The sequence below is a fragment of the Guptibacillus spartinae genome, assembly GCF_028610625.1.
GTDB classification, from domain to species: Bacteria; Bacillota; Bacilli; order Bacillales; family Guptibacillaceae; genus Guptibacillus; species Guptibacillus spartinae.
Genome location: NZ_JAQQWU010000015.1, coordinates 1 through 57671, shown reverse-complemented (window position 1 = coordinate 57671; position 57671 = coordinate 1). Strand labels below are relative to the sequence as shown.

At 40.0% G+C, this 57671-nt stretch carries 59 protein-coding genes, 1 rRNA gene and 1 pseudogene (1 of these 61 running past the window's edge); 17 read left to right on the top strand and 44 right to left on the bottom strand.

The features are described 5' to 3' along the window. Positions 1-36 carry the 5' end (the start) of an MFS transporter gene (locus PQ511_RS19905; RefSeq protein WP_273853757.1) on the bottom strand. 1143 nt of this gene lie to the left of the window's left edge, so only the first 36 of its 1179 coding nucleotides appear in the window; the start codon lies at positions 34-36; its stop codon lies beyond the left edge, outside the window. Positions 37-470: 434 nt separating this feature from the next. Between PQ511_RS19905 and PQ511_RS19900 the strand changes: the two genes are divergently transcribed. The 3 genes from PQ511_RS19900 to PQ511_RS19890 are packed head-to-tail and all read left to right on the top strand — an operon-like array spanning position 471 to position 3270. Further along, positions 471-1619 (top strand): NAD-dependent epimerase/dehydratase family protein, encoded by a 1149-nt coding sequence (locus tag PQ511_RS19900; RefSeq protein WP_273853756.1) that lies wholly within the window; start codon positions 471-473, stop codon positions 1617-1619. Between the two features lie 31 nt (positions 1620-1650). Then, on the top strand, positions 1651-2793 hold the full coding sequence (locus PQ511_RS19895) for a glycosyltransferase family 4 protein (protein ID WP_273853755.1): 1143 nt from the start codon (positions 1651-1653) through the stop codon (positions 2791-2793). Positions 2794-2814: 21 nt separating this feature from the next. After that, positions 2815-3270, top strand: coding sequence for a GtrA family protein (locus PQ511_RS19890; RefSeq protein WP_273853754.1), 456 nt, complete (start codon positions 2815-2817; stop codon positions 3268-3270). A 38-nt stretch (positions 3271-3308) separates the two neighbouring features. Here PQ511_RS19890 and PQ511_RS19885 read toward each other — a convergent pair whose 3' ends face one another. After that, positions 3309-4142: a DUF368 domain-containing protein gene (locus PQ511_RS19885; RefSeq protein WP_273853753.1), complete on the bottom strand. Its 834-nt coding sequence runs from the start codon at positions 4140-4142 to the stop codon at positions 3309-3311. Positions 4143-4392: 250 nt separating this feature from the next. Here PQ511_RS19885 and PQ511_RS19880 point away from each other — a divergent pair, with 250 nt between their 5' ends. Continuing rightward, positions 4393-5280, top strand: a complete 888-nt coding sequence (locus PQ511_RS19880) for a DMT family transporter (protein WP_273853752.1) — start codon at positions 4393-4395, stop codon at positions 5278-5280. Positions 5281-5307: 27 nt separating this feature from the next. Here the strand turns inward: PQ511_RS19880 and PQ511_RS19875 are convergent. Then, positions 5308-5851, bottom strand: a pseudogene (locus PQ511_RS19875) (NUDIX hydrolase). A gap of 67 nt (positions 5852-5918) precedes the next feature. After that, complete coding sequence (locus PQ511_RS19870) at positions 5919-6149, bottom strand: hypothetical protein (protein ID WP_273853751.1); 231 nt, start codon at positions 6147-6149, stop codon at positions 5919-5921. Positions 6150-6424: 275 nt separating this feature from the next. On the opposite strand from PQ511_RS19870, the gene PQ511_RS19865 reads away from it, so the two are divergent. Beyond that, the gene (locus tag PQ511_RS19865; protein ID WP_273853750.1) at positions 6425-6916 is read left to right on the top strand and encodes a hypothetical protein; all 492 of its coding nucleotides are present in this window, start codon (positions 6425-6427) and stop codon (positions 6914-6916) included. An 80-nt stretch (positions 6917-6996) separates the two neighbouring features. On the opposite strand, the gene PQ511_RS19860 is transcribed toward PQ511_RS19865, so the two are convergent. The 3 genes from PQ511_RS19860 to fabG all read right to left on the bottom strand — a co-directional run bounded on the left by PQ511_RS19860 (position 6997) and on the right by fabG (position 10057). After that, complete coding sequence (locus PQ511_RS19860; RefSeq protein WP_273853749.1) at positions 6997-7377, bottom strand: gamma-glutamylcyclotransferase family protein; 381 nt, start codon at positions 7375-7377, stop codon at positions 6997-6999. A gap of 86 nt (positions 7378-7463) precedes the next feature. Continuing rightward, on the bottom strand, positions 7464-9185 hold the full coding sequence (locus PQ511_RS19855; RefSeq protein WP_273853748.1) for a pyruvate oxidase: 1722 nt from the start codon (positions 9183-9185) through the stop codon (positions 7464-7466). A gap of 110 nt (positions 9186-9295) precedes the next feature. Next, positions 9296-10057, bottom strand: a complete 762-nt coding sequence (gene fabG / locus PQ511_RS19850; protein WP_273853747.1) for a 3-oxoacyl-ACP reductase FabG — start codon at positions 10055-10057, stop codon at positions 9296-9298. A 148-nt stretch (positions 10058-10205) separates the two neighbouring features. Between fabG and PQ511_RS19845 the strand changes: the two genes are divergently transcribed. Both PQ511_RS19845 and PQ511_RS19840 read left to right on the top strand, forming a co-directional pair. Then, complete coding sequence (locus tag PQ511_RS19845) at positions 10206-10583, top strand: thiol-disulfide oxidoreductase DCC family protein (protein WP_273853745.1); 378 nt, start codon at positions 10206-10208, stop codon at positions 10581-10583. Between the two features lie 47 nt (positions 10584-10630). Then, positions 10631-11248, top strand: coding sequence for an NUDIX hydrolase (locus PQ511_RS19840; protein WP_273853743.1), 618 nt, complete (start codon positions 10631-10633; stop codon positions 11246-11248). A gap of 72 nt (positions 11249-11320) precedes the next feature. On the opposite strand, the gene PQ511_RS19835 is transcribed toward PQ511_RS19840, so the two are convergent. The 3 genes from PQ511_RS19835 to PQ511_RS19825 are packed head-to-tail and all read right to left on the bottom strand — an operon-like array spanning position 11321 to position 12879. Beyond that, positions 11321-11926 carry an SGNH/GDSL hydrolase family protein gene (locus PQ511_RS19835; RefSeq protein WP_273853740.1) on the bottom strand — a complete coding sequence of 202 codons (606 nt, stop codon included), beginning with the start codon at positions 11924-11926 and terminating at the stop codon, positions 11321-11323. 1 nt (position 11927) lies between these two features. Continuing rightward, positions 11928-12302 carry a DUF4937 domain-containing protein gene (locus tag PQ511_RS19830; protein WP_273853738.1) on the bottom strand — a complete coding sequence of 125 codons (375 nt, stop codon included), beginning with the start codon at positions 12300-12302 and terminating at the stop codon, positions 11928-11930. 1 nt (position 12303) lies between these two features. Continuing rightward, the gene (locus tag PQ511_RS19825) at positions 12304-12879 is read right to left on the bottom strand and encodes a DNA-3-methyladenine glycosylase I (RefSeq protein WP_273853736.1); all 576 of its coding nucleotides are present in this window, start codon (positions 12877-12879) and stop codon (positions 12304-12306) included. Between the two features lie 93 nt (positions 12880-12972). Here PQ511_RS19825 and PQ511_RS19820 point away from each other — a divergent pair, with 93 nt between their 5' ends. After that, positions 12973-13608, top strand: a complete 636-nt coding sequence (locus tag PQ511_RS19820; protein WP_273853734.1) for an FMN-dependent NADH-azoreductase — start codon at positions 12973-12975, stop codon at positions 13606-13608. 30 nt (positions 13609-13638) lie between these two features. Here the strand turns inward: PQ511_RS19820 and PQ511_RS19815 are convergent, their stop codons facing one another. The 3 genes from PQ511_RS19815 to PQ511_RS19805 all read right to left on the bottom strand — a co-directional run bounded on the left by PQ511_RS19815 (position 13639) and on the right by PQ511_RS19805 (position 15207). Further along, positions 13639-13794 carry a hypothetical protein gene (locus PQ511_RS19815; protein ID WP_273853732.1) on the bottom strand — a complete coding sequence of 52 codons (156 nt, stop codon included), beginning with the start codon at positions 13792-13794 and terminating at the stop codon, positions 13639-13641. 41 nt (positions 13795-13835) lie between these two features. Further along, on the bottom strand, positions 13836-14342 hold the full coding sequence (locus tag PQ511_RS19810) for a GNAT family N-acetyltransferase (protein WP_273853730.1): 507 nt from the start codon (positions 14340-14342) through the stop codon (positions 13836-13838). A gap of 88 nt (positions 14343-14430) precedes the next feature. Then, the gene (locus PQ511_RS19805) at positions 14431-15207 is read right to left on the bottom strand and encodes a hypothetical protein (RefSeq protein ID WP_273853728.1); all 777 of its coding nucleotides are present in this window, start codon (positions 15205-15207) and stop codon (positions 14431-14433) included. A gap of 203 nt (positions 15208-15410) precedes the next feature. On the opposite strand from PQ511_RS19805, the gene uptA reads away from it, so the two are divergent. After that, positions 15411-16001, top strand: coding sequence for an undecaprenyl phosphate transporter UptA (gene uptA / locus PQ511_RS19800; RefSeq protein ID WP_273853726.1), 591 nt, complete (start codon positions 15411-15413; stop codon positions 15999-16001). Between the two features lie 17 nt (positions 16002-16018). Here the strand turns inward: uptA and PQ511_RS19795 are convergent, their stop codons facing one another. The 3 genes from PQ511_RS19795 to PQ511_RS19785 all read right to left on the bottom strand — a co-directional run bounded on the left by PQ511_RS19795 (position 16019) and on the right by PQ511_RS19785 (position 17800). Then, positions 16019-16411 (bottom strand): GNAT family N-acetyltransferase, encoded by a 393-nt coding sequence (locus PQ511_RS19795; RefSeq protein ID WP_273853790.1) that lies wholly within the window; start codon positions 16409-16411, stop codon positions 16019-16021. Between the two features lie 24 nt (positions 16412-16435). After that, positions 16436-16924, bottom strand: coding sequence for an 8-oxo-dGTP diphosphatase (locus PQ511_RS19790; protein ID WP_273853724.1), 489 nt, complete (start codon positions 16922-16924; stop codon positions 16436-16438). 213 nt (positions 16925-17137) lie between these two features. Further along, complete coding sequence (locus PQ511_RS19785; RefSeq protein ID WP_273853723.1) at positions 17138-17800, bottom strand: hypothetical protein; 663 nt, start codon at positions 17798-17800, stop codon at positions 17138-17140. 167 nt (positions 17801-17967) lie between these two features. Here PQ511_RS19785 and PQ511_RS19780 point away from each other — a divergent pair, with 167 nt between their 5' ends. After that, a complete protein-coding gene (locus PQ511_RS19780; protein WP_273853721.1) occupies positions 17968-18252 on the top strand; it encodes a hypothetical protein in 285 nt (94 codons plus the stop codon). 63 nt (positions 18253-18315) lie between these two features. Here the strand turns inward: PQ511_RS19780 and PQ511_RS19775 are convergent, their stop codons facing one another. Together PQ511_RS19775 and PQ511_RS19770 are read right to left on the bottom strand one after the other, a co-directional pair. Beyond that, positions 18316-20013: a M3 family oligoendopeptidase gene (locus tag PQ511_RS19775; RefSeq protein WP_273853719.1), complete on the bottom strand. Its 1698-nt coding sequence runs from the start codon at positions 20011-20013 to the stop codon at positions 18316-18318. 261 nt (positions 20014-20274) lie between these two features. Further along, complete coding sequence (locus tag PQ511_RS19770; RefSeq protein ID WP_273853789.1) at positions 20275-21009, bottom strand: MOSC domain-containing protein; 735 nt, start codon at positions 21007-21009, stop codon at positions 20275-20277. A 128-nt stretch (positions 21010-21137) separates the two neighbouring features. Between PQ511_RS19770 and PQ511_RS19765 the strand changes: the two genes are divergently transcribed. Beyond that, positions 21138-21320: a hypothetical protein gene (locus PQ511_RS19765; protein WP_098442379.1), complete on the top strand. Its 183-nt coding sequence runs from the start codon at positions 21138-21140 to the stop codon at positions 21318-21320. Here the strand turns inward: PQ511_RS19765 and abc-f (PQ511_RS19760) are convergent. Then, positions 21317-22993, bottom strand: a complete 1677-nt coding sequence (abc-f, locus tag PQ511_RS19760) for a ribosomal protection-like ABC-F family protein (RefSeq protein ID WP_273853717.1) — start codon at positions 22991-22993, stop codon at positions 21317-21319. The two genes, PQ511_RS19765 and abc-f (PQ511_RS19760), sit on opposite strands and share 4 nt — an antisense overlap. A gap of 551 nt (positions 22994-23544) precedes the next feature. Here abc-f (PQ511_RS19760) and PQ511_RS19755 point away from each other — a divergent pair. Continuing rightward, positions 23545-25296 (top strand): N-acetylmuramoyl-L-alanine amidase, encoded by a 1752-nt coding sequence (locus PQ511_RS19755; protein ID WP_273853715.1) that lies wholly within the window; start codon positions 23545-23547, stop codon positions 25294-25296. Positions 25297-25372: 76 nt separating this feature from the next. Here PQ511_RS19755 and PQ511_RS19750 read toward each other — a convergent pair whose 3' ends face one another. From PQ511_RS19750 to PQ511_RS19695, 12 genes are all read right to left on the bottom strand, one after another. Then, positions 25373-25873: a carboxymuconolactone decarboxylase family protein gene (locus PQ511_RS19750; RefSeq protein WP_273853713.1), complete on the bottom strand. Its 501-nt coding sequence runs from the start codon at positions 25871-25873 to the stop codon at positions 25373-25375. 101 nt (positions 25874-25974) lie between these two features. Beyond that, positions 25975-29046: an efflux RND transporter permease subunit gene (locus PQ511_RS19745; RefSeq protein WP_273853710.1), complete on the bottom strand. Its 3072-nt coding sequence runs from the start codon at positions 29044-29046 to the stop codon at positions 25975-25977. A gap of 177 nt (positions 29047-29223) precedes the next feature. Then, positions 29224-30582, bottom strand: coding sequence for a sensor histidine kinase (locus tag PQ511_RS19740; protein WP_273853708.1), 1359 nt, complete (start codon positions 30580-30582; stop codon positions 29224-29226). Next, positions 30579-31253: a response regulator transcription factor gene (locus tag PQ511_RS19735; RefSeq protein WP_273853707.1), complete on the bottom strand. Its 675-nt coding sequence runs from the start codon at positions 31251-31253 to the stop codon at positions 30579-30581. The genes PQ511_RS19740 and PQ511_RS19735 overlap by 4 nt, the downstream gene beginning before the upstream one ends. Positions 31254-31717: 464 nt before the next feature. Beyond that, positions 31718-32572, bottom strand: a complete 855-nt coding sequence (gene coaW / locus PQ511_RS19730) for a type II pantothenate kinase (RefSeq protein ID WP_273853705.1) — start codon at positions 32570-32572, stop codon at positions 31718-31720. Positions 32573-32678: 106 nt separating this feature from the next. Then, positions 32679-34520, bottom strand: a complete 1842-nt coding sequence (locus PQ511_RS19725; RefSeq protein ID WP_273853703.1) for a PAS domain-containing sensor histidine kinase — start codon at positions 34518-34520, stop codon at positions 32679-32681. A 237-nt stretch (positions 34521-34757) separates the two neighbouring features. Beyond that, positions 34758-35558, bottom strand: coding sequence for an AAC(3) family N-acetyltransferase (locus tag PQ511_RS19720; protein WP_273853701.1), 801 nt, complete (start codon positions 35556-35558; stop codon positions 34758-34760). Then, on the bottom strand, positions 35555-37396 hold the full coding sequence (gene abc-f / locus PQ511_RS19715) for a ribosomal protection-like ABC-F family protein (RefSeq protein ID WP_273853699.1): 1842 nt from the start codon (positions 37394-37396) through the stop codon (positions 35555-35557). The genes PQ511_RS19720 and abc-f (PQ511_RS19715) overlap by 4 nt, the downstream gene beginning before the upstream one ends. 186 nt (positions 37397-37582) lie before the next feature. Continuing rightward, positions 37583-37711, bottom strand: a complete 129-nt coding sequence (locus PQ511_RS19710; RefSeq protein ID WP_273853698.1) for an RAxF-45 family protein — start codon at positions 37709-37711, stop codon at positions 37583-37585. A gap of 56 nt (positions 37712-37767) precedes the next feature. Beyond that, positions 37768-38085: a DMT family transporter gene (locus tag PQ511_RS19705; protein WP_273853696.1), complete on the bottom strand. Its 318-nt coding sequence runs from the start codon at positions 38083-38085 to the stop codon at positions 37768-37770. Positions 38086-38097: 12 nt separating this feature from the next. After that, positions 38098-38421 (bottom strand): DMT family transporter, encoded by a 324-nt coding sequence (locus tag PQ511_RS19700; protein ID WP_273853694.1) that lies wholly within the window; start codon positions 38419-38421, stop codon positions 38098-38100. Between the two features lies 1 nt (position 38422). Further along, complete coding sequence (locus tag PQ511_RS19695) at positions 38423-39007, bottom strand: TetR/AcrR family transcriptional regulator (protein ID WP_273853692.1); 585 nt, start codon at positions 39005-39007, stop codon at positions 38423-38425. 630 nt (positions 39008-39637) lie between these two features. Here PQ511_RS19695 and PQ511_RS19690 point away from each other — a divergent pair. Then, on the top strand, positions 39638-40795 hold the full coding sequence (locus PQ511_RS19690; protein WP_273853690.1) for a zinc-ribbon domain-containing protein: 1158 nt from the start codon (positions 39638-39640) through the stop codon (positions 40793-40795). 22 nt (positions 40796-40817) lie between these two features. Beyond that, complete coding sequence (locus PQ511_RS19685; RefSeq protein WP_273853687.1) at positions 40818-41981, top strand: S1C family serine protease; 1164 nt, start codon at positions 40818-40820, stop codon at positions 41979-41981. Between the two features lie 71 nt (positions 41982-42052). On the opposite strand, the gene PQ511_RS19680 is transcribed toward PQ511_RS19685, so the two are convergent. Continuing rightward, positions 42053-42886 (bottom strand): SPL family radical SAM protein, encoded by an 834-nt coding sequence (locus PQ511_RS19680; protein WP_273853685.1) that lies wholly within the window; start codon positions 42884-42886, stop codon positions 42053-42055. A gap of 112 nt (positions 42887-42998) precedes the next feature. On the opposite strand from PQ511_RS19680, the gene PQ511_RS19675 reads away from it, so the two are divergent. Continuing rightward, positions 42999-43400, top strand: a complete 402-nt coding sequence (locus PQ511_RS19675; RefSeq protein ID WP_273853684.1) for a hypothetical protein — start codon at positions 42999-43001, stop codon at positions 43398-43400. A gap of 143 nt (positions 43401-43543) precedes the next feature. Here the strand turns inward: PQ511_RS19675 and PQ511_RS19670 are convergent, their stop codons facing one another. Next, positions 43544-44422 carry a LysR family transcriptional regulator gene (locus PQ511_RS19670; RefSeq protein WP_273853682.1) on the bottom strand — a complete coding sequence of 293 codons (879 nt, stop codon included), beginning with the start codon at positions 44420-44422 and terminating at the stop codon, positions 43544-43546. A gap of 116 nt (positions 44423-44538) precedes the next feature. Between PQ511_RS19670 and PQ511_RS19665 the strand changes: the two genes are divergently transcribed. Next, positions 44539-45624 (top strand): citrate synthase/methylcitrate synthase, encoded by a 1086-nt coding sequence (locus PQ511_RS19665; protein ID WP_273853680.1) that lies wholly within the window; start codon positions 44539-44541, stop codon positions 45622-45624. Between the two features lie 193 nt (positions 45625-45817). On the opposite strand, the gene queC is transcribed toward PQ511_RS19665, so the two are convergent. From queC to queD, 3 genes are read right to left on the bottom strand one after another with little or no spacing between them, the layout of a single operon-like run. Next, positions 45818-46492, bottom strand: a complete 675-nt coding sequence (gene queC / locus PQ511_RS19660; protein ID WP_273853678.1) for a 7-cyano-7-deazaguanine synthase QueC — start codon at positions 46490-46492, stop codon at positions 45818-45820. Between the two features lies 1 nt (position 46493). Further along, entirely contained in the window at positions 46494-47222 is a 729-nt protein-coding gene (locus PQ511_RS19655; RefSeq protein WP_273853676.1) for a 7-carboxy-7-deazaguanine synthase QueE, read from the bottom strand. Continuing rightward, on the bottom strand, positions 47215-47691 hold the full coding sequence (gene queD, locus PQ511_RS19650) for a 6-carboxytetrahydropterin synthase QueD (protein ID WP_273853674.1): 477 nt from the start codon (positions 47689-47691) through the stop codon (positions 47215-47217). The genes PQ511_RS19655 and queD overlap by 8 nt, the downstream gene beginning before the upstream one ends. A gap of 250 nt (positions 47692-47941) precedes the next feature. On the opposite strand from queD, the gene PQ511_RS19645 reads away from it, so the two are divergent. Beyond that, on the top strand, positions 47942-48178 hold the full coding sequence (locus PQ511_RS19645; RefSeq protein ID WP_224598067.1) for a hypothetical protein: 237 nt from the start codon (positions 47942-47944) through the stop codon (positions 48176-48178). A gap of 40 nt (positions 48179-48218) precedes the next feature. On the opposite strand, the gene PQ511_RS19640 is transcribed toward PQ511_RS19645, so the two are convergent. The 8 genes from PQ511_RS19640 to rrf form a co-directional block, all read right to left on the bottom strand. Further along, a complete protein-coding gene (locus PQ511_RS19640; RefSeq protein ID WP_224598069.1) occupies positions 48219-49400 on the bottom strand; it encodes an aminotransferase in 1182 nt (393 codons plus the stop codon). Continuing rightward, positions 49397-49891 (bottom strand): Lrp/AsnC family transcriptional regulator, encoded by a 495-nt coding sequence (locus tag PQ511_RS19635; protein WP_273853672.1) that lies wholly within the window; start codon positions 49889-49891, stop codon positions 49397-49399. Before PQ511_RS19635 ends, PQ511_RS19640 begins: the two co-directional genes overlap by 4 nt. 83 nt (positions 49892-49974) lie before the next feature. After that, positions 49975-51486 (bottom strand): histidine ammonia-lyase, encoded by a 1512-nt coding sequence (gene hutH / locus PQ511_RS19630; RefSeq protein WP_273853671.1) that lies wholly within the window; start codon positions 51484-51486, stop codon positions 49975-49977. Positions 51487-51619: 133 nt separating this feature from the next. Next, a complete protein-coding gene (locus PQ511_RS19625; RefSeq protein ID WP_273853669.1) occupies positions 51620-52684 on the bottom strand; it encodes a Ger(x)C family spore germination protein in 1065 nt (354 codons plus the stop codon). After that, on the bottom strand, positions 52681-53772 hold the full coding sequence (locus PQ511_RS19620) for a GerAB/ArcD/ProY family transporter (protein WP_273853668.1): 1092 nt from the start codon (positions 53770-53772) through the stop codon (positions 52681-52683). Before PQ511_RS19620 ends, PQ511_RS19625 begins: the two co-directional genes overlap by 4 nt. A gap of 12 nt (positions 53773-53784) precedes the next feature. Continuing rightward, the gene (locus PQ511_RS19615; RefSeq protein WP_273853667.1) at positions 53785-55296 is read right to left on the bottom strand and encodes a spore germination protein; all 1512 of its coding nucleotides are present in this window, start codon (positions 55294-55296) and stop codon (positions 53785-53787) included. Positions 55297-55372: 76 nt separating this feature from the next. Further along, positions 55373-56785 carry a cryptochrome/photolyase family protein gene (locus PQ511_RS19610; RefSeq protein ID WP_273853665.1) on the bottom strand — a complete coding sequence of 471 codons (1413 nt, stop codon included), beginning with the start codon at positions 56783-56785 and terminating at the stop codon, positions 55373-55375. Between the two features lie 736 nt (positions 56786-57521). Next, positions 57522-57638, bottom strand: a 5S ribosomal RNA gene (gene rrf, locus PQ511_RS19605). Positions 57639-57671 lie beyond the last annotated feature (33 nt).

Below are 57671 nucleotides of genomic sequence, written 5' to 3'. Positions count from 1 at the left end.
CCCGATCCACAGAAAACGAAAAGAACGTAATCTCATCATAACTACCCCTTTTTAAATTTGTTCTTGCATAAAGGAAGGGTAGTCAGGTTTACATCGGCACAATCACTCCTATTCATCACAGTCTTGAAATCATCATGGAAATAGGTAAAAGGGTAAGCTAGCACAATCGTGGGCGTTATGATGAGAGTATTAGTTACTAAAAGTATCGATTTTCATTGTATCACACTCTAAATTTATTGTTTTCAATTTTCTAAATTAATTAATTGTTTTTATAAAGCGTTTCAGGCAAACTTAAAGGTGTACCCTCACTTTGTTTAGGGAATGCAGTAGGTATAAGTTCACAGATTCATTTAAAGTTTTCGTAAATAAAACTGTCCTAAGTTGAATGCAATCTTGATGAATGCTATCGTAAATACTTGATAAAGCAAGGATTTCACAACTAAATCGACCATTTGATGGAGGTAGAATCTATGAGAATTATTGTAGCTGGTGGAGATGGTTTCTGTGGGTGGCCGACGGCACTTTACTTATCAAAACAGGGCCATGAGGTAACAATCATTGATAACATGGTTCGCCGGAAGTGGGATGACGAACTACGTTCAAATTCGCTTACCCCTATTTTACCGCTAGAAGAGCGCGTACAAAAATGGGAAGAAAAAACAGGGAAAAAGATCGCCGTATACGATTGTGATCTGATGCACTATGACTTCTTAAAAGAGATTTTCAAACAAGTGCAGCCTGAAGCTTTTGTTCATTTTGCTGAACAACGCTCGGCCCCTTATTCGATGATTGACCGTGAACATGCTGTATTTACACAAACCAACAACGTTGTTGGTAATTTAAATGTTCTCTATGCAATTAAAGAAGTCACACCTGATTGTCACCTAATTAAATTGGGAACAATGGGTGAATATGGACAGCCTAACATAGATATTGAAGAAGGATACATAAAAATCGAACACAAAGGACGCGAAGATGTCCTTCCATTCCCGAAACAACCAGGGTCGTTCTATCATTTATCAAAAGTACATGATAGCCATAACATTCAGTTTGCCTGCAAAATTTGGGGCATTCGTGCTACAGACTTGAATCAGGGTATAGTTTATGGCCTTCATACGGATGAAGATGAGCATGACGAAGGCCTAATTAACCGTCTTGATTATGACGGAGTATTTGGTACAGCGCTCAATCGCTTCATCATCCAGGCGGCAATTGGTCATAACTTAACTGTGTATGGTTCTGGAAAACAAACGCGCGCCTTCTTAAACATCAAAGATACCATTCGCTGTGTCGAAATTGCAGCTGAAAATCCAGCTGATAAAGGCGAATTTCGCGTCTTCAACCAGTTTACAGAGGAATTTTCTGTTCTTGAACTTGCAGAGAAAGTTCAGCGCGTCGCAGAAGCAAAAGGACTCAAAGTAAGTATTGATCACCTTGAAAACCCTCGTGTGGAGAAAGAGGAGCATTATTACCACGCCGTCAACACAAGCTTAATTGACCTTGGACTTGAGCCATCTCTCTTAACGGATGAGCACATTTCGAGAACACTTGATACAGCACTTAAATACAAAGATCGCGTCCTGAAAGAAAACGTTCTTCCGAATATTACCTGGAAGTAAGAGGATGCAAACTACTAATTGAGGTGTTCTTATGAAAATATCCATCGTGACCGAAACCTTCCTTCCTTCAACAGACGGTGTTGTGACTAGACTTCGTGCATCGATCGATTATTTAATTGATCAAGGACACGAAATCCAGGTCATTGCACCTGATTTAGGAGTGCGTAGCTATCGGAATATTCGCTTTGATGGAGTTCAACCTCGTACATTCTTTCTTTATAAGCATCGGAAATTCGGCATGCCGACTCGTACGATCAAACATTTCCTCGAAGACTTTGATCCTGATCTCGTCCATGTCGTAAATCCAGCTTTTATGGGCTATTCCGGGATTAAGTATGGTAAGAAGCTCGGCGTTCCTCTCATCGCCTCTTATCATACACACGTGCCGAAATACGCTGACTACTATCATATGTCCTGGTCGGAACCTCTTCTCTGGTGGCATTTCAGAAGAATGCACAACAAGGCGGATATTAATCTATGTACATCACAAGCCATATTAGAAGAGTTAAATGAACAAAATTTCTATAATATGCACCTATGGAAACGCGGTGTTGACACGGAACGGTTCAACCCTGAACTGCGTGACAATCATATGCGACGTCGCTTATCAAATGACCATCCGGATAAAACGCTTCTACTTTTTGTTGGCAGACTCGCATTTGAAAAAGAAATCGATTCGCTTGTTCCAATGCTTGAACAAAAGCCAGATGCTCATCTTGCGATTGTTGGCGATGGTCCCTATCGAAGTGAACTTGAAAAAAACTTTGGTCATTTAGAAAACGTGACGTTCACTGGTTTTCTACACGGTGAAGAGCTAGCAAAGGCTTACGCTTCTGCAGACGCCTTTATGTTTCCATCCACAACGGAAACGCTAGGTCTTGTCATTCTTGAAGCGATGGCAAGCGGTCTTCCCGTCATTGCTGCCGAATCAGGTCCGACAAATGAACAGGTAGAAGATGGCTCAACTGGTCTACTCTATCGTTCTGGAAGTAACAGTAATCTCACTGAAGTAATCAATCGTCTGCAAGAAGTTGGACTTCTCGAAAAAATGTCGAAAGAGGCTTACGAACATTCGAAAGATTATGGGTGGCGGGGGCCAGCACAACAGCTGCTAGATTTTTATGAGTCAGCTATTGAACAAAAGCAAGAGAAGCAGCAACAAGCGATTCAATAGAAATGATAGAAGGTTGAGTATATGAAGCAGTGGCGAATTGGCAGGGGTTCAAAACAGGTGATGAGCTTTAGTGCGATCGGTGTGATGAATGCACTAGTCGACATTGGTGCTTTAAATCTCCTTATGCTGTTCTTTCCAACAGATGATCGAATCCAGCTTATTATGTACAACACAATTTCATACGTGCTAGCGATCATTAACAGCTATTTCTGGAATGCAAAGCTGACGTTCCCTTCCAAAGCGATTCATGATCGTAAACAAGTGCTTCTGTTTATCATACAAGCTGTGATCGCGCTGGGTATTAGTAACCTGGTCTTTTATGGTGCGCTACTCATTTTTGAATGGACCTCATTCCCTCGCTATATTGAACGTAATATTTCAAAGGGACTCGCCATGTTGCTCTCATCTGCTTCAAGCTTCTTTATGATGAAGCATCTTGTATTTCCACGCAGAAGTCCGAAACAAGAAAAGGACTAATACACAAAAAACCGCAGGATCTCTTCCTGCGGTTTCTTCTATTCGACATTTTCTTCCTTATGTTCAATCTTTCCAAGGACAATAGCTGCTCCTAATCCAAGCAAAAGTGTTGCAATGCTTGCAATAGCAAGACCCAGATCAGCTTCAAAACCGGGATAAAGCACAACCACTGATCCAATGACCAGACCGATCATAACGGCATAGGTTGAAACCGTATACTTTGACAGTAAATGAGCAATAACTTTTCCTGTTAGGCTTAGTCCAATAATAATTCCTGCCCCTACTGTTAACAGCAAAGGAATTTGAAAAGAGGAAAGACCATGGATAACCGTTTGATATGATCCCAACAGTAATAGAACAAAAGAGCCGCTAACTCCAGGGAGAATCATGGCTGTACTAGCTAACCACCCTGAAAAGAACAGAATGATATAATCAACCAGATCTAATGACTTCATAACTTCTCCTCCCCCGTCTCCCTTTAGAAACAGGGTGGAAGCGATTAAGAGCCCCGCTACTAACAACAGGCCATAATGGACAGGCTCGAATGTTTTCTTATAGTCCACTTTTCGTAGAAGAAAAGGAACTACCCCAATAATAAGCCCAATAAAGAAAAAGAACGTAGGCTGTGGAAAATGCTCAAGCAACATCTCCATGAGTTGACTAACGAGCAGTAAGGCAAGTCCAATGCCTATTAATAGAGGAAGAAAAAAGCCAATTTCTTTTTTCCAATGCTTGCTCATTAATCCATTAATCCCACTAATTAACCTTCTATAAATGCCTAGTACCATCGCAATTGTTCCACCACTAACACCAGGAATTAAATCACTGACACCCATTAATAAGCCTCGATAAATATTTCGCCACACAAACATGTTCACGTTTCTCCTTCTACATTCTGCCTAATACCTACATACCCATAACTCAGCTTTTGTTAACCGCACATTTTTATCAGATTGCCCGGTAAATAAAGCTTAATTATTCTTCTACTATGCCACATCCTCTTCCTATCATGTTAAATCAATTTTGTGACATTTCTTAATGAGAGCCTGGAAGTTGAAATTAGAGATCGCTTTGAAGTAAAGTGATAGAAGTGATTTCCGATTGATGAACTGGAGGAATTTGATGAGTGATCGAAATAAAGGAATTATCCTATTATTACTATCATCTTTTGGTTTTGCGATGATGGCTGCATTTGTAAAGCTATCTGGTGACGTTCCGACGATTCAAAAAACCATGTTTCGAAATGCCGTCTCTGCCGTCATTTCATTTGGATTTGTGATGTATTACAAAGAAAGGTTATTTGGTAAAAAAGAGAATCAGAAATTTTTGCTGTTGCGCTCCGCTCTTGGAACGCTAGGAATTATCTTCTATTTCTACGCAATCGACAATCTCGTTTTATCTGATGCCGACATGCTCAACAAGCTGAGCCCATTCTTACTAATTATTTTCTCGGCTCTTTTCTTGAAAGAAAAAGCGAGACGTTTTCAAATCGTTGCAATTGTCATTGCGTTTATTGGAACGCTGTTAATTATTAAGCCGCAGTTTTCAGTCGAAACGATTCCATATATCTCTGGACTACTTTCTGCGATCTTTGCGGCAGGCGCTTATACGGTCTTAAGAGTGCTTGGACAGCGCGAAAAATTCTATACCGTTGTCTTTTATTTCTCATTCTTCTCAACCGTTGTACTGCTGCCTTTCGTCATTATGTTCTATGAACCCATGGAAACGAAGCAACTGATTTATCTTTTACTAGCAGGCGTGTTTGCCACGCTTGGTCAATTCGGCCTTACAGTGGCTTATAAGTTTGCGCCAGCTCGAGAAATATCAATCTTTTTCTACTCAACGGTTGTTTATTCGGCTTTAATTAGCATCGTGTTATTCGGACAAATCCCTGATGCCTGGAGTATTATTGGCTACATCATTATTTTCTCTGCTTCATTTTATATGTTTTTACGTAATAATCATGAAGCGAAAAAGGTTGAGAAAAGACATCCCCAACCTTCTCAATAATGCTTATTGAAAAAGAACGCTAAACTCCTAACTGAGTTTAGCGCTCTTTTTTTTGCCCACATGATCTAATTCAGTTGTGACTAAGCATTCGCTGACTTTGTTCTCCACGAGCGGGGACCTCGTATAAGATTGCATGCAATGATTCTCATAAACAAATTGGTGCTCTTGGTAATAGTTCCCTCGCAGTAATTCAGGCAAATACTTCTTTAGATTTCCAACTACTCCTTGATTATCTTCATCAAGAATCCAGTCAATGGGTTTCCAATCGAGAATGCCTTCTATCGTATCTAATGGAGTAGAAAGAACGTGTCTTTCTGGAAAATCCGCAATAAAAATGTACATACCAGATTTCCCTCGCTCACTATTAAAAAGCATTTCCTGCATAAGTAACATGATCTAACTCTATCCCCGTCTCTTCAAACGTTTCTCTAATGACACACTCAGATGGCGATTCATTCTTTTCAAGCTTCCCACCTACACCGTTCCACAATCCCATTGTTGGCGCTTTACGTCTATTTAATAGAAGAAGGTCTTGATTTTTTTTGATAAAGCAGATCGTATATTGAAGCAAAAAATTACCCACCTTTTTAGAGCTTTCATGTATCTATTACGTTGTTACTTATCGCGATCATACTTGCTTATTCAATTCTCTCAAGCGAATGGTCCCTTAGTTGCTCTTTCGCAATCACTTCTGCACTGTCTTTACTACCAATCAAGGATAGTCCCGTTGAAACGGGAGTCCAAAATTCTTGGCCAAACTCTCTCATCCAATAATGTACAGCGGTTGAATAAATCCCATCATTTCTTTTAATGACTTGAACCCTATACTCCTTACTTGGAGAGTAAATACATTTCACAATTTCCGCCATATTCAACCCCACCCTGATGATTAGACAATCTAATCCATTCCCTACCTTACCACAAATTTCATATTCCATGGATAAAACAGACAATTTATTGTTACAATGGTCAAGTCGTCTTATGCTGATAATAGAATGACATACAACAAACAATTGATGATGCTCTGTCACTCAGGAGGAAAACAGCTATGCCAACAATCAACCAAGTCATTGAAAGCTATAGTGAGGTGGAAAAACTTGCAGATGCGCCACTTACCATTTTATCAGAGGTATTATGAACCATCGTGGGACTGATCTTTATTGTGCATCTAATCCGTAATCGTAAATGCTTATCAACACAAAAATTTTTATTTAGAGGAGCTTTTCTTCTCATCATTCTTTCTATCATAGGGTATCTAACCTATACCTTATACAGCTACGACTATTCAATAGATGAGGAATCATGGAAAGAAAATACGCTTGCCCCTTACCTTCAGTCGTTAAATGAACATCACGAACAAGTTGACGATTTCTCTCAACTTCTGACAGAGCCTGATAAGGGCATTGAATCCATTTATGTAAAAGACATAACGCCGATATGGGTCGAGTTGGTCACTTCGATTGATGCGGATAAAAAGGGAAAAGTTGTGGAAGTAACGATTGAAAAAGAACCGATTCAAGAGCCTTATTTAACGTATAAAACGATTGAAAAAACCATTTCTGAGCAATATTCCAATCAATTTTATTATGAAACGACTCTTCACATTCCAGAAGAGTATATGATTCTAACAGACTAACTTACTGAAAAGCACATGAGCCATGATGGACATGTGCTTTTTATCGTCTTTCTGTCCATAACTTGAGCAACAAGATAGTTTCACTTTTTACGATACGTAACCCAATCTCCACTTAGAATTTCTTTAAACCGCTCTTCTGGGGTTCTCATCACATACGTAATCGCCTCATATCTTCCTTGAGCATGAGTAATCTTCATCAACACTCGATCATACAAATTATGATCTCTTCCTTCTTGATATCCTTCAAGTCGATCGATTCTTTCTAGTAATTGATCATCCACTTCATAGACTTCCCCGTAAACCTTCCCGCTGTCATTTTGTATCAAAGCAGGATACCCATCTCCTGTGTCATACAGTTTTCCTTTCGTCCAACAGCTGCTTTCTTTTAAGACTGCTCTACTTAATAGGTGATGATTACTTTCCTCAGAACGAAGCGTGCCATAACAAAAAACAAGATTCATGTGTAACTCTCCTTTTTATCCATATCGATCAACCAAACTAAAACGATGAAAAGCCCGCCTATAAGCGGGCTTCCCATTCACTCGTATTAAAAGATTCGCTTCAATGCCTTTTTGAGCGGAGGCATATCAATTTCCTGGTCTTCAAATGCTTTTTTCAGCATGTATTTCGAATAGCTTGCTGCTTGTTCATAGGTGATTTTACCAGGAAGTGGTGGTTGCTCTTCAATCACAACATCGACAATAACTGGCTTTGTTGATTTTGCAGCTCGTTCAAAAGCAGGCAATAATTCTTCATACTTCTCAACACGATACCCTTCTCCACCGGCCGTTTCCGCAAATGCGGCAAAGTTAAAGTCTTTTAATTCAGTTTCATAATCGATATTACCAATTTCCTGCTGCTCGTATTTAATCATACCTAGACGCTCATTATTTAAGACAACAACAATCATCGGCAGCTTATACTTTACAGCAGTTAAGAAGTCTTGCATGACCATTGTAAAGCCACCGTCTCCGCAAATCGCTACCGCTTGACGATCTGGATGAGCTATCTTTCCAGCAATCGCTCCTGGAAGCCCGCATCCCATCGTCGCCATCCATGAGGAAATGATAAACTTTTGATTCGTTACGCGTAAATGCCTTGCTGACCATACCGTCACGTTCCCAACATCGATAGAAAGAACGGCGTCATCCTCAAGTACTTTTTGTAGCTGTGGCATAATTTGCTGTGGCTTAATTGGCGTTGACTGCTCGCTTTCAATTTTTTCAAGATGAGTCCACCAGTTTTTCATATTGTCCTGACACTTCTCAATAAAATCACGGTCTTCCTGGTAGGTTGTATGCTGTGTTAAATAAGATAACGTCCATTTCGCATCCCCAATTAACCCGATTGTAACAGGATACCGCTTTCCGATTTGAGTTGGATCTATATCAATTTGAATAGCTTTCGCTTTATCTGGGAGATAATCACGATATGGGAATGACGTTCCCACCATAATAAGCAAATCGGTTTCTTCCATCGCTTCATATGCAGGTTTCGTACCGATTTGTCCAAGCTGCCCAAGATTATAAGGATGAACATCAGGGATAGCGCCTTTACCAGGCAAACTTAAAATGACAGGAGCGCCTGCCTTTTCTGCAAAACCTAACAGTTCTTCCCTTGCATGCTTCGAACCTTTCCCAGCTAATATGACCGGTCGCTTGGCTTCATTTAACAAAGCAACAGCTTCATTTAAATTGGAGTCATGCGGGTGAACGACAGCTTTCGAACGTATAAGAGACGAATTCTCTACTTTTTGTTTCACCTTTTCTGCAGCAAGGTCATCTGGAATCGTAAGAATCGCGACGCCTTTTTTCTCAACTGCGGTTCGGATCGCTTGATGCGTAAGATCTGGTAGTGATGCTGCCGTCTCAACTCTTCGATTAAATACTGACACATCATCAAACATGCGCTCGAGGTTAATTTCTTGGAATTGATCGGTTCCAAGCTGGTCGCTTGCTACTTGACCCGCTATAACAAGAACTGGAGCACCATCAGCCTTTGCATCATATAGGCCATTCATCAAGTGAACAGCTCCGGGTCCTGCAATCGAAAGACAGACGCCAATTTTTCCAGTAATCTTTGCATACGACGCTGCAGCAAGGGCACCTACCTCTTCATGACGCACCTGTATGAACTTCATACGATCTTGAGCATTTCGCAAGTTCTCTACAAAATGGTTAATTGAGTCTCCTGGTAAACCATATACATGGTCTACACCCCATTCAGAAAGTGTATTTAATAATATCTCACCAGCATTTTTATCAAACATCATGACTCCTCCTTCGTTTCCTTATCCATAATGGGAAAGTACCCCTCTATAGGAACAGTGAAACGTGTGAGAAAAAGAATGAAGCAGTCCATTGGACTGCTTCATCCTGATTAAGTTCTAGGACCACCGGCTACATAAAGAACCTGTCCACTAACAAAAGACGATTTTTCATCTGCAAAAAAGAGCGCAGCATTCGCAATATCTTCAGGCTTACCCGTTCTCGCTACTGGAATCTGCTTTTTATTGTACTCAATAAACTGATCAAATTCCACACCAAGACGCTCAGCCGTGGCTCTGGTCATATCACTTTCAATAAATCCTGGAGCAATCGCATTGGCTGTAATCCCATACTTACCGAGCTCTAGCGAAAGCGTTTTGGTTAATCCCTGAATGCCTGCCTTTGCAGCTGCATAATTTGTTTGGCCTCGATTGCCTAAAGCGGATGTTGACGAAAGACTAATAATACGCCCATACCCTTGTTCCACCATATACTTTTGTGCTGCTCTTGCAGCATAAAAACTCCCGGTGAGGTGAACTTGCATGACCGTCATCCAATCCTCATCCGTCATTTTAAATAAGAGATTATCTCGGATGACCCCTGCATTGTTTACGAGAATATCGATAGCTCCAAAAGCCTCCGCTGCTTCTTTCATGCTTGATTCAACCTGTTCTCGATTTGTAACATCAACAATACCTGTCATAACCGAATAACCTTCCTCTTTCAGTTCCTTGCGTTTTGTGGACAGCGCTTCTTCATTTACATCGGCGAGATAAACGTTTGCCCCTTCACGTGCAAATGTTTTTGCGATACTTGCTCCAATTCCTCTGCTCCCGCCTGTTATGTATGCCACTCTACCTTCCAATCGTTTCATCCATTTTCACTCCTGTAAGCGATTTCTTTTAGCTAATTAGACTATAATAATATTACAATTTTCTGTCAACTGTTTCCATCTTGTTTAAAACAGTGATAATAAGTGAAAAGAATAGAAGAATGAATTATTTATATTGGAGGCTATTGCGATGAAACATCTCGTTTTTTATGATGCTGAATGTCCATTTTGTTTTTATGTGAAAAAATCACTTCGTAAATTAGACTGGTTTAATAAGATTGAATGGATACCGGTTCAGGAAGTTGAAAAACATCCAGAAGACTATCCGTATATGCAATTCCGTCATAAACGGATGTATGATGAGATTCATATGTTAACATCATCCGGAAACCTTCATGCCGGATTTTATAGTGTAAGACGCCTGTTAATGGCGCTTCCTGTTACAGCACCGCTTTCCCTACTACTTTATTTACCTTTTATCGATAAGCTTGGCTCACCTTTCTACATCTGGTTTTCAAAAAACCGCTATGAATGGTTCGGCCGCTATCCAGAGCCACGTTTTGAATAATCTTTCTGATTGCTCGTTCTACCATTTGTTGAAAGGATGTAAGGTATATGGAAGAAAAATGGCTTACTTGGGCTAAGCAAATTCAATCCATCGCTCAAGCTGGGTTAACTTATACGCAGGACCACTATGATTATGAACGCTACCTTGAGCTTCGACAGCTAAGTGCTGAAATGATGGAAACATATACTGAATACGATATGAAAACCATTCAGCAGCTTTTCACAAATGAGACGGGCTATCAAACGCCTAAAGTAGACGTGCGAGCGGTCGTTTTTCATGAAGAGAAATTGCTGTTTGTTAAGGAGAAAGCAGATGGGAAGTGGTCTCTTCCTGGCGGATGGGGCGACGTTGGCTTCACTCCTGGAGAAGTCGCGGTGAAAGAAGTTCAAGAAGAGTCAGGCTATGTAGTAGAAGCTAGACGGCTACTGGCTGTCCTTGATCATAAGCAACACCCTTATCCCCCATCACCTTATCATATTTATAAGGTGATGATTGCGTGTGAGCTGATCGGCGGAAGCCCAGCTGAAAGCATTGAAACAAGTGATAGCGGTTTTTTTGCTCAACATGAACTCCCCCCTTTATCAACTGGGCGAATTACTGAATCGCAAATTGACATGCTTTTTGCGTTACATAAAACCCCATCGCTTGCTCCTGTTTTCGATTAAGATAACGGTAGTCGTCTTAAAAGGCTCCATTCATCCTGAACGGGGCCTTTTAAAATTTCCTGAAGCTTTAAATTAAACCAACTTATCTAAACAAGAGTCTAGCCACGTTTTCGCCATTAGTTGATTGCCCGCCTCCGTCATATGCACACCATCTGTTGTTAACGTTCCTTGCCCTTTTTGGAGTTTTTCTATAAAAACAGTATGAGTTGGTACCAATATTGCATCATATGTCACAGCTAACTGACGAACAATTTCTACATAAGGTAAAAGCTTTTGATTTCCGATTGAATCGATTCTTTCTTCAATAATGGTTGGCTCCATTAAGATGCACTTTGCCCCTAACGCTCTAACCTTCTCGACTAGTTCTTCATATATTCTATTGAACTCATGTGGCATGACCTGATCCATTTCAGGGTGATCAAGCTGTCTCCATACATCGTTGATACCAATTGAAATGGATACAACATTAGGCTGAACTGACAAGACATCTCGGTTCCACCTCTTTTCAAGGTCTGTAATCCGATCACCGCTCACGCCTTTATTGATGATCTCAACATCATATTTTTTTAGCATTTCATCCCGGATCATTCTCACATACCCGTGACCAAGTCCTTCTGAGTCTTGATCTCTGCCTGAATCTGTAATGCTATCGCCTACGAACAACCACTTTTGTTTCATTCTATGAGCCCTCCAAGTTATCAGTCGTAACCGTCCATTGGCTATGGATTTCACCATTTCGCTCATTTAGCCACTTACTCGCATAGTTATTGATTTCTCTTACATCAATCTCCTCGACCTGGATATTAATTGATTTGATACAATCTCGTTGATTTGACTTCATATAGATTGCGTCATGCTCTTCATTCATAAACCGAACATACGATTGATAATTTTTCCAAAAGCCAATAATCATCGCAACATTTTCATCTGACCAGCCTCCAAATTGAGCTACAAATCCCTTACAATCACACAAGTCACTCCATCGTTCTTGTCCATTCAAAAACGTTTCTTTCATCTCTTCCTTTACGTGACAGACCACTTTTTTAATCAACATCTCATTCAGCCTCTTGTATCGCATTGGGATGTCTGAAGCAGTCAATGGTATGATCATTCACGATCCCAACCGCTTGCATGAAACTATATAGAATAACGGGACCTACAAACGTAAAACCGCGTTTCTTTAAATCTTTACTGATTTTCTTACTAAGTTCGCTTTCTGCTGGCACCTCTTCAATACTTTTCCAATTATTTAGGACTGGAGTGTTTTCTGTGAATGCCCATATGTACGATGAAAAGCTTCCAAACTCCTCTTGAACCTTGAGAAACGCTTTCGCATTCTTTACCGTTCCACGCACTTTCAGTTTGTTGCGTATGATCCCTTTATTCAAGAGCAGTTCTTGTATTTTATCCTCACCATAAGCGGCTACTTTCTGTACATTAAATTGATCAAATGCCTCGCGATAGTTCTCTCTTCTTTTCAAAATCGTAATCCAACTTAATCCTGCCTGGGCACCTTCAAGAATTAACATTTCAAAAAGTTTCTGATCATCACGAACAGGCACCCCCCATTCCTGATCATGATACGCTTTGTAAATCTCTTCTTCACTAACCCATGCGCACCGGTTTACCATCATTCCACCTCCAAATTTAATGACATTCTTCGTCTTGTATACTATTTCCTTCGAAAGCCATACTAAGTGGCGAAAACAAAGGAGATGAGCGCTGTGGCCAAAGTACTATATATTACCGTAAACCCCAAACCAGTAAAAGAATCATTTAGTTTAAGTATAGGGGAAGTTTTCCTTGAAGCCTACCAAGAAAAAAATCCGAATGATGATGTTTTAAAGCTAGATCTCTATAACATTGAGCTCCCTTATATTGATACGGACGTTTTTAACGGTTGGGGCAAGCTCCAGCAAGGAAATGGTTTCGATCAGCTATCTGGCGACGAACAGTTAAAAGTGAGTAAAATAAACGATCTTACGGATCAATTTATTGATGCAGATAAATATGTCTTTGTGACGCCATTCTGGAATTTTAGCTTTCCGCCTAAATTAAAAGCCTATATTGATACCGTAGCCATCGCTGGAAAAACGTTTAAGTATACCTCTGAAGGACCAGTCGGCTTATTAACCGATAAGAAGGCCCTGCACATTCAAGCTCGCGGGGGTATCTATTCCGAAGGTCCAGCAAAAGAGATGGAATTTGGAGATCGGTATTTACATGCCGTCCTTGGATTCCTTGGTATCCCGTCTGTGGAATCTGTGATTGCAGAAGGAATGGCGCAAATGCCTGAGAAGGCAGAAGAAATTAAGAAAAAGGCAATGGATGAAGCACGGCATGTTGCCGAACATTTTTAACTAACAAAAAAAAGCGCAAATGCGCTTTTTTTACTCTTTTGTTATCGTATGATCGAGCGGGATCATTAAAGTGTAGTCAAAGGGAAAACTCATTTCTGTCACTACTTCATTGTCTTGAGATTCATCGCTCATCATAAATTCCCCCGGAATGCCTTCAAGCGGAATATGCTTTGTATGATCAAACATATCATCGCCTCCTTCCATTTATAGTATGGATGAAGAACGATTTAATTATGAGCTAATAGCTTTGACATGTAATATTCATCAACAAACTCATCTTTAATGAACAATGAATGACGCTTTAACCCTTCTACTTCAAATCCAGCTTTACGATAAAGCGCTAAGCCTGCTTCATTTCGCGTCACCACATTCAGTTCAAGGCGATGAATGCGATGATCATTCGCCCACTTTTCTAGCTCGGTAAATAAAGCCGAACCAACGCCCTGCCCCTGATCCTCTTTTCGGATTCCAATCACCAGGTATACCGAATGATTGTTTCGCTTCGCTTGTCCACCAATCGCAATTAAGTAACCTATTAATTCACCAGAACGTTCCGCTACAAAAATTCTTGAATGACGGTCTCGTTCCATTTCTTCAATGCGCTTCCGCTGTTCTTCCACCGTTGTCTTTCTTTCGCCACTTTCAAGTAGCATAAACGACGCGTCTTCTTCAACCTCTTTCATTAAGTTCACAATGGCCTCTGCATCATCAGGACTAACTTGTCTAATCTTCATGTCTGGTTCCTCATTTCCTGTAAAATCCATTCATCTTCTAAAGCTTATCATAAGAAAAACGTGTATGAGCACTCATACACGTTTTTGCTTACTGTTCCACCACTTGTCTTGTTTTCTTTTCGAGCTTCCTTACTTCTTTCATGAGCTCTTTATATCCTAATCGTGTTAACTCGAAGTCTTCGTTCACCATTTCATATTCGATTAGAATCGTGCGTTTCGCTTCTGGAATCTCGTTATAAATGAGACGAAGCTCTTCATTTAACTCCACAAAAGAACTTGACTCAACTGAATCGACACCGATTAATTCAGCGACCATTTTCATATCAGGTGTTTCCTTAATGAAAAGCCCCTTTTTATCAATGACAGCTTTCTGGATTTTATCTTTAAAGAGTAACACCTCTTGCACAATGCGGTTACTTTCTGATTCCTTTTGCTGCATTCGATTTCGATACGATTCTTTCTCTATTTCATCGAGATCTGCTTTTGATAACAGTTCTTCAAATAGCATCGTCTTATCACTATTGATCTGTTCAAGCTCACGTTCCTTTTCTGCTTCCTCGATGGATTCTGCCTCCACCTTTGGCTGTTCAAGAGAAAATGAAAGCTGATTAGCCTCATTAGACGAAGGAACAGGCTGTTCTGCTTTTTCACCTTTTAGGACTCGATCAAAATCATGAACTTTTTTTATCAAATATAACGATACACCAACACTAAGACATGTGATGAATAATCTGAACATAAACGGAGAGAAAGCGACAAGATATAATAATAAGATAAATCCAATAATGGAAAGAACGGTTAAAGCTTTTTCCTTCCCCGTTTTTGCTTGCATTGGCTGATCCAATGTTGCTAGAAATTTCTTCATGGATGTTAACATCCTTACCTTTCACCTCTCTAATCAATTGTCATTCTTTCATAAGAACGAACTTTACCCGGAGTGCTTACATTCCGGGTTCTATATTTATTCGAAACAAACCTTTTTTATACGGCGGTAAGGTCTAACTTACCCTAACTGAAAATAAACTAACAAGCAAGTGAATCGTTTGTCCATGAAAGGAGTTTTGAGCTATGGCAGCATTTATTTATCAATGCTTAGACTGGCTTCTTCAACTTGGCTATCTTGGAATAGCACTAGCTCTCATGATTGAAATTATTCCAAGCGAGCTTGTGCTTGCATATGGTGGGTATATGGTATCGGAAGGAACCATTCAGTTTATCGGTGCCATTATAGCAGGAACGGTTGGTGGTACACTCGCACAGCTTTTTTTATACTGGCTTGGACGTTATGGTGGTCGGTCTTTCTTAGAACGATACGGTAAATTTCTCTTCATATCCCCTAAACACTTTGCACTTGCCGAAACCTGGTTTGAACGGAATGGGGTCGGTGTCATTTTTACAGCCCGATTTATTCCCGTCGTTCGCCACGCGATCTCAATTCCAGCCGGTATTGCGAAAATGTCGCTTATGCGATTCACGCTTTACACACTCTTAGCCATGATCCCCTGGTCGGCTCTCTTTATTTATATGGGCTTGCAGCTTGGTGAAAATTGGGTACATATTCATTCCGTTGCTAGAACCTATACGCTACCAATCAGCCTTGGTGCAGGGTTCTTTCTCGTAAGCTATTGCTGCCTGCTCTTCTTGAAAAGGCAGCGCTAAACGTTCCCTACCGTTGCTTAACGTAACCGTTTTTGTAAAAAGTATTGGGTGTGCCCTTCTGGATGATTTTCCACTTTCCCGCAAATCTCATACCCTTCTTTTAAATAAAAGCCTGGTGCCTGAAAACTAAAAGAATCAAGTAGAATCAGTCTACACTCTTTTTCTTCTGCTAGGCTTTCCATCTGTTTAAGAAGTTTCCTACCATATCCATGCCCTCTCATTTTCTCATCTACCCAAAGGAAATCAATATGAAGGTGTTTCCAGAACAGTGTTCCAGAGATTCCTCCGATCACTTCTTCCTCTTCAATGACGAAGGCTACCTTTTCAAGAGGGGTTTTTACACTTTCAGATAGCTTTTCCCCATTAAATTCTACCACTTGCTGTCTAATGTATTCTCGTGCTTGATCCATTCTTTTAATCAATTGTATCTCTCCTTATCCGAGCGTCCTTCGCGTTTCCTTTATTGGCGTTTCATTATGCCTCTCATATTCAACCGAAACTTCAAAAGTCCCCTTTTCAAAAAACTTCGGAAGTCTTTCCTGAAACCACTCTTGCATTGGAAGTTTGTGAGCGGCGCTTCTTTTCACCCAATGTAACTCCCCTTCAGGAGGATTCGCATGAGGGGTACCCGAGAACGATCGCGCTAGATAGTTGAACACAATATAGCGATACTTTTCATCTTGTATGATAAATTCGTCAATCCCTTTAAAAATGAAATCGGCTGGTTGAACAATGAAACCCGTTTCTTCTAGGAGTTCTCTCGCCGCACCTTCTGCGAAACTTTCTGACAGCTCAATTTTGCCACCTGGCCCTATGTAGCCGGGGAAACCCGCTTCAGACGGACGATTTAATAAGAGAATTTCATCCGTTTCTTCATTATGTAAGATCACCATGGATAGTAACGTCGCATGAATTTTCGTCATTTTTTCCTCCTCAACGGCTATAACATTTTTCCATGATGACAGTATATACCATTCTCGGATGAGAACCTATCATCCTTTTATGAATTTTTTTTTAAAAAGCGGGTAACATCATTAGAAGAAGGCTGGAATAAGGCTGTGAAGTATGAAGCGAGGTGGACTAAATAAAAAAAGCGCAGAAGCACCCGGGGCAAGAATGTTCTGCGTTATAATCGGTTATTCTTCTTCGAGAATAGTTCGATACTGACTAAATAATTCAGAAGGCTTAATCGCATTTTCTTCCTTACTGGAGAGTGCCGTATACGGTGTTTCCACACGCGACCACTCAACCTCTTCTTCAATTCGTTTAATCAAGAGGTCGTATCCATCACCATCTGAAGAACTTGTCACGTGTCGGTACTCCCCGTTTTGCAACGCAACATCAATCGCTTCACGGAGCTGTAGCAACCCCTCACGATTCGCTAACAAAAATGCGGGGGAATGCCATAGTTCCTGGCCATAGAGTTGCATATAGGGGAATTTCTCACATTTTCCTTTCTCATTCACTATACGGTTTTCCATTTGGATAAGACTGTGAACATTCTTAGTTTTTTCTAGGTAAATCTCCATTCCAGTTATTCCTTCAATGACAGAATCTAGCGCAATAACAAATAAGGAATAGAGTTCACTTGCCTGAACAAACATAACTTCATGATTAGCAAAATAGTATGCTGTAAGGGCCAAGTCTCCATTTCGAAACGTGCTCTTGTACGTATATTCTGTCAGTCTCGTACGCTCTACTTGAACAATATTGTGTTGCTCAAGCACCTTTTGAAAAGTGTTACTAAAATACAGCCTCTCTGAGAGAACAACTGCATTGTAAAGCTCTTTTTCTGACAAGTGTATCCCTCCTTAAATGAGTATCAACTATAACGGACTAGGAAAAGGATGCTCCATGTCAATTTTGAACATGCAGAATAGTGAAAAATGTTACTTCTATCATAGGCTATTTCGCTAATGAGGTAAAGAACAAGAACACTTAAGATCTCACAATAAGGAGTGATTCCATGTTAACTCGAACACATTACAAAGAACGCCGCCCTATGGATCAGCGACTAATTAACTGGTCCGTTGAACAGACAAAAGAACAGGATTATCAAGATTCTAATCTTGCAATAGTAGAGTGTACGTGCACCAACAGTGACGGAGATGAATTACAGACAGTTAAAACGCTTGAAATGTCCCCTGAGCATGATTCATGGGAAGAGTGGATGGATGAACTAAAAAAGGACCGATTTGAGATCATTCAGTGTCCAAGCTGCAAGGTGTGGACAATTGATGACAATCAATAAGATAACCTCAGTCAACTGGTAGAACATCAAATAGCCCCTTCCTATTCGGAGAGGGGCTTTTCATCAGTCTTCAGGTATTGATTCGAGCTCAATTGCAATGAAGTCCATTAATCCTTTGATCATCGTTTCAGAGAAGTCAAAGTGAATACCAGCTGCTTCATAAACTTCAGCTAACGAAACCGAGCTTCCTAGTGATAAGGCACGGTTATAATTTTCAAGTGCTTGTTCAGGGTTTTCACGATACTGGCGATACATCTGAATAGCGCCAAGTTGCGCAATCACGTATTCAATATAATAAAACGGCACTTCAAAAATATGAAGAATGAGCTGCCAATTATTTTGAATCCATTCTTCTTGCCCTGTCCAATCCACGAAAGAAGAATCATACGTACGGGAAAGCTCCATATACTTCTCACTTCGTTCCTTGCTCGTATGGTTAGGGTTTTCATACATCCAGTGTTGGAACTGATCCACCACGATCCCATTTGGAAGAAAGAGAATGATTCCTTCAAGCTGCTCTCTCTTAGCTCGGAGTAGTTCTTTTTCATCCTTATACATGAGATTCCAATAGTCCATCGTAAGAAGTTCCATTGTCATACTCGCAAGCTCAGCTGACTCCATCGGCGTATCTTGATAGGCGGACAGCATCTGATTACGTTTAAAATCATTATGAATACAGTGACCCATTTCGTGAAGAAGGGTAATAAAATCATCTTGTGACTTTGTGCTATTCATGAAAATAAAGGAAAGCTCTGAAACCGGCAAATACTCACAAAAACCGCCCTGTGCCTTTCCTTTGCGACTTTCAAGGTCAAGTGCCCCCTTCTCATTCATCTCATTTAAAAGGTAAGAAAAGCGTGGAGACAGCTGATCAAAAATATCAGATGTGCCTTTAATTAGCTCTTCGATTTTGTTAAAAGGACGAAGCGGTTGCTTATCTTCTGGAACAGCTCTCGTATCCCATGGCTTATACTCTTTGATTCCAAGCTCCTGCTGATGCTTCTTCTGTAACTTTTCCTTTAAAGGGACAACATGCTTTCGAACCGCTTCTGCAAGTGCTTTACAATCTTCAGGTGTATAATCGAAACGCTCGTATTTCTTAAACATATAATCGCGGTAGTTCGGTAGATTCACGTTTTCAGCTTTTTTCTGACGCAGCTGAATTAGCTCATCCATAATTTCTTGTAACTCTTCTTTCTTCGTTAATAACGTTTGAAAGATTTCTTCCATCGCGCTTTTACGAATTGAACGATCTCCGTCCTGCATTAGAAGGAACATTTCGCTAAGCGTTTTCTCTTGTCCGTTCCAAGGAAACGAAAGAGACCCTGTATGCTCAAAATACCGATTGACAATTCGGTCCTCTTCCACTTCCAAATCAATATTTTCTTCATTGAAAAGCGCCATCGCATTTTCTTTTCGAAGCAGATATTGCTTGTAATACTCCTGGTTAAGCTCCAGTCTATAAGGGGAGCTCTGAAACTTTTTATCAAATTCCCCTTCATAGCGCTTCACCATTGGTTCAATATTTTCTTGATCATGCTCAATGGCTTTCTTCGCTTCTTCGCTATTACTGTGGCATTGGAAATCAATATAGTGCCCAGCCAGACCTTCCGCTACGCCATCCATTAATTCTGATACATTCATTACCCATTTTTCTAGTTCATCAGCCGAATGAATTGGCTGATCAAGAAGAGATTTAAACGCCTCCTCTAATTGAGATGGGTTCTTAAAATCATATTTTTCAACGTAAAACGTACTCATCTTCTTCCCCCTTAAGATGCTTTATGTACCATTCCATAGTTTACCACAGAATTTTCTGACAGCCTATCATTCACGTGAAGTCATAATGAGCACATTTGATAAGTAAAAAGACAAAAAAATGGGCCCCCACCCCGTGGATGGGACCCCTCCTGTGTGGAAATCGAAGCATCCCATCCAAAGACGGGGCTTCATTACTACTTGTACCCTGATCAACGTTATTTCTAACGTAAAAACAACAAATCGCTAATGGGAATTTCATCCTTATATCACTTCAATTTTATCTAGGAGCCACACTTGATCACTCGTACTTATCTGTCCAGGTCGAATCACTCGAGCATACATTCCAAAGACATTCTTGTGTTCTTTCGCAACCTTCTTCAATAATCCTGGCTGTTTCTCTCCGGATTCGGGGTCAACTGTGATAATCATACAACGTTCACAGGGCTTTACGAATTGAATGAGTACTTCTTCACCTATTCTCAAGTATTTTCCTTCCCAGGTTTGTTCGATAAATGGGATTTTCTCCAATAAATTGAGTTTTAGATTTGGCCGAAACCGCCGTTCGTCGGTTTGTTTGCCCCATGATTCCGATAATGCTTGAAGTGAAGCATCCGTTACGACCAAAAGGTGTTCTTCCTCGATCGGTCCAATCGGAACATGCTCAGGATGGTAAACTTTTTTTGTTAATTGCTTGGAAGCTTTTTCTTCGAGGTCTTTTAACCAGGTAACGTCCGACCATTTAAATGTTTCTCCTTCTGGTGTCACAATGGATGGCTCAGGGTACGCGTCTAGTGATTCTGATGTGCGAAATGATGCTTGATAGCACACAAGAGATGGAAACTGTGTAATCGTAAAAAACGATTCTTTCTCATCTAAAATGACATGACTGCGATCACCATACAGCCCGTAATTCATAACCATTGTCTCCGACACCACTTCACCTGTCATTGATTTTACAGGATGACGCATAATTTCACTTATTGTTCCGATATGAATGATCATCCACTCCCCTCTCTCCTTAGTGTAACCAAAGCGAAGAAATCTCATTTTTTCTATAATTCTAGTATAAACAATAAGAGATTTGCATAAAACTAGTAAAAACATAGGAAAAAGGAGAGAGATGAATGGAAATTAAAGAATACTACTCCATTACCCTCTATAACGAAAGACGTCGAGCGATTTTTCATTCGGAAGACGAGTATGATAATTTCGAAGAAGCACAGCGTGAAGGCTACGTCCTTCTTCGTAATCACCCAAAAGCCGATTTGTATTCAGTAGAACGCTTTTTTGCAGTAGAAGACGTCTAAAGTGACCTCTTCTTCTCAAGTAATATCGCAAGTTTATCGTCGAGCTCGGCTATTTTCTCATCACCAGGCAGTAATAAACTAATCTTACTAATAAGGGCAGAAATTTCATTTTCTAAAAGCATCTTTTGTTCTTCACTCTTTTTTGAAGAAGCAGAGAAGCTTTTTTCTTTTGGACGAGCCCGATACTGCGATAAAGAATGCTCCACTCTTTTTACTTTTTGATTTTCAAAAACGAGCAGCTTATCACACATTTTTTCCATGAAGTAAACATCGTGTGACACGATTAACAAACTACCTGTAAACTCTTGAAGAGTATACTCTAGCTGTTCTCGTGAAGGTAAATCTAGATGATTTGTTGGCTCATCAAGGATTAATACATCATATTGATTCATCAACAACCGCGTCAGCTTAAGTTTTGTTCGTTCTCCAAGACTGAGTTGATCGATGGTGGCATTGGTTCGCTCTCGCTCTATTCCCATCGAAGCAAGTAGTGATTTTGCTTGAAAGATCTCTTCTTTCGTTGCGACATCTAAAACCTCAATTGAGGTCTTCTCTTCTGGAAGGTCATGGACATCTTGTGAAAGATAGCCGACTTTGAGCGATGGACTTTTCCACACTTCTCCCTCGCTCAATTGCTCCAATCCTAGCAGAATTCTTAATAAAGTCGTTTTCCCAGACCCGTTTTCCCCAATGACCCCAATTCTTTCTCCGTGCTTCATATAAAAAGAACTATTTTTAAACAACCACCGTTCCTCATAACATTTCCCGGCATTAACTGCTTCCATAACACGCTTGCCACGTGAGTCGTTTGCCCGAAACTGAAAATGCACTTCTTTTCCTTGTTCAGGTTGCTTAAATTGATTTTTCTGTAACTCCTTTTCCAGTCGTTTTCGCTTTGATTTCACTTGACGATCCATCTTCTTTGCTTTCATTCGATAATATTCTTTCGCGCCATCTTGCTTTGTTGAATCACGGTGTGCTTTTTCTGACCAGTTCGTTAATCCAGCAAGCTGGTCTTCTATCCGCTTTATTTCTTTTTGTTGTACGGCATAATGATGCAGCTGATCTTCATATCTTTTTTGCTTTTCGATGCGATAGGCCGAGTAGTTTCCTTGATAATCACTAATTTTTCCAGCTTCTACTTCAAGAATGCGATTAATCGTTTGATCTAGAAAATAACGATCATGAGAGATAACAAGAACCGCACCATGAAAGGAGTGAAGCTCTCGAATCAACCAATTTACACCTTTTTCATCTAAGTGGTTTGTTGGTTCATCGAGAACTAATACATCTGGACTCAGCGACCATATCTTCGTGAGAGCTAGTTTTAACTTTTCACCACCGCTTAAATTCTCGGAATCTACATGAATTGCTCCAACACCTAACTCCTTTTCTCTTTTGAAGTCAATAGAATTGGCATCCAATCGAAGTTCTCCTATCTTCTCCTCCTGATCGATCGACTGCTTGAGATAACCAATTTTCCCTTTAATCGAAATCGTCCCTTGATCTGGCTCAATCTCATTTACGAAAATCCTCGCTAGGGTTGTTTTACCAGCACCATTAGGTCCGACAATACCAATACGCTCTCCCTGATGGATATCGAGATTGACTTGATCAAATAAATGATTTTCTTCAAAGCTTTTTTTTAGTCCTCTGATTGCCATTACATTCATTGGATCTCCCCCATTCTTCGTTCAAATGCTTTGGGGAGAAAAAAACCTCCCCATTTTCTGGAGAGGCTTGTCGTTCCACATTCCCATGTACGCTAAAAAGAACACAACCTAAAGAAGCATGTTCTCTCTAGCTTGGGGGTTAAAAGGGCAGACTAATCCTATTCTCCAGAATCTCAATTTCAATTATTGAAAGTTGTTCTGAATAAATAAGATTAGTTTTTCATCGCTCCTTAACCATTCCCTTCGTCTTTTCGTTGTCATTAGTTTAATGAAAAGAGTAAGCGATGTCAATCTTACCATGTGCTACTTCCTAATAGATCAAAATTGACTAGACTCGAAATTTGTAGAAGCAAAAAAGAAAAATAGTCGATTTTTATCTGTTTTTAGTACAAAAGGACCCTATAATCTCTCATATTCGTGACCGATATTAAAAATAGTTAAGAAATACTTTCCATTTGATACTATTTTGAAGGGAGGCTAGTTTGTTCGTTGTTGAGCCGTCACCACGTACATAAGAAACTAGACAAATACAATATGGGGGAATACACATCGTGCGGAGTAAGTTTTTTATATTTATGCTGGCCGTTATTTTAATTTTTACAGGAATGAGTTTTCCAGACAAAACATCAGCAAGCGATAATGTAGAACGAATTAGTGGAGCGAATCGCATTGAAACTGCGATTGAAATTTCTAAAAGGGTCTCACCTGGAAAACTAACAACCTCTGAAAAAGCTGTGATCTTGACTCGTGCAGATATGCCTTTTGATGCACTAGCAAGTTCTGGTTTAGCTGGAGCGAAACAAGCTCCTATTCTTTTAACCGGGTCAACAAAACTCGATTCTAACGTTGCAAAAGAATTAGATCGTTTAGGAACAAAAAAGGTTTATATCCTTGGCGGTACAGCAGCAGTTAGTCAAGAAGTTGAAAATGAACTAAAGAAAACATACACCGTTTCACGTGTGAAGGGATCAAATCGTTTTGAAACGGCTAACGCAATTAACGAAGCCGCTGGACTTGATCAAACGTCTACAGCGATTATTGTTAATGGTATGAAAGTCGCTGACTCTCTTTCCGCATCAAGCGTAGCAGCTATTAAAAATTATCCGATTTATTTATCGACTGTTTCAAAGGCACCTAAGCTGCCTTCAAGTATTAAGACAGTCTATTTAATTGGCGGATCTTCTGTCCTAACAGAGGACGTACGCACCCAATTAGAGCAGCAAGGCAAGAAAGTGGTTCGTCTTTCAGGGCAAGATCGCTTTCTAACAAATCTTGCAGTGAACAAAGCGTTTTTTGCCTCAAGCTCCTCTTACATTCTTGCAAGAGGAACTTCTGTTCAAGTAGATAAAGAGGACTATCCTGATGCTGTAGCAGGCGCCTCATTAGCAGAAAAGTTCAATTCACCTGTCGTCTTAGCTCATGATGTAAAGCCAATTTCTGACGTTCAAACCTATCTTTATCAAAATGCGTCTTCTTTAATGGTACTAGGTGGAGAAGGTGCTCTTTCGACAAGTATCGTGAATTCTTATAAAATGAAGGATCAAGCGGAAGAGGTTGTTTTAGAAACAGGGATTGTAACAGCTTCAAGCTTAAATGTTCGCACTTCACCTGAAATAAATGGAACAAAGATCGGAGCACTCCCACGTAACGCAGAAGTCGCCATCTACGGATACGCTGGCGACTGGGCGAAAATTAACTATCAAGGTCAAGTGGCTTATGTTCATAGTGGTTATTTAATTTTGAAGGGCAGCAACTCTTTAAATAACCTGACGATCGTTGTTGATGCAGGACACGGCGATCACGATCCAGGTGCAAACAATGGCAAACTATTAGAAAAAGACATCAACCTGGATGTTGCCCTTTATCTTGAGAAAAAGCTTAAAGCCGCTGGAGCGAACGTCGTCATGACGAGAAGAGATGATTCTTTCTTAGAGTTAAGAGAGCGTTCCAATATCGCCAATAACTTAAATGCTGATGCGTTCATTAGCGTGCATACAAACGCAGCTAGTGAAGCAGCTCACGGAATTGAAACGTATTGGTACGATAAATATAGCTCAGCGGAAAGTAAAGCTCTTGCAGAAAGCATTCAAAAACGACTAATTGAAGTAACGGAAGCTAGTAATCGTGGAGTAAAGAACCAGAGCTTCTCCGTCATCCGAGAATCAAAAATGGCAAGTGTTCTTGTTGAAGTTGGTTTCTTAACGAATAATGAAGAATACAAGCTTCTTCTTACCCAAGAGTATAGAGAAGAACTTGCTGAAGGTATTTATCAAGGTGTGTTAGATTATTATAAAACAAAGTAAGCGTAAAAAAAGGAGCCTCCAATTAGGAGGTTCCTTTTTTTCGAATAACTAACATGTAATAAATTCAGCGAATTATTTATAGACCAAGACCAATTGACGTTTGGTTTGTATAGGATGTATAGGCAATCAGTTGATTAATCTCAACAATTTCTTGTTCGCTATAGCCGTGTTCTTTTAGTTTCTCTAGATCCGCTTTCTCCAAACTCTTCGGATTCGTGATAAGTTTCTCAGCATAACTTAAAATACTTTTAAGATGGGCTTCGAAGGCATTTGAGCTTTCATATTGGTTAAGCTCCTCAAGAATAGTTTCTTCATCACTAATCTCTTTTAATAAGTTTCCATGGCCTGTATAACAAAATTCACACCCATTTAATTTAGAAACAAATACGATAACAGCTTCCGTTTCTAATTCATTTAGCACACCTGCTTTAACAGCATCTGCTAAAGGCATAAATGCTGAAAAAATATCAGGACTTTTTGCAATAAGTCGATTAAATACTGGAACAGGGTGTTCAAGGTCTTTGTAGATTTCAAGTTTTTTTATATCGGATTGCTTCGCTGGTCTAATCCAAGGCATTTCGATCATCCTTTCTTTATCCATTCTATATCATAACAAAGATTCTAAGGTTTTATTTAAAAACCCCATTGTGCAACGAAACACAACAGGGTTTGTCAATGTTAAAATGTTTCTTTTTTCATTCGACGATATTTTCCGATCATCGCATAAAAGACAGGGACAAAAACGAGTGTTAATAAGGTAGAAGTCGTCAGTCCGCCTATTACTGTAATCGCAAGTCCCTTTGAAATGAGACCTGATGCTGAATTTGAAAGTGCGAGAGGAATGAGGGCAAAAATGGTTGCTAGCGCCGTCATAATGATAGGGCGCAACCTCACTTTCGCAGCCTCAACTAGAGCTTCTGTCAGTTCTAAACCGTTCCTTCGGTTCGCCTCAACGCGATCGAGTAACACTACTGCATTTGTGACAACAATACCGATTAGCATTAGTATCCCAATCATTGCACTCATAGAGAGAGTTTGACCCGCAATAAGTAGTCCCGCTAATGAGCCGATTGGAACAAAAATCAAGGAAGATAGAATCACAATCGGTGTTATAATCCCTCTAAATGTGAGACTTAATACAAAGAATACAAGAAGGATCGCTGCAACCATCGCAAGTCCAAGATCAGCGAAGCCATCCGTAATCATCTCCTGGCCACCGCCAACTTCCATTTCCACGCCTTCTGGTAAGGAAAGCACGTGGAGGTCTTCTTCCACAGATTGTGTAATTTTTGCTGTGTCATCTGATTTGATATCAGCTGAAATGGCAGCAGATGTCCTCCCCTCATCATGATAAAGCGTTACTGGTGCTGTTGTTTCTTCAATTAAGGCCACATCTGATAATGTCTTTATTCCTTTTGCTGTTGGAACCTGAAGCTCTTCCAGCTCTTTCTTTGATGTTACTTCATCACTATAAGAGAGAGACATATCCCACTTCTGATGATCGATTTCGATCGTTCCACCATCTAGTGGTTGCAAACGGCTATTTACAAGCTGCATAAGCTGGAATGGACTAACATTCGCTTCTTCTCCTTCATCTGTAAGCGACATGGTCCATTTCGGTTGAACTTCTTCGAGGTTGTTCGATACGTTTGTTAACTCACTATCTTGGTTTAAGAGTTCCTCTACTTGAGTGGCTGCTTCTGTTAGATTCTCCTGGTCATCTCCATACAAGCTAACATCAATTGTGTTCCCAGCCGGTGGGCCTTCCTGTTGGACTTCTGTCGCTTTAACAGTGCCTTCTTCATAGGCTTTTTCTACAATGTTTTGAACATCTTCTTCATACGTTTCCATCGTACTTTGAAGCTCATCACTATTGTTGAGCTTTACAAAGACAGTCGCTTCATTTTCTCTCGTTTGTCCTCCACCTTCTCCTGGAATAGGGCTACTTGATAATCCGATGGATACCTGGCTGTAGTCAATCTCTTCTTTTTCATCCAGGTAGCCTTCAATTTGACTTGCAACCTCATTTGTATTGTCAAGCTGTGTTGTAGCTGGTAGCGATACATTTAGTTCAAAAGAATCACTTTCTCCAGCTGGCAGGAAGGAAACGCCCAAAGCCGGTATCATGGCAAGTGAACCTACTAGTAATAGAACGGATGTTACAATGACGAGCACTTTTTTCTTAAGTGCCCCTCTGATAAAACGTTCATATAAATGGTTTAATCTTGATTCCTTCTCGTGATGCGTTACTTTTCTAAAGAATGCACTCCCTAACACCGGAATCAACATCAGTGCAACTAAAAGTGAAATTGAGATTGAGAAAACGACAGCCAAACTAAATGGCCTGAAGAATTCACCAAGTATCCCTCCAACAAACGCGAGTGGTAAGAACACAACGAGCGTCGCAATTGTCGAAGAAGCAATCGCTCCCAGTACTTCTTTAGTCGCATAGTAGGTTAGTGCTTTGTTAGACAAATCTTTTTTATTCTCCTGTCGCCATCTATAGATATTTTCAATGACAACAATACTATCATCGACAATTCTCCCAACAGCAACTGCTAGTCCACCGAGGGTCATAATATTCAACGTATAGCCAAACTGATCAAGCAGGGCAATTGTTCCTAGAATCGAAATCGGAAGAGAAATGATGGCAATAATCGTTGCGCGAATATTTCTTAAGAACAAGAGAATGACAATGACGGTGAACAGTGCGCCGAATCCCCCTTCTTTAAGTAGAGAAGAAATTGACTTCTCTACCTCTTCACCTTGGTCTAGGATGGTGAAGAGTTCCACGTCATTCGTTTCATATTCTCCAAGGACTTCCTTCACATCATCGACAACGTCCTTCGTATTTTCATCCTGACTTTTTGTTACCTGAATAAGAAAACTTTCCTGTCCATTAAACCGAGAAATTTCTTTCTTCTCTGATACTTCCGTTACTTCAGCAAAATCTGCAAGAACAACTTCCTTACTTTCTTGTGGGGATCTTTGCTGTGCACTTTGTGGCGATTGACCGCTTTCGATTACAAATTTAGTGTTTTTCAATTTATCAAGAGATTTAATGGAGCCTTGTAGTTTCACTGGGATCGTCGTATCTTCCTCTTCAACTGATCCAAGTGGCAGGCTATATTCATTCTGTTTTAACTTATCATTGATATCATTTAACGTTAGACCATATTCACTTGCCTTCTCTTCATCCACTTCAATAGAAAGTATTGTTTCCTTTATTCCGCTTAAACTGACACTATTCACACCAGCAAGTCCTTCAAGCTCTGGAACGATGACCTCTTCAAGTTTTTGTTGAAGATCATCTGCGTTTGCTGATGAGAGCGCCGCCTCATATACTGGCGTAGCCCCAGCGGACATACTTATAACTTCAACCTCCGCTTCCTCTGGAAGTTCCGCTTTCGAAACGATATCTTCTAGTTCTCGTTTCGTTTCCTCAATATCCGTTCCAAACGGGTACATAAGGGAGATCACACTAGCGTTTTCAGAGGACGTACTCGTTAAGTCATCGTACTTTGTGCTATTTTTGAGTAGATCTTCAACGGGCGTCGTAATTTCCTGTTCAACTGCCTCTGCTGAAGCACCTGGATAGACCCCTTGAATAATGAGCGCAGGGAATGTGACATCAGGGTATGTCTCTACTTTTATCTGGTTAGTAGAAATGATTCCAGCTGCCAATACAAGAATCGTTAATAGTAGAACACCAATCGAATTCTTTAAACTAAACCTAGTAAGAAATTTCATCTTATTCACTCCTTATTTCTTTATCTGGGTTTAGTATACGATGCGTAAATGAACGCACTATGAACAAACTTATTTCATATCAGTACGAGTTCATACCTCCCTCCCATACCCGACAAGCCCTATATAGACCTTTTCACTATGAAGAAATAAAAAAAAGCGAAAAGAAACATTTCCGTTTCATTTCGCTTTTTCTTTAGGGAGTGAAATTGTGATCTTTGTACCAATACCTAACTTACTTTCAAGCATGATGTTTCCTTGATGAAGATGAACAATTCGTTGAACAATCGCAAGACCAAGGCCACTACCTCCATTACTCGACCTTGCTTTATCCGCTTTATAAAAACGGTCAAATACGTGTGTCTGGTCTTCTTCTGGAATACCGCAGCCTGTATCTGTCACTTCAACAATAACTTCTCCTAATTTCTCTTTCATTTCAATAGAAATAGCACCATTTGATTCAGTATACCGAATGCTATTTGAAATCACATTTATCCAAACCTGGCTCAGTTGATCATAATCGGCTTCGATTTTGACTTTCTTTAATTCCAGCTGAACCTCAATACTTTTTTCAGCCCACATCGCTTCAAGAGCTACAATAACTTCTCTTATTTGTTCATCAAGGGAATAGATTCTTAAGTGTAACAACGGATTCTCTGCCTCAAGTGTCGTCATCTTCAAAAGATTTTCACTTAACTTGGATAAGCGCTCTGTTTCTTTTTGAATAATCCCAAGGTATTTTTTTCTCTCAAGCTCACCTAACCTATTATCCTGTAATACTCTCGCATAGCCACCAATCGACGTTAGCGGGGACTGTATTTCATGAGAAACATTGGCAACGAATTCCTGACGCATTTCCTCTAAATGACTTAAATCATGTGCCATATGATCAAAACTTCTTGAAAGGTCACCTAATTCATCTTGACGTTTACTATTGATTCGAACAGTAAAGTCACCTACCGCCACTTTTTTTGTCGCTTCTGTGAGGTTCTGAATTGGACGAACGACAAACCTCATTAAAATGACAAAAATAGAGCTTCCGATAATAAGTACAAGTAGTAAAGTCGTTAGCATCACTCGTTTAATTGAATTTTCCTCAAACGAAAGATCAGGTCTAATAAAAAGTGCGTAACGATTACCATTTTCCTGAAATGGTAATCCGATATTTAGTTGAGAAGGAGGCGATACTGACCGATCTTTCTCACGAACAATTCCTCCACTCAAAACCTTATCAATTTGTTTTGAGGATATGGACCACTTCCCATTGACATTAGGAGTGATTATTTCTCCACCTTCATCATAAAGAATGAGAGTGTAATTAAACGTCGGAATATCTGAAATGAATTCTGACGGGTCAGTGTAGCTCGACTTCTCATATAAAGCGATCGTTTGACGTCCTACTTCTGTAATGTCTTTTTGGAAACGATCTCGGATTGCATCAATATAGAAAACATTCATAATCCAAAATGAAAGTATGACACTGATTAAAACAACCCCAATATAAATGACTACACTCCTAAGATAGATCGATCGCTTCATTTTAATAACTCCAGACGGTAGCCCAATCCACGCATGGTTTTAATGACAAAAGGGATTTCTCTCCTATGAAACCTCTCTCTGATTCGTTTCACATGAACATCTACCGTTCGGTCGTCTCCTTGAAAATCATATCCCCATATTGATTCAATCAACTGAGTTCTTGTGAATAACTTACCTGGCGTGCTTGCTAATTTGAATAGAAGCTCAAACTCCTTTTTGGGCAAAGAAATGTTTTCACCCCCAAGTACTACGTCATATGATTCAGCATTCATTTCAAACAACCCAATTGATAACTTTTGTTCGCTTTGAATATGATATCTTCGTAATAATGCTTTTATACGCATGACGAGTTCAATAGGATCAAATGGTTTCACAATATAATCATCCGTTCCGAGTTTAAAGCCTTTCACTTTATCTGATGCCTGCCCCCTTGCCGAAACCATTAATACCGGAATGTCGTAGTATGTTCTAATTTCTTCGCATAGTTGCCAGCCATCAATATGTGGCATCATAATATCAATAACCGCTAAATCTACTTTATTAGCCTCTAGAATTTTTTCTGCCTCTTTTCCGTCTGAAGCTCTTTTAACTAGATAACCTTCTTTTTCTATGTATAATGCCATTAAATCTAGAATGTTTTGATCATCATCTGCAACTAATATCGTAATCATTATCACTAGCTCCTTTTCTATATGAATAGTGTACTTCAAAAGTATGAATAGAATATGAACGAGTAATAAATATTGAATCAGTGAGGGTTATTATGCAGAGATGGAGCCAAATACATGTATTTAACGGCTTTTTCTATCAATATGATGAATATACTGGCTTTACATTTTCTTTATCACAAAATATTCCCTTAGCGGTTTGTATGCTGACATGATCGGAATTTTCATGAAGAAATAAACGTTCAAATCGAAAATCATTGTCGACTATATTCTTATTGCTCTTATTGTGATCCAAAAAACGCACTATATTATTAGAATAACCCTTTCTTAATGATTTCTACTGAATTACATCTTGGAGATTGGAGAAATGGTCCCATCTATGCTCTTTTGAAATTTATAAAGATACAATCATTAATCCACTGCCTTGAATACCTAAAACTTTATAAGCATAAAAAAAGGGCTTAATCTCAATGCCCCTTTTTCCTCCTACTCTTTCGAAAGAAGCATGTTTTAACGATATAACAATGCTCCGACTGCTCCACTAAATTGCCCCTGATGCGGAAAGTACAACTTGATATCAAACTGTTCCTCAAAATGCTCAAGCTGCTTTCTAAACAATGGGTTCGAATGAAAGTAGAACCAATAAAAACAATGGTCGAGGTAGAAATGGTTTTTGCAAATGGAATCGCCATCATTAAAATCGACTCAGCAATCATCCCAATTAAGGTGGCCAATATATCTTCATCCTGTATTTCTTCGTGCTTTATCCGCTCAATAAATCCAAAGTTACTTGCAGTCAACTCTCCACTAATTGGAGACGCACCTTCATAAATATCCTTTACTTTCAAATCGATACCATGCCGATCTCCTTTTGTTGCTAGTTGAATAATTTCCTGAAAATCTGTTCGCCCTGTTAATAAGTAAGCAAGTCCCATAAGCATTCCGCCACCTACACCAGAGCCTCCAAGTCGTTCAGATCGTTTATCATTAATGGCATGTATCGAAGTTCCCGTACCCACATTTACGACTAAGTATTCATTCGGTAACGTAAGATGATGTGCTATTCCTAAAATCGCTCGAACGCCCCTAGTGGTCGCCTCGAATTCAGGAACCAATTCAACTTCATTTTCAACTAATTTAGCAAGAACGGATTGTTTGCCGCCAGTGATCATCAATTTTGCTTCAGGATGTTCATCCTTAAGCCACGTCACGACCTTATCCATGTCACTCGATATAAACGTGTTGAATTCATATTCTCCTTGCTTGATGTGAACGGATTTAATCAGCGTTCCACCAGCATCGATTCCAACAAGATCAGTCATATTATCCCCTCTTTCAATAGTCGGCTATAGCGTTGTTTACACCTATGTATTCTGCTAGACACAAACCTCTCTACCTTATGAAAGATAGAGAGGTTTATGAGGGAGATTAGTTTTTCGGAAGGCGAATAAGGACTTTTGTACCTTCTCCTGGCCTACTCTCAATCCTAAGACTGCCATCATGTTCTGTAATGATTTTATTGCTAACGGTCATCCCAAGACCTATTCCTTTTTCTTTATTTGTATAAAACGGTACACCGATCCGCTCAAGCCTATCTTCTTCAATTCCTATTCCATTGTCATGGATCTCAATGGAAACGACATTATTATTTTCTTCCAATATCACATCGATTTGTCCATTCTCTTCAATCGCTTCAACTGCATTTTTAAGAATATTAATAAATACCTGCTTCATTTGGTTTTTTTGACAACAAATGACGATTGATTTTAACTGACTGCTAATATTGATTCTAATATTTTTTGAAGCAGCTTGTGCTGTCAGAACGTTAATGGCATTTTTAATGAGTTTTAATAAGCTTACCTCAGCAACTTCACCTGCCTCTGGTTTTGCAAGGGAAATAAAACCATTTATTACCTCTTCTATTTTGGCAAGTTCTCCTTCAATAATCTGATGATACATAACATCATCTTCTGCGTCCTTCTTCGCTAAAAGCCTTAAGAAACCCTTAATTGACGTAAGCGGATTTCGAATTTCATGTGCAAAACCAGCCGCTACGTCTCCAATGATTGCTAACTTATCAATGTTTTCTCGATATTGCTCGAGCTGAACCTTTTCAGTGATGTCTCTAGATATAAATACAAAATGAGTCACTTGTCCATCTCCCTCGCTAACAGCCATCCCCTTAGCTTCGAGAATAACACTGTGTCCAGAAGCATGCACTTTTCGATAAACAATGGTAATGGATTGTTTCGTTTCCATCAATGTTTGAATGGCTTTCTGACATTTCTCATAATCTTCAGGGTGGATAAACGTTAAAATATCCTTCCCAATTACTTCTCTTTGTTCATAACCAAGTACTTCTTTATAGGAAGGTGAGGCGTAGACAGAAGTTCTTTCATCGTTCATCATGCAAATTAAGTCATTGCTGTGTTCAAGGATCATCCGATGCTTTTTCTCATTTAATTGCAGTTTTATCTCAGCATAGTGTTTTTCGGTCACATCTCTTGAAACGACAACGTAAGAGCATTTCTCTTCGTTTAAGATGCAAGTCCCCTGGGATTCAATATATCGAAAAACCCCATCCTTTCGTTGCATGCGATATTTGATCATTAACGGCTTGCGAAATTTAACCAGTTTAAAAAATTCTGTTCTTACATGCTCCCTGTCTTCCTTATGAATATATCGAATCGAACTTCGCCCTATTTCATCGTCAATGCTTCCACGTGCATACTCACGATAAGATGGCGATACGTATAGAAGTTTTCCGTTCGCATCAAGTAAACTAATAATCTCATTCATGTTCTCTGTAATAAGCTCATAGTTTGTGTACATTTCCTGCACCTTTTTGCTCTCTTGATCCACCTCTTTTATGATTGCTGACGTTTGACCAAGATAATTCTCCACTGGAATCGCTAACACCTCAACAGAAACGCTGGATCCATCTTTCTTTATCCATTTTTGAATGAAAGCACCAGGATTAACTCCGTTGATTGATGCCTCAATTCGCTTTAAAACCAGTTCTCGCTCTGATGGGTGAATCGTTTCCCAAATCGACTTTCCTTCTAATTCACTAGAATCGTTATAGCCAAGAAGATAAACAGCTGCAGTATTTAGATAAAACCACTTCTCATTCTTTTGAACAACAAGAGCTGTAGTGGAGCCCTCATAATACTTCACTAAATTCGTTATCTTATCCCTCTCTTCTTTTATTACATCGTCAGGAGGAGGGCTCAAACTTTTATAGGTAATATGGTCTTTGTTATAAGTCATAGCTACTCCTTCTAAAAAATGATAGTAAAATAAATGGGTCTTTGGAGGGAGAAAAATGTGTCAATCATATCTTCTTGTAAGGAGACGCATTTTCCTGCATAGTTGCCTGATAATAAAAAAAAGAACCTCTCTCAAGAAGTTCTTTTCGTTAAATCCATGAAGTTGGTGGGCAGTACATACACTCCTAAAGTACTAATTCCTAAAGATATGATTAGTCATCATATAAAAGACAAACTATTATCGTTTTGCATACCATTCCCGTCCAAAATCAACCATCTCTCTTTGACTAAATAATTTACATATAGCACTACCCATTTTCATTTTTTGATAACTTTCCGTTCGCTCGAATTCATAACCGATCTTTTCAAAACAATCGGAATCGTAGTCGATCTCCTGATAGGTTTTCCATACTCGCTCCCCATTCTCTATCATTGCCGCTGACTTTGTTACTCGAACTTGATCTTTTTTGGCATGCTCAGATAAATGTAGAGAGGTATTACTATCATGCCCAACACCGATAAGAAGAATTTTTCCATTCAGCTCGTAAATTTTCTCAAGCGGAGATTTTTCTCCAAATCCAGCTTGAAGTAGCTGTTTCTCAGTTACGTAATCTTTTTCTTTTCCCCACGCTGAAAATGAATACATCGGATGCTCACTTCTCACTACTCCAGGAAACTGTCTGAAAAGCTCAGCCACTGCCCCCATCCCTCTTGTTGCTGTCGTCTCTTTCGAGTAGGGCGGCATATTTTCACGAATAATCGGCCACCAGGATTCAGGTACAGGTGGAGCCATCCATTCTGATGGATCCGAATTGCCCGCTGATTGAGCCGGCATGACAAGCGTTCCCTCTTTCCCAACCGCTTCCATAAGGGCTTGAATAACCGCTTCGGCTCCTCCGCATACCCATCCAAGTGAACTAAGAGATGTATGCACGATGATTGTCATCCCTTCTTTTACCCCTAACTCCTGAAAGTCCGCTACAAGACTACTGACTGTATGTGGTATACATACCGTATGAATCGTTTTTTGTTCTGTCATCTCTCTTCCCCCATTAATACTTCATATAAATGCTCGCGTTTCTTGCTAAGTTTTTCTTTCTCGACGGATAAGGAATGATGCTCTACTTCACAATTGATCACGCCAAGCCTCTGATCAATTTCAAAAAGTCGTGCTTCTAATTGTTCTACTTGTACTTCTGCCCTTATCCCCACTGGAATCGTTTGCGTTTCATTCAATTTTAGCGTGGCTCTCTCTGCTCCCTCGATAGCTTTCAAGTGTTTCTGCTTCGCTTCACTATAAGGATAAAGATAGTGGTGAAGATCTTGGTTTTCAATCCAATACGTTACTGGAAAACATTTGTTCAAAAAATAGCGGTCGTGAGAGATGCAAATGATGGTTCCAGTAAACTTGTCGAGTGCATCTTCAAGAACCTCTCTTGAGTCAATATCTAAATGGTTTGTTGGTTCATCAAGAACTAACAAATTGAGCTTTTGACTCATCAACTGGGCTAAACGAAGGCGCATCTTCTCCCCACCGCTTAACGACGAGATTTTTGAAAATACGGTATAACCGTAGAACAAAAACCTGGCTAACTCATGTCTTGCATCTGATTCAGAAACCTTTGCTGTCTCGCGGTAGACATCAATCACTCTCTCATCTCCATTTTCTTTTAGAACATGTTGAGAAAGATAACCCACTTTAACACTTCCACTCATGTTAACCTTTCCTTCTTGAGGTGGAATGGTTCCAAGTAATGTCTGGATCATTGTCGTCTTACCACTTCCATTCTTCCCTACAATGGCTACACGTTCACCATACCGGATATGCCAGTTGATCTTCTTCACTAATACGACATTCTCATAACCAATCGATACCTCTTCAAAACGAACAACATCTTTACCACTACGAGAATTTAAATCGAATGCTAACCCCATTTTTCTGCGTTCAAGTATGGGGCGCTTGATTTTATCCATGCGCTCGAGCGCTCTTTCCATATTTCTCGCTCGTTTATGAAGCGCAGCATTTGGCGGGTTCGCTTGATTTGCCCACTCTTTTAATCGTTTAATGGCTTCCCTCATTTTTTTAATTTTCTTTTGCTGCTCTTGATAGGCTGCAAACTCGGCCATCAACACTTTTTCCTTCTGTTCGACAAAATCACTATAATTTCCTTTATAAACATGTAGTTCTCCATCTTCAAGATCCATTATTTTCGTAGCCACTTCATCAAGAAAGTAACGATCATGTGAGACAATGATCACTGTTCCTTTGTATTGCTTCATAAATCCTTCTAGCCACTCCACTGCTTCCACGTCCAGGTGGTTCGTTGGCTCATCTAGTAACAATAATTCGGGTTCCTGAAGTAACAAGAAACCAAGGCCAACTTTTGTCTTCTCTCCTCCACTAAGCTGATGAAAAGAGGTTGCAAGAAGACTTTGAATGCCAAGCCCGTTTGCCACATGTTGAATCGATGATTCGATTTCATAACCACCTTTTCTTGTGAAAGCATCGAGCAAATGTCCATATTCTTTTAACGTACGGTCGCTCTCATCCCCCCGAGCCATTTCCGATTCCAACTCATTCATCCGCTCTTGCATGGTAATAAGATTAGTAAATGCTTTTTTCAGAACTTCCTTTACTTCCACTTCAGAATCACTCGCAATTTGCGCCAAGTAGCCAACGTTTGTTCCTTTCTTATAGTGAATGACTCCATGATCTACCGTTTCAATCCCAGCTAAAAGCTGTAACAATGTCGTTTTTCCACTTCCATTTCTCCCTACGATGCCAACTCTGTCCTTCTCCATTATTTCAAAAGAAAGATTCTCAAAAAGGCTGTTTCCACCAAGCATTTTACTAATTTCCTGTGCTGTACATATCATTTTTTTCATCCTTTCTTCTAAAAAAACATAAAAAAACCACAAGTAAGCGTACACCTCACCTGTGGTTAAACTTGGAATTCATTTTCTCTGAGTTCTTTCACGAACTTAAAGAAAAAGAGAACGGCAATAATGCCGCTCTCTTGATTGTTCATTGATCCATTCCGTTTGAAGTAGGGTAAGAGAGCCTTACGCTTGTTTTCTTATGAAGTTGTTAAAATTGGACACACTTGTCCCGTTGATAACAACTTCATGAAAAATCGCACGGCAAATCGATACATATTCCATAAATTCCGTACGAACAAAAGCGTTAGACATCTCTTCCTCACCTCCTCTAATTAATAATTCCATTCTATCTGAATGATCTGACAAAATCAACCCTCTGCTACACGAAGACCGACAACCGAAATGACAACACAGGAAATCAATACTAACTGCATCCGGTTCTTTGGCTCCTTAAACCAGTACATCCCAATTAAAACACTTCCTGCTGATCCGATTCCCGTCCAAATCGCATAGGCCGTTCCTACTGGCAGTGCCTTTAAAGATAAAGACAACATAAAAAAGCTAATTGAACCAAATAACAGAGTAAATATAGAAGGTTTTAGTTTTGTAAATCCTTCAGATAACTTTAAGCTAATAACGCCGCCAACTTCACCAAGTCCAGCGATTAATAGTGCAATCCATGCCATAGTAGATCCCTCCTATGCTTCCTTCGCATTTAGCTTTAAGCCAATAATGGAAGAGATAAGCAATAGTATAAAAAAGATTTTAATGAAGCTGATTGATTCATTTAGAAACATCATACCAATTACTGCCGTACCCGCGGCGCCAAGTCCCGTAAAAATCGCATAAGCTGTTCCTACAGGTAAATATTTTAATGCCTTTGAAAAAAAGTAAAAGCTAGTCGCAATTCCGACAACCGTTAACAGGCTAATGACTGGGTTTGTAAAACCTTCAGAGTATTTTAAACCGATCGCCCATAAAACCTCCATCAATCCACCTATAACAAGATAAACCCATGCCATGCTAAATCTCCTCCTTACGGTGAACCCCTTGAATAAATAGTGTCCATGAATTTTCTAAACGCTTCTGATGCTCTTCAGGTGAATAATAAAAAACCTGTTCAAACACGCCATCAAGCAAACACAAATACGCATCAAAAACTTGCTCCCACTCTTCCTCGGGAACCATTTTTATAAGGATTGACTTAATAACCTCTCTCATCACATTCTCTGTTTTTTCAAACATATCGTATATATCTGCTCTTAAGGATTCTGGTGGAAAGAGCATCATTCGTTTAAAAATCAGCCCCATTTCATCATTTCGTAAATAATTTGTATTGTTGTAAAGAAGATGATAAAGCTGATCTTCTGGCTGCTGATCCCTTCTCTCTTCGACCGTTTTTATAACGAACGCATTATAATCAACGGACACTTTATGAATAACTCCTAAAAAGAGATCTTCCTTACTTTTATAATGAGCATAAAGAGATGGCTTTTTTATGCCAACCCCTGATGCGATATCTGAAAGGGAAGTTCCTTCAAACCCTTTACGCGCAAATAAAATGAGCGCAACCTCTTTAATTCGATCTTGAGTTGAATCTTTTTGCATTCCACACTACCTACCGTTCGTTAGTTTATATTAAAATAAAAACGCAGGCTTTAGCCTACCGTTCGTTAGCTATTATAGCAGTATTTTATGACTTTTGCAAAGCACAGAAAAAAGTAGCTACCAGCAGAAGATCTTTGGTAGCTACATCTAAGGGAATAAGGGTTTTCAATTATATAGACGATAAGGGATCAGTTTAGGTTTCAAAAAAGAAGCATTTTATTGAAAGGAATTTCGTTTCCATCTGTTCATCCGTCATGACAAAAAAAGGACCGGCATAAGCCGGTCTTCCTGGTAACGGAATATTTGAAAGGGGGTCTTAGGGTTATCTTATCAAAGGGAATCTGGTGTGAACAGGTCCTTAGCACACAGGTCGAACGTATGATATTAATCCTTTTCGATAGGATGAGGATCTTAGGACCATGACTATTCACTCACTTTCCTTCGCACTTGTTAAAATTATGTCTTTTGAATCAATCCTAGACTTCCTATTGGAATGGGAAAGGAACAAAATTTGCGTGAAAATTGCTTTATATTTCAATTCATCAACAACACCTTGAAAGATATTTCCCTCATGAGAAAAATGTGTCAGAATATAACTAGTGATTGAGATTGAAAGCAGGTGGAATAAGAATGTATTGTCCACATTGTGGAAAAAAGAGAGGCGATAATGAACAATTCTGTTTCTCTTGCGGAAAAGAGCTTATTACAGAAACGAGATCGACACGAAGCCTTTCCGCACTCTGGCGTTGGTTACCAGTGATGATGTTCCTTCTTATCGCTATCACCCTTTCTGGCTATTACCTTTATGAAGAATCCGTAACAAAATCAGCGGTTCGCTCATTTGAAGAAGGGGAAGAGTTGGCGAAAAATGGGGATTTTAAAGCAGCCCAAAAAGAATTTAAAGACGTTCAACAAAAACGACCGCATTTTCCTGCAGCGGAAACAAATAGAGCCATTATAGATACCGCACTTGACGTTGAGAAATCCCTTAAACAAGCGGAGCAAGAAAGGCAACAAGATCACTATTCAGAAGCACTCGAGTTGATAAGACAAGCTGAACATACAACATCTATTTATCAAGGCGAGGTTTCCTCTTATTTACAAGAAGAAATTGCCTCTGTTCGCACAACCGTTATGGTTGCTGAGTTAAAGTATGACATGAAAGGTAAAAAATCGATTGATGAATTAAAGCCTGTCTTAACGAGAGCAGAAACGTTACAGGTTGATGAGGCACAGGAAATCGCTAGCCAAATTCGCAATCAACTAATCGACTTCACCATAAATGAAGCCAATCAATATTTAGAAGAAAACCATTTTACAGAAGCATTGACTGCTGTTGAAGAAGGTTTGGAAATCAACAAAGACCACAAAAAATTATCAAACTTGAAAACTGTTATCGAAAAAAGAAGAAATTCTTTTGAAGAGGAGCAACAGAAGCGTATTGAACATGCCATGGTCGTTGCCGCCAAAGAAGAAGAAATGAATCGCACTAGCGCCATCGAACTAACTGACTTAAAAACCAAAATAACGGACTACAATGAATTAAAAGTAACTGGTCAAGTGACGAGCAAAGCGACTGTTCCTGTAAACTCGATCGGAGCTTCCTACAAGGTATTAGATGGGGATGGTAAAAAATTTGATCAAGGAGAAGTGTATATTAATCCTGACAAATTATTTCCTGATGATACAGGGAAATTTGATTTCGTCCTATATGATATTGATGAAGATGTCGAGAACCTGGATGAATTCACTGTCGAAATTGATCACTTTACATGGTACTTGGATTAACTGAAAGGAGTACATCAGACGGATGTCTAAGAATATAGCTGTACTACTATCCCTGACCGGCACACTCATCATTTTAATTGGAGGTGCCACAGGCTTTTATTTTTTACATGATTCCTACAACAGTACAACCGTTGAAGCTACTTCTTCTCTTGGTGAGAAAAACGATTCTTCCGAAAGGAAAGCAGATGAGCCGAATTTAAAGTCCGTTATTCACGAAACGCAAAAAAGCGTCGTTCAAATTGAAGTAAGTTTAAAAGATGGCACATCCTCTGGCTCTGGCTTCTTATATAATACGGATGGTGACGTGATTACAAATGCTCATGTTGTCGAAGGCGCAGAGAAAATCATTGTTAAAACTTCCGATGCCAAACAATTCGAAGCCCAAATAATCGGTATGGGGGATACTACCGATGTCGCCGTTATTCGCGTACCGGGCCTAAAAGAGAATGCGCCTCTCCCGGTAGCCGAAGAGCGTGTAGCGGAAGTTGGGGATAATATTATCGCACTTGGAAGTCCACTCGGACTACAGAACACGGTTACTACGGGGATTATTAGCGGTCTTGACCGAGAGTTTATTTTAGAACCTTATCGCTATGAACATATTTATCAAATATCCGCACCGATTACAAAAGGAAATAGCGGTGGCCCTCTTATCGATGCAACGACTGGGGAAGCGATTGCCATTAATTCCGCGGGTACAGATTCAGGTGCTATTGGTTTTAGTATCCCGCTTCCAAACGTAATCGCCCAAATCAAAGATTGGTCTAATAAGCCGGTGGAGTTAACGGTAGATGATAAAAGCAAAGAAAAAGTCACGACACCGCAAGGACTTACGGGAGAGGATTTTAAGAACAACGCAACTTATCTTATTGGTTACTTTTATGAAAGTCTTTCCACTCAGGACTATGTGACAGCCTACTCACTGCTTGGAAGCCGCTGGCAAAGTGAGATGGCTTATGAAGATTTTCGAAAAGGTTATCTTCATACTCTCCATGTAGAAGTATCAAATATGACCGGAAGCTTAAATCAAACGAATGACGAAGTAAAAGTGACAGCAACCATCAAAGCAAACGAACGAACAGAGGATAAGAAAACAACCACTTCCCTTTACAACGTTACCTATCAAGTCGGTTATGAAAATGACCAATTAAAAATCCTTAAAGGGAAAGCAGAAAAATTGAAGTAATGACGCCACGCAAAAGGTTAGAAGGGCCACTTCTAGCCTTTTTGCGTTGGCTTTGTATTTAGAATCCTTTATTAATCCGCTCCATCTGGAGGATAAAACCCTTCTTGAGATATATAAATGGAATTCTCTGGGAATACCTCTGTTAAACGACGTTTTATTTTCAAATAAGCTTGCCGGTCGTACCAATCCTTCAAACCATTTTCTTCAAAGATTTTACGTATGCCCAGCTGCTCCGTCCGTTTTCCTCCACTTCCATCTCCCATAAAAAAGTCATCTAAAGTCACACGATCTGTCACTTCAGCTAACGTTAATGGAAATTGCTCAGAGCATGGTAATAGAGGGGCCAAAGCAGCCTGTACAGGGATTCCTTCAGATCGTAACTTTTTAAGTGCTTTTAACCTGGCTGGAATTGGCGGTGCTGATGGAGCAAACATCTTGCGAACGGATTCAAGATCCGTTTCAACCGTCATACTCACAAGAATTTTATTCTTAAATTGCTTTAAAAGGTCGATATCTCTCGTAACGAGTGGAGACCGAGTTTGAAGAAACAAAAAGTCAGGACTCTCTTCAATCATCGCCTCTAACAACCCTCTTGTTAAATGCGTCTTATGTTCAACTGGCTGATACGGATCTGTAGAAGACGACATAAAGATCGATACCCGTCCCTTTTTACGTGCTTTCGGGATTTCTTTCTTCACAAGATCAGTTGCGTTTTCTTTTATATCTACCCAGGCACCCCAATCTTCTTCTCGATATAGGGATATCGGCATTCTTCTAACATAGCAATACGAACACCCAAACGCACATCCAGCGTAAGGATTAAGTGTATGACTATACCCATGAAGAAATCCAGTACCTTTTGTTAAGATTGATCGAGCCGTTTTTGTTTCAATTGAAGGTTTCAATTTCGCTCCCTCCTTACGCATTCAGTATACCACAAAACGAACATACATTCGATTGTATTGAATTAATTTAGTAGTTATTGGACACGGTAAGCATAGAAAGGTGGAATGTCCAATGAAGCGATTGATTAGCGCATCACTCATTATTTTCTTTCTCTTCCCAACCTATTCGAGTGCAGCGGGTCCAGTTCAGCTTCTTCAGGGAGAATGTCCCTCTGCTGTGCAAGAACTGCAATTTAAACGAGGGCTTCCCTCTAAAGCGAATGCTTTTCTACCAGGACTACTGTCAGCAAATCAAGACGTTAAAACATGGCAAATTATAAGCATCTCTCCATTAAAGAAATCATCGCCTTATTACAAACCTGCCTTAAAAACATGCAAGAAAAAAGTGGCGGATTACACTTACTTAATTGATGTACTCGTAACGAAGAAGTCAGCACAGCTACCTAGCCGTATGCATCTTTTTGCAGCACGCCAAGATAATAAGTGGACGATCTGGGGACTTTCTTCTTATTAAACATGAATAGTACTTTTATATACACACATACTAGGAAAGCGTGAAAGCTAGCCATAGGATCTATACTCACGCACCTATCCCACACTCTTATTTCACACTCGGAAAATAAGAGTTAAGCCCGATCAGGACGCTGATCGGGCTTTTTATTGGAGGCTCCGTTCAATAAATTCCTTGAATTTTAAAGCTTCATTCGATAAGTGATGATAAATTAGATAGGTGTGAACCTCTGGAAGTCTAATTTCGCTCGTATCTACTTGTAGCATCCTCCCTTCAAACAACTCTCGTTGAACGGAAGAACGTGGTAAAAATGAAAACCCCAACCCTTCCTCAATAAATCTTTTCGTAATATGAACTTGTGATACCACCATCGTCCGTATACCTTCATACTTTGACCTTAACTCAACCAGTAAGTCATCCCAGTAATCAGGATGATTATGTGTTAATAGCGTTAACTGTGTACAAAAATCATTTAGGGAAAGAGGAAGACTTGTTTCAGCGTCACCCCCATCATGTGGCACGACAAGAACGATTGGATCAGCACCGACTTGCTCACTCATTAAATGTGTCAGTACCGATTGCATGCGGGAAAGCCCAAAATCAGCCACATTTCTAGCAATCATACCACCAATCTCATTAGATTCACTTACTTTCACAACAACTTCTATGGAAGGATATGCTTTCATAAATTGCTGCAGCACACTTGGAAGTACAGTTGCTGCGATGAGTGGAGATACTGCGAGCGTCAATTTGCGATGGTAGCCCTGTCGCCACCCATTCATATGGCGTAAGCTTTGCTCGTACTGCTCCATCATGTCTCTTGCATGAGGTAAAAACTGTCTTCCTGCTTCAGAAAGAACAACTCTTCTTCCACTTTTCATAAACAATTTGCTCCCAATCTGCTTTTCAAGCTGCTGAATATGCACCGTTACGGTTGGTTGAGCAAGAAATAGTTTCTCTGCGGTCTCTCTAAAATTTTCATAAGTGGCAGCCGCAACAAATGTTTTAAGCCAATTGATGTTCATCTCTTCGCACTCCTATTGATAGTGAATCATAATTGATTCTTTCTTAATAATTTATTAGTCATAATCATAACGAAACGATAGACTAAAAACAAGACGAATGAAATGGAGTGGAGCATATGATTCATGCAGGATTAGAAGGAATCGTGGCAGCTGATTCCAAAATTAGCCTAGTGGACGGAGAGAATGGTTGGCTCGTCTATCGAGGCGAATGGGCAAAACAAATCGCAAAGGAAAAGTCATTTGAAGAAGCAGCCTACTTTCTATGGAATGGCGTGTTTCCTAATGCTAAGCAGCTAACTGCTTTTACTTCAGCACTTAGTGAAGCAAGAGCTTTATCTGCGAGTCAAAAAGAAATCATCAATCGCTTGCCAGAAAATATGGAAATGATGAGCGTTGTGCGAACGGTTCTCTCTTCCTTAGGAAATCAATCCTTTCAGTTTCCAGCTACAGAGGAGCAAGGCATTCAACTCCTAAGTATCGTTCCTACCATTATTGCTTATCGCTATCGCACTCAAAAAGGATTACCTGTCGTTGAACCAGACTTAACTCTGTCTCACGTCGGGAACTACTTATATATGTTAAATGGAAAACATCCACAGGATAACCACGTGAAAGCCTTAACAGCTTACTTTATTCTAACAATGGAGCATGGGCTCAACGCTTCTACCTTTACTGCACGCGTGATTGCTTCAACTGAAAGTGACCTGGCATCGGCTATTACAGGAGCGATTGGTGCAATGAAAGGTCCGCTTCACGGCGGCGCTCCAACTGGTGTTATTGATTTGTTAGAGGAAATTAAGAGAGATGGGGACGTTGAGAAAATATTACGTCAGAAGCTTGAAAACCGCGAGAAGTTGATGGGATTTGGCCATCGTGTTTATAAAACCCGGGACCCGCGTGCTGCCGCTTTAAGCGAAATCACATCAGACTTTTATGATGATGAAGAGTTTCAATTGGCACACGAGGTAGAAGAAACCGCTGTACGTCTTTTACAGGAATACAAACCTAATCGAAAACTTTATGCGAACGTCGAATACTATGCCGCAGCGATCTTAAGAGCCATTGAGCTTCCTACAGAGCTATTTACGCCAACATTTACAGCAGCAAGAACGGCTGGGTGGATTGCTCATGTGTATGAGCAAAATGAAAACAACCGCATTATCCGACCATCGTCAGTATATAGCGGAGATATGCCGGAGTGATGGTGCCTGTCACCCGCGCTATTTGTCGAACCGTGCCATATAAGAAGTTTATTGGCTAAATTATGAGTATATTGGCCAAAACGAGAATATATTGGCTAAATTTGATTTATATTGGCCAAATCTCAACTTTATTGGCCAAACTCCAAAAAAGCAGCCTGCTGGGGTCCCCCAGCAGGCTGCTTTTCTACTCTAATTACGCTTTATACGGAATCGGATCAACCGCTCCCGCTTCTTCAAAGCCTTTCAAACGCAAACGGCAGCTATCGCACTCGCCGCATGCTTCTTCTTCACCGTTATAGCAAGATGTCGTTAGTTCATAAGGAACGTTCAAACGCAATCCTTCTTTTACCGTATCAGCTTTCGTCAAGTTAATTAGCGGCGTCTCAATCTTCATCTCACTACCTGTTGCGCCTGCTTTTGTAGCTAAATTAACCGTTTCATTCATGCTATCAATAAACTCAGGTCGACAATCGGGATATCCACTGTAGTCAACGGCCGATACGCCGATGTAAATCGCTTCTGCTCCAATGACTTCCGCATAGGCAGAGGCAAGAGAAAGAAAGATCATATTACGTGCTGGCACGTAAGTTACAGGAATATCATCTTCATCCATATCTGTCGGTACATCAATTGAATCATCCGTGAGGGCACTACCACCAATTTGATTGAGAAAACTAATGTTCACAATGCGGTGATCAGGTGCTTTGTAATAGTTCGCTACTTTTTTTGCTTGCTCGACTTCGCGGTTATGCTTTTGACCATAGTGAAACGTAATCGGGTAAAGCTCATATCCTTTTTCCTTCGCCATCCCCATACATGTCGTACTATCTAAGCCACCGCTTAAAACGATCACTGCTTTTTTACTCATGTTACACACCTCTTCGATTCGGATCCCAAATAATCTTATGAAGCTGCATGCTTAGCTTCACATGACTTAATCCGGCTTCTAGAATTTTATCAACGAGCTTATGTGGCGGCATCGTTTCCCAAACTGGGCTATACAGAACCTGCCCTTTTTCATGGTTTTCTGCGACAACCTCTGATGCAACAGTAAAATCTTCATCAGAACCGATCACAAATTTAATTTCATCCTGTGTATCAAGTAGTGTAAAGTTCTCATGTAGCATACGATGCTGTTCACCAGAATCAGGGAGCTTATAGTCCATCACAAAGCGAACTTTTTCCTGCCATGCTTGATCGTCTCTTCGAATAGCTTCATACGGAGTGAGATCAATCGCTCCATTCGTTTCAATGTGAATATCTTCAATATGCGGTAGATCCACCATCGCTTGAAGAAGCGCCATCGATTTTTCACGATGGATCAGTGGTTCTCCCCCTGTAAAACAAATATGACGACTCTTATATTGGTTAATTTGATCAATAATCGAGGCAATAGACCCTGTGTATTCTGCTTTATCTGGTGCATAGCTATATGGCGTATCACACCAGCTACAGCGAAGATTACAGTGAAAGACGCGTACAAAAACGGTTGGAAAACCAGCACGCGTTCCCTCTCCTTCTACTGTCTCAAACACTTCCACCATCGGTAATTCCCACTGCATGTATTCAGTTCGTTCCGGTAGCACCCATTTATTCATTGTTTTCCATCCATTCCCGCTTCAGCGTTGCGTAACTTGTTGGTGTTTCGTAGAGAACGAGTTCCTCAATCCTCTGACCCAGATCTTTCATCTTGCGTTCTGTCAGGGCCAGATCCAACTGTTCCCACATCCAGACAATCATATTTTCAGCTGTTGTGTTCATGTTTGGAAGAGCGTCATTCAAATAACGATGATCAAGCTTCGAATCGATCACTTCTTTAAACAATGTTTTAATCTCACCAAAATCGACGGATATGCCAATATCATTCACATATCCACTAATCGTAATCACTAATTTATACGTATGCCCATGCATGCTTTTGCATTTGCCATCATAACAATGCAGATGATGAGCGGCGTCAAATGTAAATTCTTTTGTAACGGCTACCCGTTTATGATGATATTTTAATTCGCTTTTCTGAATATCTTCTCCAAGTACTTCAACCTTCTTTGGAATCATAAAAGACATAAAAAAGCCCCCTTCATTATTCAGTAAGGGAGACGCATGAAAAACCCCAACTCCATTCAGAGATTTGGGCTATCAATTTCACGGTCCCTAGTTTTGTTTTACGAGAGGAGGGAATTACGAACTCTCCAACTTGATTATAATATCATACCACGTGCGATTAGAAAAGATATGGAGGTCTCTATCCCCTTTGGAGTTTCATTCCGATTAAAAAGTGGTAAAATATACTAGTATTTAAGGAGGTGAGAAATGAATGTCTAATAGTGGAATGGAAGGATTCGGTGTTCTTTTTGGTCTTTTTGGCTTTCTTTACGTAGCAATTCTTTTATTTATCGTCGTATTAACAATCGTTTTTATTTTTAAAGCCATGGGCTATATGAAGCGAAAGAACGCGGCAGATGAGGAACAAAATGAATTATTGCGACAGCTGATCGCTAAACAAGCGTCTTCTGGCATCACAACGAGTAAAGAGGATCCAACGTCTTATTAATACATAACGCCGTCCAAAGTTCATGGACGGCGTTCTCAAATTACGCTTGTGATGAATGACGACTTACAAAGCGTTCAATCCGCTTTACAGCTTCCTGTAGAGAATCAATCGATGTTGCATAAGAGCAGCGAACATACCCTTCTCCCCCAGCACCAAAGACATGCCCTGGAACAACAGCAACTCGCTCTTCTTCTAACAGCTTTTCGGCAAATTCATCAGATGTCATGCCAGTTGCCTGTATCGATGGAAACGCATAAAATGCGCCTCCAGGCATATGACACGATAAGCCAATGTTATTAAACGATTTAACAAGAAAATTCCTTCGTTGTCGATAGCTTTTTTTCATTTTCTCAAGATCTTCTCTTCCGCTTTTTAACGCCTCAAGTGCCCCATGCTGAGCAATGGTTGGCGCACACATCATCGTGTATTGATGTATTTTCAACATCGCTGCAATGATTTCTTCAGGACCTGTCACATAGCCAAGTCTCCAGCCTGTCATCGCAAAAGCTTTTGAAAATCCAGAAATTAATATGGTCCGCTCTTTCATGCCATTGATCCGAGCGATGCTATAATGCGTTTCATCGTATGTTAACTCTGCGTAAATCTCATCCGATAAAACGAGAAGATCGTGTTTTTCAATAACGTCCGTTACACTCTTTAATTCTGATTCAGACATCGTTGCCCCTGTTGGATTACTAGGAAAACAAAGAAGAATGGCTTTCGTACGTTTTGTAATGACTTTCTCAAGCGATTCACGCGTAATTTTAAACTCATCTTCTGCCTTCGTCTCTAACGAAACAGGCGTACCTCCTGCAAGTGTCACAGCTGGTGCGTAGGCAACAAAGCCCGGTTCCACAATAATCACTTCATCCCCTGGATCAATCACTGCTCGAAAAGCAAGATCAATCGCCTGACTTGCTCCAACTGTTAGAATGATTTGAGATTCCGCTGAATATTGAAGTGAGAATTGTTCTAGCAAATACGAAGAAATTTCCTCTCTTAACTCAAGTAAACCAGCATTCGCGGTATAGGCTGTATAGCCGCTTTCAAGTGAAGCATACCCTGCTTCACATACATTCCACGGCGTAACAAAATCAGGTTCTCCGACACCAAGTGAAATCACGTTGTCCATCTGAGAAGCTAGATCAAAAAACTTTCGGATTCCTGATGGTTTTAATTGAGAAGCTGTTTTAGAAATATACTGCTGTTGAACATGCTTCATGGTGACACCACAATCCGCTTATCTTTCTGTTCAGGCTCGAAAATGACGCCATCGTGTTTATATTTTTTAAGTAAGAAATGCGTCGTTGTCGAAAGGACAGAATCAAGCGTGGATAACTTATTCGAAACAAAGAACGCAACCTCTTTCATAGTTTTCCCTTCAATTTGTACAGATAAATCAAATGCACCTGACATCAAGTACACTGCTTTTACTTCTGGAAAACGATAGATTCGTTCAGCAATTTCATCAAAACCGACGTCGCGTTTAGGCGTAACTTTCACATCAATCATCGCTGCCACTCCATCTACTCCAGCGGTCTTATCCCAATTGATGACGGATGAATAATTTAAAATAATGTTTTGCTCTTCAAGTCGCTTAATGATTTTCTCTACTTCTTCAACCGATAATTCAACCATATCAGCTAAAACATCCATTGGAATACGTGCATTTTCTTCTAAAATCTCCAAAATTTCGATTTCTTTTTCGTTCACAGTAAGGCCCCCTGCTTTCCATCTATTTCATCTACTATATCATTCTTCTGATTTAATTTCATTTCGTATCAAAAGCGAAAAAGCTACTTCAGACCCAGGACGATTTTTTCAATCACATCCTCATTTTTCAACCATTCAGTGAACCGTTCAATATCATATGAAAAGATACGATCTCCTATAATTTGTTGTACAATCCCCCTACCCTCTTGATAGATTTGTTTGGTTTGTGGAGAGAGGAGATGTACACCTCGAAACGTAATTCCTTGCATTGCGCAGATCGCTTCAATGGCGAGAATTCGTCTCACGTTTTCCGTAATTTGATACGCATGACGAGATCCAATCGTTCCCATGCTAACATGATCCTCCTGGTTAGCTGAAGAGGGAATTGAATCAACTGAAGCCGGATGGGCTAACGTTTTATTCTCCGAGACGAGCGAGGCCGCCACATATTGCATGATCATCGCACCTGATTGAAGACCTGGCTCTGGACTTAGGAATGCTGGTAAATCATTTAATTGTGGATTAACGAGTCGTTCAATGCGTCGTTCTGCAATACTCCCAAACTCAGCCATAGCAATCGAAAGAAAGTCCATCGCTAGTGCAATCGGCTGCCCGTGAAAATTGCCTCCAGAAAGAACTTTCGCTCCTCCATCAAAAATAAGTGGGTTATCGGTTGCGGCATTCATTTCAATTTCAAGCTTTTCTTTCACATAACCTAAGGCCTGCCAGGACGCACCGTGAACTTGAGGTATACAGCGGATCGAGTAAGCATCCTGAACCCTTATCTCTCCCTGTTTTGTCGTTAGACGACTCCCTTTCAAAAGTTTCCTTAACCTTTTTGCTACTTCTATTTGTTCGGGATAACCGCGCGCTAAATGAATTTGTTCATCAAAAGCATCCGTGATGCCTCGTAATGCTTCTAATGTTAACGCGGAAATCCCATCCGCTTCATAGGCAATTTTCTCTGCCTCTAGATAAGTGACAGCTCCCATCGCAGTCATCGCTTGCGTTCCATTTATTAGGGCAAGACCTTCTTTTGCCGTTAATTGGATTGGTTGAATGCCCTTCTCCTTTAACGGAACAATCGCTTTCTCACGTTTTCCCTTGTAAAATACTTCCCCTTCTCCTAGTAATGGTAATGCGAGATGAGCGAGTGGAGCAAGATCTCCGCTAGCACCAAGCGAACCCTGTTGGGGGACTATGGGGAATATATCCTCATTAGCGTATAAGATAAGCCGCTCAATCACGTCGCGTCTAATTCCAGAAAAACCTTTTAACAAGGCATTGGCCCTAAGCAATAGCATCGCTTTTGAAACAATTGGTGGGAAGGGGTCTCCTACTCCACATGCATGTGAATAAATAAGATTTAGCTGAAGCAGATTAACATCAGCAGAAGGGATTTGAACATCACTTAACTTACCAAAGCCAGTCGTAATTCCATAAACGGTTTCACCATTTGCCACAATTGATTCAACTGCTTTTCTACTTTCATCGACGCGCTGTAAGCTTTCACTTGAACACGCAGCGCGTTCACCGTTATACAAAAGTGCTTTTAACTGCGTAAGGGATAAATTATACCCATCAAGAAGAATCATATTCTGCCACTCCTCTACCTTGTTATCTAAGTAAAGGTTCATGAAAAAGCCCGTTTTAAAAATCGAATCGATTTTTAAAACGGGCTTTTGCCAGATTGAATGTAATCGCTCATGAGCCTTGCACAACCTTTCCTTAATCAATGATGCCTGATTCCCCTATATTTACTTTTACATCAATTGTTACTGGAAGATCCGGATAATGTTCATCCCATTTATTAAAATCAAACTGTCTCGTTTGACTCCGAGCGTGATCCCCTATCGAGAAAGGATCAATTTCAAGTTCTTGAAAGTGTCTTATCATGTCAATCCCTTGTGCTTCTACCTTTTTCTCAAACGTTTTAGCGATTTCTTCTTTCTTTTCTTTCGTTAATCGCTCACCTGTGTATTCTACGATATTTCCATTTAACTTAACTGTTATGTTCAATGTAGGATTGGTATTCCCATCTTTCACCTTATAGTTTACTTTTGATTTTATTTTTTGTAAGGTTGCGTAGTCACCTTCTGGAAGCTCTAATTCATATAACCCCGCACTAAAACTTTTATTAATCAAAGCAAACAGAAACATTTCATCCAAATTTAGTTTTTCCACCATTTTGTCCCCATCAAATAAAGCAAGACCTGTAATTTTAACTTCCGTTTTTTCCATTCGAAGAACAGGAGCGACTGGATCCATGCCATCTCCATAATATTTATAGTCAAACAAATGGAGATTATTTTGCGGCATATTGCCATACTCAACAGACTGCTTTATAAGATTCTGCAAAAAAGGTCCAATTCCTTGTAGGTATTGAAACTCGTTTTTAATTAATTCACTTGCACTTCCTTCCACAATCCCTACGTAAATTAATCGACCTGCAGCAGGATCCCTCAAAAAACTATCCAGAATATCAATAATTCCTTCTTCCGCCATGTCTTCACTAAATAATAAAACGGCCATTTTTCCAATTGATATAGGTTTAGGTATTCCGCTTAATTGATTTCGAAGCCCCTTACTCGTATGGGCCTCTGCTTCAAAAGCTCTTGTTTCTACTTCCTGGTTTGGATCAAACGTTTGAAGCGAGATCGTTCCTTTGATCTTCTCATCCTCGCCCTGGTCATACCCTACAATAAATAGAATCGGAACTTCATCAATGATTTCTTCTGCCACACACCCTGTAAGGATAAAGCAGAATATCGCTAAGCTACAAACATATTTCATATTCGCCTTTTCACCCTTCTCCAGATCATACTATATAGGAATATAAATGGAATATAAAAATAATACACATAGGTCCCTATAATAGAAGTTAAGGTATTGAGATAGTCAACTTGATCGCGATTAACTACCATCACGCATACGGTAAAGACAAACGCGATAAGGACTAGAACAAAATATTTTTGCTTTATGTGGAGAACTTTTTTTCCTACACGACTGGCTCCCCACATGGTCAGGCAAATATTTGGGAAAACCACAAAACACCAGAAAGTAATACCGATATACTCAAATCGTTCCACAAAAGGCAGTTCCACGACTTTCCAGGCGATTAACGTTGACCAAATAGACTGCTGAAGTTGCCCCGCACTATAAAATGCTAAAGAAACGATCATCACCATCGTATAAACTAGGGTTGTTAAAATGACACCCATATGCGCCCATATACGAGAGCTTTTTGGGTTTTTCAAGAAGGGATAGGCGAGTAATAAGATATCGATTCCTACATAACTAAGCGTCATTTGCCTTGTTCCGAGTGCAAAATCCTTTAAAGAATGATCCATGATTGGCAGTAAATTACTAAAAGTAGAAAATTTGATAGGCGCAGTTGCCGTAAATACTAACCAAATTGGGATGATCACACCAAAAAAACAGATTCCGGCGACAGTTCGAAACCCTCCAGCAAGTACGTAATACGTTAACAAAAGATACAATGCAACTGGAACCCATGTTGCTAACTCCGGAAACATCCACGCCTGAATCACTTCTATAAATGTCCTTAGAATGACGACCGTACCTAAAAGTAAATACATCATTAGGGCCAGATTGAATACCGTACCTATCCATTTTCCAAACCATTTGTTATGAAGATCGATAATATCAAAAGTGCCATCACTTAGAATGCGGTACATCATCCATATAAAGATATGAAAAATGAGCCCCGTTACAATCACAACAATCCAGGCATCATTTCCAGTGTAAGCGGCGATGTATCTCTGAAATCCCAGCACCCCGACGCCTACTTGATTGCTGTGAATAATAAACATGACTAGAAATGGAGAAATTAGAAGATCATTTCGCTTACCCTGCTCCAAGTCACTCACCCTTTACTGCTCATCGAAATCCAACGAATGCTTTCGCTTCTTCTTATCCTTAAAACGCTTTGATTGGTTTCCACGAAAAAATTGAAACCTGTTTTTCTGCATAACATAGGGTAGACGAAAGAAAGAGTCATACCAATCTTTTATTCTTGGTGGATACAATGGCGCAAGATACGGATTCCCAAAGGACGTCAACCGAATCATGTGAGTTAAAATAAATAAGCCAAGCAGCGCGACACCAATCAAACCTAGAAGTTGAGCAAACAAGATCAGAGGATAGCGTAAAAAACGAATGGTATTCGTCATTCGATAAACGGGTGTTGTAAAAGACGCAAGCGCTGACAACGCGACTAATATTAAAAGGATATTACTTGTGAGTGAGGCCTCGACAGCTGCAGTCCCTATAACAATACCTCCTACAATACCAAGCGTTTGCCCAACCTTCGTCGGCATCCTTGCCCCGGCTTCACGTAATAAATCAATGGTGACTTCAAGAAAAAACACTTCAATGACTGGTGAAAAAGGAATGTCACTTCTTGAAGAGATTAACGTCGCTAATAACTTAGATGGGAATAATTCATAATGATAGGTTAATACAGCAACATACAAAGGGGTTGCGATAATGGATGCTAAAATCGCGATCATGCGAACAATACGAAAAAACGAAGCAATATTCCATCCTAGATAATAATCCTCAAAGGAGACTAACAATTGTCCAAAGTTGATCGGACCAATTAACGCATTTGAAGAGCCTTCTGTTAAAATAGCAAAAGCGCCAAAATTCATATGACCTGTAATGCGATCGGTACGCTCAGTGTCAATCATTTGTGGAAAAACAGAGAGCGAATTATCTTCTAACATCTGACCTATAAAAGAAGAATCAGAGATAATATCAAAATCAAGATCCTCCAGTCGTTGCATCACTGTATTGATATTTTGTTCACTTGCAACTCCCTCTATAAAAGCAACAACTACTTTTGTTTTACTGATGGTTCCAACGGTAATTTCCTTCATCCTTAACCTTGGATGAGGAATTCTACGCCGAAGTAAATTCATATTCGTATGAAGATCTTCAACTAAACCTTCTTTTGGACCCATCACACTAAATTCAATTTCAGGAGCCGAGAGGTCCCTTGATTTTCGTAAACTAATGTTCACAAGCAGAACTTTTTGTCCTCGTGAAAGCTGAATAGCCACATGCCCTTCCAATAGTCGCTCTTGGATCAGTGGCAATTTGGATGAGAGTTCAATGTTCTCGATTGGTAGAATCCCTTTTAAATCTTCAAGCGATTTTGAACGGCATTCCTTAATGTAAGGTAACAAATCGCGATGAAGCTGTTCAGGGTCAATGAGGGATGCAAAATAGATTAAACGATAAGGCTGATCACTGTCCTTATTTTCATAGGCAACAAAATCAATTGATTGTTTTAGATCCTTGACCATTTCTTCCAAAGTTTCCGGCTTTTCTGATGCACCCTTTTTAAACCATTTCAGAACAATCAACTCCGCACATAACATTCTCTCCCCCTATCATGCGCAGTTCTTACTGTTCTATCCATAAAAAAGATCAGATGCTAGGTAGCACCTGATCTCGTTAGGTTCGTTCTTTATAAACACTTAGTACCTTCTGTCTTTGCTCCTTATGATCGACTGTCGGATATGGATAATCTTCCCCTATTATACAATGACTATCTTGCTGTTCTTCCTCGCTCATTTTCGAGGGGTGATGAATTTTTTTGTTAGGTACATCCTTTAATTCTTTAACATACTTTCGGATGTACGTACCATCTGGATCAAAACGCTCCGCTTGTGTAGTGGGATTAAAGATTCGAAAATAGGGTGCAGCGTCCGTTCCCGTAGAAGAAGCCCACTGCCAGCCGCCTGTATTAGAAGACTCATCATAATCAATCAGCTTTTCTTCGAAGTAGCGCTCACCAAGTCTCCAATCAATGAGATAATCCTTTGTTAAGAACGAAGCCGTGATCATACGAAGGCGATTGTGCATCCAGCCCTCTTGATTTAACTGCCTCATCCCTGCATCCACTATAGGAAAACCCGTTTCCCCTCTTTTCCACTTGTTTAATTTCTCCTGATCATCATTCCATGGAATTCCACGATATTTCGTTTGAAATTCACAATCTCGAAACTCAGGAAACTCCGCATGAACCATTCCATAAAAATCACGCCAGGCGAGTTCCTGTATATACGTTTCGACCCCTTTATTATCGTATTCCGCTATCATATGAAAAAGAGTGCGAACAGAGAGTGTACCTGTTTTTAAATAGGGAGATAATTTGCTTGTACCTACGATGGATGGAACATCCCGGTTCTGATCGTAATCTTTTAATCTTTCTTTCGCAAACCGTTTAGCCCGTTGGTTTGCACTTTTCTCACCAATCGCTTTCCAATCACGCTCACACTGTTTTAATACGTTTTTAAATTCTTTATCTGAATCAAGAGAATCACTGCTTTCAGTGGCATACTTCTTAACTTTCTTTAAGTCAATCTGAATCACTTGTGGTTTCTTCAACGTCCTCCACTGCTTATAGTACGGTGTGAAAACCTTGTACATCGTATCATCTTGTGTCCGTACATCTTGCGTGTCATGTAGATAATAATCTTGATAAGAATGAAATTCTATCTCTTTATCCTTTAACCAATCACATACATCTTGATCTCGACGAGCACCGTAACCTGCCTTGTCTTCATTAAAGAAGACCGCTTTCACATCTAAGGCGTTTGTAACTTTTTCAAATACATCAAGAGGATCACCATAAACAATTTGGAATGGAATATTTTCCTCTTTGCATCTTTCTTGAAACTGCGCTACTGTTTGAAAAAAATAATCATGATGAAGATCGATGGTTTCCGTAAAATGGGGATCCAATTGAAAAAGTCCCATCCATTCTGCATCGTTTTCTTCACAATAAGTAATCGCCTTTTCAAGAGCAGTATGATCGTTTAAACGAAAATCACGACGAAACCAGACAATAACAGTTTTACTCATATCTCTTCACCTCTTCTCTTATTTTAAGGCGCGTGAAGAGTTGTTGATAGTTTTAATGTGTTAGAGGGATGATTATGTAAGAAGCGGTAAGTCATCACATGATTTCAGCTAGTAAATAAGAGTAGCTGGTTTTAAAAAAGAGCAACTCGCTTTTTGATTTTACGTATAGAGGGGGTTTTTCGTTAAATTCAGAGACATTATAGGGAAGAATAAGGACAATCAGTGGAAAGTATATAATAATTCCCCGATAATTCCGCGATAGTTGAATTTATTCCGCGCTTTTGTATGATATTTCCGCGAATTTGAGATTAATTCCGCGAACGTGAGCCATGAGAGCTTTCAGCTAGTAAAAAGCTATTCATAAAACCATACAAAAAAAGCGAGAAACCATTCGGTCTCTCGCTTTTTTTCATTGCCCAGCGACGTCCTACTCTTGCAGGGGGAGATCCCCCAACTACCATCGGCGCGCGAGCTTAACTTCCGCGTTCTCATACGGGGCGCGATAAGCGGCGAACTTCTTCGTCAGCTGCGCGATGCCAGATCCTCATGGATCTTCAAATATCCACTCCGGTCTGACATCACTTGCTTCCTCGAATTTCTTGCTTCTCCCACCCCTACGAAGCTTTCGAAGAAGTTTTTGATTGTCTTTCCTGCAGCTTTTTACTCTTACGAGTTTTCAACCCTTTTTGAATACAAAAAAAGCGAGAAACCGTTTGGTCTCTCGCTTTTCTTCATTGCCCAGCGACGTCCTACTCTTGCAGGGGGAGATCCCCCAACTACCATCGGCGCTGAAGAGCTTAACTTCCGTGTTCGGCATGGGAACGGGTGTGACCTCTTCGCCATCGTCACTAGACAATTCAGGTGTTCCCTGAAAACTAGATAGCAC

Coding starts and splice junctions, on each gene's coding strand:
- PQ511_RS19900 (WP_273853756.1), top strand. CDS start 471: ATGAGAATTATTGTAGCTGGTGGAGATGGTTTCTGTGGGTGGCCGACG.
- PQ511_RS19895 (WP_273853755.1), top strand. CDS start 1,651: ATGAAAATATCCATCGTGACCGAAACCTTCCTTCCTTCAACAGACGGT.
- PQ511_RS19890 (WP_273853754.1), top strand. CDS start 2,815: ATGAAGCAGTGGCGAATTGGCAGGGGTTCAAAACAGGTGATGAGCTTT.
- PQ511_RS19885 (WP_273853753.1), bottom strand. CDS start 4,142: ATGTTTGTGTGGCGAAATATTTATCGAGGCTTATTAATGGGTGTCAGT.
- PQ511_RS19880 (WP_273853752.1), top strand. CDS start 4,393: ATGAGTGATCGAAATAAAGGAATTATCCTATTATTACTATCATCTTTT.
- PQ511_RS19870 (WP_273853751.1), bottom strand. CDS start 6,149: ATGGCGGAAATTGTGAAATGTATTTACTCTCCAAGTAAGGAGTATAGG.
- PQ511_RS19860 (WP_273853749.1), bottom strand. CDS start 7,377: ATGAATCTTGTTTTTTGTTATGGCACGCTTCGTTCTGAGGAAAGTAAT.
- PQ511_RS19855 (WP_273853748.1), bottom strand. CDS start 9,185: ATGTTTGATAAAAATGCTGGTGAGATATTATTAAATACACTTTCTGAA.
- fabG (WP_273853747.1), bottom strand. CDS start 10,057: ATGAAACGATTGGAAGGTAGAGTGGCATACATAACAGGCGGGAGCAGA.
- PQ511_RS19845 (WP_273853745.1), top strand. CDS start 10,206: ATGAAACATCTCGTTTTTTATGATGCTGAATGTCCATTTTGTTTTTAT.
- PQ511_RS19840 (WP_273853743.1), top strand. CDS start 10,631: ATGGAAGAAAAATGGCTTACTTGGGCTAAGCAAATTCAATCCATCGCT.
- PQ511_RS19835 (WP_273853740.1), bottom strand. CDS start 11,926: ATGAAACAAAAGTGGTTGTTCGTAGGCGATAGCATTACAGATTCAGGC.
- PQ511_RS19830 (WP_273853738.1), bottom strand. CDS start 12,302: ATGTTGATTAAAAAAGTGGTCTGTCACGTAAAGGAAGAGATGAAAGAA.
- PQ511_RS19825 (WP_273853736.1), bottom strand. CDS start 12,879: ATGGTAAACCGGTGCGCATGGGTTAGTGAAGAAGAGATTTACAAAGCG.
- PQ511_RS19815 (WP_273853732.1), bottom strand. CDS start 13,794: ATGTTTGATCATACAAAGCATATTCCGCTTGAAGGCATTCCGGGGGAA.
- PQ511_RS19810 (WP_273853730.1), bottom strand. CDS start 14,342: ATGAAGATTAGACAAGTTAGTCCTGATGATGCAGAGGCCATTGTGAAC.
- PQ511_RS19805 (WP_273853728.1), bottom strand. CDS start 15,207: ATGAAGAAATTTCTAGCAACATTGGATCAGCCAATGCAAGCAAAAACG.
- uptA (WP_273853726.1), top strand. CDS start 15,411: ATGGCAGCATTTATTTATCAATGCTTAGACTGGCTTCTTCAACTTGGC.
- PQ511_RS19795 (WP_273853790.1), bottom strand. CDS start 16,411: ATGGATCAAGCACGAGAATACATTAGACAGCAAGTGGTAGAATTTAAT.
- PQ511_RS19790 (WP_273853724.1), bottom strand. CDS start 16,924: ATGACGAAAATTCATGCGACGTTACTATCCATGGTGATCTTACATAAT.
- PQ511_RS19780 (WP_273853721.1), top strand. CDS start 17,968: ATGTTAACTCGAACACATTACAAAGAACGCCGCCCTATGGATCAGCGA.
- PQ511_RS19775 (WP_273853719.1), bottom strand. CDS start 20,013: ATGAGTACGTTTTACGTTGAAAAATATGATTTTAAGAACCCATCTCAA.
- PQ511_RS19765 (WP_098442379.1), top strand. CDS start 21,138: ATGGAAATTAAAGAATACTACTCCATTACCCTCTATAACGAAAGACGT.
- abc-f (WP_273853717.1), bottom strand. CDS start 22,993: ATGAATGTAATGGCAATCAGAGGACTAAAAAAAAGCTTTGAAGAAAAT.
- PQ511_RS19750 (WP_273853713.1), bottom strand. CDS start 25,873: ATGCCTTGGATTAGACCAGCGAAGCAATCCGATATAAAAAAACTTGAA.
- PQ511_RS19745 (WP_273853710.1), bottom strand. CDS start 29,046: ATGAAATTTCTTACTAGGTTTAGTTTAAAGAATTCGATTGGTGTTCTA.
- PQ511_RS19740 (WP_273853708.1), bottom strand. CDS start 30,582: ATGAAGCGATCGATCTATCTTAGGAGTGTAGTCATTTATATTGGGGTT.
- PQ511_RS19735 (WP_273853707.1), bottom strand. CDS start 31,253: ATGATTACGATATTAGTTGCAGATGATGATCAAAACATTCTAGATTTA.
- coaW (WP_273853705.1), bottom strand. CDS start 32,572: ATGACTGATCTTGTTGGAATCGATGCTGGTGGAACGCTGATTAAATCC.
- PQ511_RS19725 (WP_273853703.1), bottom strand. CDS start 34,520: ATGACTTATAACAAAGACCATATTACCTATAAAAGTTTGAGCCCTCCT.
- PQ511_RS19720 (WP_273853701.1), bottom strand. CDS start 35,558: ATGACAGAACAAAAAACGATTCATACGGTATGTATACCACATACAGTC.
- abc-f (WP_273853699.1), bottom strand. CDS start 37,396: ATGATATGTACAGCACAGGAAATTAGTAAAATGCTTGGTGGAAACAGC.
- PQ511_RS19710 (WP_273853698.1), bottom strand. CDS start 37,711: ATGTCTAACGCTTTTGTTCGTACGGAATTTATGGAATATGTATCGATT.
- PQ511_RS19705 (WP_273853696.1), bottom strand. CDS start 38,085: ATGGCATGGATTGCACTATTAATCGCTGGACTTGGTGAAGTTGGCGGC.
- PQ511_RS19700 (WP_273853694.1), bottom strand. CDS start 38,421: ATGGCATGGGTTTATCTTGTTATAGGTGGATTGATGGAGGTTTTATGG.
- PQ511_RS19695 (WP_273853692.1), bottom strand. CDS start 39,007: ATGCAAAAAGATTCAACTCAAGATCGAATTAAAGAGGTTGCGCTCATT.
- PQ511_RS19690 (WP_273853690.1), top strand. CDS start 39,638: ATGTATTGTCCACATTGTGGAAAAAAGAGAGGCGATAATGAACAATTC.
- PQ511_RS19685 (WP_273853687.1), top strand. CDS start 40,818: ATGTCTAAGAATATAGCTGTACTACTATCCCTGACCGGCACACTCATC.
- PQ511_RS19675 (WP_273853684.1), top strand. CDS start 42,999: ATGAAGCGATTGATTAGCGCATCACTCATTATTTTCTTTCTCTTCCCA.
- PQ511_RS19670 (WP_273853682.1), bottom strand. CDS start 44,422: ATGAACATCAATTGGCTTAAAACATTTGTTGCGGCTGCCACTTATGAA.
- PQ511_RS19665 (WP_273853680.1), top strand. CDS start 44,539: ATGATTCATGCAGGATTAGAAGGAATCGTGGCAGCTGATTCCAAAATT.
- queC (WP_273853678.1), bottom strand. CDS start 46,492: ATGAGTAAAAAAGCAGTGATCGTTTTAAGCGGTGGCTTAGATAGTACG.
- PQ511_RS19655 (WP_273853676.1), bottom strand. CDS start 47,222: ATGAATAAATGGGTGCTACCGGAACGAACTGAATACATGCAGTGGGAA.
- queD (WP_273853674.1), bottom strand. CDS start 47,691: ATGTCTTTTATGATTCCAAAGAAGGTTGAAGTACTTGGAGAAGATATT.
- PQ511_RS19645 (WP_224598067.1), top strand. CDS start 47,942: ATGTCTAATAGTGGAATGGAAGGATTCGGTGTTCTTTTTGGTCTTTTT.
- PQ511_RS19640 (WP_224598069.1), bottom strand. CDS start 49,400: ATGAAGCATGTTCAACAGCAGTATATTTCTAAAACAGCTTCTCAATTA.
- hutH (WP_273853671.1), bottom strand. CDS start 51,486: ATGATTCTTCTTGATGGGTATAATTTATCCCTTACGCAGTTAAAAGCA.
- PQ511_RS19625 (WP_273853669.1), bottom strand. CDS start 52,684: ATGAAATATGTTTGTAGCTTAGCGATATTCTGCTTTATCCTTACAGGG.
- PQ511_RS19615 (WP_273853667.1), bottom strand. CDS start 55,296: ATGTTATGTGCGGAGTTGATTGTTCTGAAATGGTTTAAAAAGGGTGCA.
- PQ511_RS19610 (WP_273853665.1), bottom strand. CDS start 56,785: ATGAGTAAAACTGTTATTGTCTGGTTTCGTCGTGATTTTCGTTTAAAC.